Here is a 55000-nt window from a genome sequence, read left to right as displayed (position 1 = left end):
CTACTTCCGCAAGACATGTTTGAGTTATTTTATTAAAAGTGCGGGTGAAGGGAGTCGAACCCCCACGCCAAAGGCGCTAGATCCTAAGTCTAGTGCGTCTGCCAATTCCGCCACACCCGCATATTTCATTAAAATGGTGAGCCATGAAGGACTCGAACCTTCGACCCTCTGATTAAAAGTCAGATGCTCTACCAACTGAGCTAATGGCTCTTACAATAAAGACTGGTGCCGACTAGAGGACTTGAACCCCCAACCTACTGATTACAAGTCAGTTGCTCTACCAATTGAGCTAAGTCGGCTAAATGGTGGAGGATGACGGGATCGAACCGCCGACCCCCTGCTTGTAAGGCAGGTGCTCTCCCAGCTGAGCTAATCCTCCGGATTGCCTGGCAACGTCCTACTCTCACAGGGACAAGGTCCCAACTACCATCGGCGCTAGAGAGCTTAACTTCCGTGTTCGGTATGGGAACGGGTGTGACCTCTCTGCCATCATTACCAGACTGTATTCATTTAAGACAAGAATTATTGTAACTCATTTAACTTTGAAAGTCAATAAGTTTTTTATATTCTTTCAAAACTAGATAACATTGCTTCATATTATATGGTTAAGTCCTCGATCTATTAGTATTCGTCAGCTCCACATGTCACCATGCTTCCACCTCGAACCTATCAACCTGATCATCTTTCAGGGATCTTACTAGCTTACGCTATGGGAAATCTCATCTTGAGGGGGGCTTCATGCTTAGATGCTTTCAGCACTTATCCCTTCCGCACATAGCTACCCAGCTATGCCCTTGGCAGAACAACTGGTACACCAGCGGTGCGTCCATCCCGGTCCTCTCGTACTAAGGACAGCTCCTCTCAAATTTCCTACGCCCACGACGGATAGGGACCGAACTGTCTCACGACGTTCTGAACCCAGCTCGCGTACCGCTTTAATGGGCGAACAGCCCAACCCTTGGGACCGACTACAGCCCCAGGATGCGATGAGCCGACATCGAGGTGCCAAACCTCCCCGTCGATGTGGACTCTTGGGGGAGATAAGCCTGTTATCCCCGGGGTAGCTTTTATCCGTTGAGCGATGGCCCTTCCATGCGGAACCACCGGATCACTAAGCCCGACTTTCGTCCCTGCTCGACTTGTAGGTCTCGCAGTCAAGCTCCCTTATGCCTTTGCACTCTACGAATGATTTCCAACCATTCTGAGGGAACCTTTGGGCGCCTCCGTTACACTTTAGGAGGCGACCGCCCCAGTCAAACTGCCCACCTGACACTGTCTCCCGGGTCGATAAGACCCGTAGGTTAGAATTTCAATACAGTCAGGGCGGTATCCCACCAGCGCCTCCACCGAAGCTAGCGCTCCGGTTTCAAAGGCTCCCGCCTATCCTGTACAAACTGTACCAAAATTCAATATCAGGCTACAGTAAAGCTCCACGGGGTCTTTCCGTCCTGTCGCGGGTAACCTGCATCTTCACAGGTACTATAATTTCACCGAGTCTCTGGTTGAGACAGTGCCCAAATCGTTACACCTTTCGTGCGGGTCGGAACTTACCCGACAAGGAATTTCGCTACCTTAGGACCGTTATAGTTACGGCCGCCGTTTACTGGGGCTTCAGTTCAGAGCTTCGCTTACGCTAACCCCTCTCCTTAACCTTCCAGCACCGGGCAGGTGTCACCCCCTATACTTCGCCTTACGGCTTCGCAGAGAGCTGTGTTTTTGCTAAACAGTCGCTTGGGCCTATTCACTGCGGCTTTCCGTTAAGAAAGCACCCCTTCTCCCGAAGTTACGGGGTCATTTTGCCGAGTTCCTTAACCAGAGTTCTCTCGCACACCTTAGGATTCTCTCCTCGCCTACCTGTGTCGGTTTGCGGTACAGGCACCTTTTATCTCGCTAGAAGCTTTTCTTGGCAGCGGGGAATCAAAGACTTCGCTCCATAAGGAGCTTCCCCATCACAGCTCAGCCTTCACGATAAGCGGATTTGCCTACTTATCAGCCTAACTGCTTGGACGTGCACAACCAATCGCACGCTTCTTCTATCCTTCTGCGTCCCTCCATTGCTCAAACGATAAAGAGGTGGTACAGGAATATCAACCTGTTGTCCATCGCCTACGCCTGTCGGCCTCGGCTTAGGTCCTGACTAACCCTGAGCGGACGAGCCTTCCTCAGGAAACCTTAGGCATTCGGTGGACGGGATTCTCACCCGTCTTTCGCTACTCATACCGGCATTCTCACTTCTAAGCACTCCACCAGTCCTTACGGTCTGACTTCACTGTCCTTAGAACGCTCCCCTACCACTGATACCATCGGTATCAATCCGCAGCTTCGGTGGTGTATTTAGCCCCGGTACATTTTCGGCGCAGAGTCACTCGACTAGTGAGCTATTACGCACTCTTTAAATGGTGGCTGCTTCTAAGCCAACATCCTAGTTGTCTAAGCAACTCCACATCCTTTTCCACTTAATACACACTTTGGGACCTTAGCTGGCGGTCTGGGCTGTTTCCCTTTTGACTACGGATCTTATCACTCGCAGTCTGACTCCTAAGGATAAGTCATTGGCATTCGGAGTTTGACTGAATTCGGTAATCCGATGAGGACCCCTAGTCCAATCAGTGCTCTACCTCCAAGACTCTTACACTTAAGGCTAGCCCTAAAGCTATTTCGGGGAGAACCAGCTATCTCCAGGTTCGATTGGAATTTCTCCGCTACCCACACCTCATCCCCGCACTTTTCAACGTGCGTGGGTTCGGGCCTCCATTCAGTGTTACCTGAACTTCACCCTGGACATGGGTAGATCACCTGGTTTCGGGTCTACGACCACGTACTAAACGCCCTATTCAGACTCGCTTTCGCTGCGGCTCCGCCTCTTCAGCTTAACCTCGCACGGGATCGTAACTCGCCGGTTCATTCTACAAAAGGCACGCCATCACCCGTTAACGGGCTCTGACTATTTGTAGGCACACGGTTTCAGGATCTCTTTCACTCCCCTTCCGGGGTGCTTTTCACCTTTCCCTCACGGTACTGGTTCACTATCGATCACTAGGGAGTATTTAGCCTTGGGAGATGGTCCTCCCAGATTCCGACGGAATTTCACGTGTTCCGCCGTACTCAGGATACATTCAAGAGAGAACGAAGTTTCGACTACGGGGTTGTTACCCTCTACGACGGACCTTTCCAGGTCGCTTCGTCTACCTCGTTCCTTTGTAACTCCGTATAGAATGTCCTACAACCCCAAGAGGCAAGCCTCTTGGTTTGGGCTATGTTCCGTTTCGCTCGCCGCTACTCAGGAAATCGCATTTGCTTTCTCTTCCTCCAGGTACTTAGATGTTTCAGTTCCCTGGGTCTGTCTTCCTTACCCTATGTATTCAGATAAGGATACCATACCATTACGTATGGTGGGTTTCCCCATTCGGAAATCTTCGGATCAAAGCTTACTTACAGCTCCCCGAAGCATATCGGCGTTAGTCCCGTCCTTCATCGACTCCTAGTGTCAAGGCATCCACCGTGCGCCCTTTCTAACTTAACCAAACTAAAAATTAAAAAATATGAGCTACACTGTTATCTAGTTTTCAAAGAACATACATTTATATATGAGAGATAGTTCTCTCAAAACTGAACAAAACGAAACACGGAAACTTATATTGATGAACAGCGTTCATCAATTCTCCATAGAAAGGAGGTGATCCAGCCGCACCTTCCGATACGGCTACCTTGTTACGACTTCACCCCAATCATCTGTCCCACCTTAGGCGGCTGGCTCCAAAAAGGTTACCCCACCGACTTCGGGTGTTACAAACTCTCGTGGTGTGACGGGCGGTGTGTACAAGGCCCGGGAACGTATTCACCGCGGCATGCTGATCCGCGATTACTAGCGATTCCAGCTTCATGTAGGCGAGTTGCAGCCTACAATCCGAACTGAGAACGGTTTTATGAGATTAGCTCCACCTCGCGGTCTTGCAGCTCTTTGTACCGTCCATTGTAGCACGTGTGTAGCCCAGGTCATAAGGGGCATGATGATTTGACGTCATCCCCACCTTCCTCCGGTTTGTCACCGGCAGTCACCTTAGAGTGCCCAACTAAATGATGGCAACTAAGATCAAGGGTTGCGCTCGTTGCGGGACTTAACCCAACATCTCACGACACGAGCTGACGACAACCATGCACCACCTGTCACTCTGCTCCCGAAGGAGAAGCCCTATCTCTAGGGTTGTCAGAGGATGTCAAGACCTGGTAAGGTTCTTCGCGTTGCTTCGAATTAAACCACATGCTCCACCGCTTGTGCGGGCCCCCGTCAATTCCTTTGAGTTTCAGCCTTGCGGCCGTACTCCCCAGGCGGAGTGCTTAATGCGTTAACTTCAGCACTAAAGGGCGGAAACCCTCTAACACTTAGCACTCATCGTTTACGGCGTGGACTACCAGGGTATCTAATCCTGTTTGCTCCCCACGCTTTCGCGCCTCAGTGTCAGTTACAGACCAGAAAGTCGCCTTCGCCACTGGTGTTCCTCCATATCTCTACGCATTTCACCGCTACACATGGAATTCCACTTCCCTCTTCTGCACTCAAGTCTCCCAGTTTCCAATGACCCTCCACGGTTGAGCCGTGGGCTTTCACATCAGACTTAAGAAACCACCTGCGCGCGCTTTACGCCCAATAATTCCGGATAACGCTTGCCACCTACGTATTACCGCGGCTGCTGGCACGTAGTTAGCCGTGGCTTTCTGGTTAGGTACCGTCAAGGTGCCAGCTTATTCAACTAGCACTTGTTCTTCCCTAACAACAGAGTTTTACGACCCGAAAGCCTTCATCACTCACGCGGCGTTGCTCCGTCAGACTTTCGTCCATTGCGGAAGATTCCCTACTGCTGCCTCCCGTAGGAGTCTGGGCCGTGTCTCAGTCCCAGTGTGGCCGATCACCCTCTCAGGTCGGCTACGCATCGTTGCCTTGGTGAGCCGTTACCTCACCAACTAGCTAATGCGACGCGGGTCCATCCATAAGTGACAGCCGAAGCCGCCTTTCAATCTCGAACCATGTGGTTCAAAATGTTATCCGGTATTAGCCCCGGTTTCCCGGAGTTATCCCAGTCTTATGGGCAGGTTACCCACGTGTTACTCACCCGTCCGCCGCTAACTTCATAAGAGCAAGCTCTTAATCCATTCGCTCGACTTGCATGTATTAGGCACGCCGCCAGCGTTCATCCTGAGCCAGGATCAAACTCTCCAATAAAGTTAGTTTGTCTAGCATCTAAAATAAAAATTGACGTTTCACGTTGTTTGTTTCGTTCAGTTTTCAAAGAACTTGTCTGCCGCTCAGAAGCGACTTTATCAATATAACATTTCGTTATATTTTCGTCAACAACTTTTTTCAATAAGTTGTTTTTCGTTTGTTTTGCTTGTTACCTTTCGTGGCAACGAATATAAATATACCAGTTTGATTATTAAAATGCAATAGTTTTTCTAATAAAATTTTTAACTTAGTAAAAAAGTATAAAAACAGCACATTTCTTCTATATAAATATAATGTCTCGCCCCATCAAACTTTACTACTCATACTTAAATAAAAAAAGCTTTGGAGAAATCTCCAAAGCTTAGTCTTGCTTATGACGCATAGCAGGGAATAGTAGTACATCACGAATAGATGGTGCATTTGTTAATAGCATAACAAGACGATCAATACCAATTCCTAGTCCACCTGTAGGAGGCATGCCGTACTCAAGAGCTTCGATATAATCATCATCCATCATGTGAGCTTCGTCATTACCTTGTTCACGTTCTTTTAATTGCGCTTCAAAACGTTCTTTTTGATCGATTGGATCGTTTAACTCAGTGAATGCATTTGCATGCTCACGTGCAACGATAAATAATTCGAAACGATCTGTGAATCGTGGATCTTCGTCATTCTTTTTCGCAAGTGGCGAAATTTCTACAGGATGACCGTAAATGAATGTTGGTTGGATTAATTTATCTTCTACTTTTTGTTCGAAGAATTCATTTATAATATGACCAACTTCCATTGTATCCTTAATATCTACATTGTGTTCTTTCGCAAGTTCACGCGCTTCTTCTACACTCATCGGATTCCAGAAGTCTGCTCCAGAATGTTCCTTAATTGCATCTACCATATGAAGACGTGTCCATTCTGGTTCTAGATTAATTTCATAATCACCATATTGGATTGTCGTTGTACCTAGTACTTGCTTCGCGATATGAGCAACCATATTTTCTGTTAGTTTCATAATATCTTTATAATCAGCATACGCTTCATATAATTCAATCATCGTAAATTCAGGATTATGACGAGTTGATACACCCTCATTGCGGAATACACGGCCGATTTCATAAACTTTTTCTAATCCACCCACGATAAGGCGTTTTAAATGAAGTTCAATCGCGATACGCATATATAATTCCATATCTAACGCATTATGATGCGTAATGAAAGGACGCGCAGAAGCTCCACCTGCAATTGCATGCATCATAGGTGTTTCCACTTCAAGATAACCGTTATCATCTAAGTATCTTCTCATTTCACGAATGATCTTACTGCGAGTAACGAATGTTTCACGGCTTTCCATACTTGTAATTAAGTCTAAGTAACGTTGACGGTAGCGCTGTTCAACATCTTTTAATCCATGATATTTATCCGGTAATGGACGAAGAGATTTCGTTAATAGCGTAAAGCCAGTTGCTTTCACTGAAAGTTCTCCAACGTTCGTTTTGAACACTTTACCTTCAATACCTACTAAGTCACCTAAATCTGCTGTTTTAAATAATTCGTACTCTTCATCTCCAACAGCATCTTTACGAACATAAATTTGAACTTGTCCATGTAAATCTTGAATATGTGCAAATCCAGCTTTTCCTTTACCGCGCTTTGTCATAATACGACCAGCGATAGAAACAGAGATTTCTTTCTCTTCTAATTCTTCTTTAGAGAACTCTCCATATAAGCTTAATAAGTCATTTGTTGCATTTGTACGTTCAAATCGTTTACCGAACGGATCGATTCCTTGCTCACGTAAGTTATGTAGCTTTTCACGACGAACAAGCAATTGGTCGTTTAATTCTTCGTGGTTCATGTTATCCATGGTATTGATATCACTCCAGCTCTATTAATTTTTACAATATATACAGTATAGCATTTTCTACTCAACTAGAAAAACTGCCAGCAACTAACTGGCAGTTCTTCTTTCTTTCACGTAATTATAGGAAGTGTGTAGAAGAATGTCAATCTTCCCTTTCTATTATTAACCAACGTGAATTGTTTGTTGTTTTGCTTCTACTTCTTCTACAAATGCACCTAATACATTCGCAAGGTCTTCACGCGTATTACAAGCATTTATACCATTACGTACATTTGCATTACCACGAATACCTTTTAAATACCAAGCTGCATGCTTTCTCATCTCTCTTACAGCGACACTTTCGTTCTTTAAATCGATCAGACGATCTAGATGCAACATACATACGTCAATTTTCTCACGTACTGTCGGTTCCGGCATTAATTCACCTGTCTCTAAATACTTTACCGTACGATAAATCATCCAAGGATCTCCAAGGGCAGCGCGACCAATCATAACGCCATCTACACCAATTTCATCAATCATGCGTTTTGCATCTTGTGGCGTTGCGACATCACCATTTCCGATAACCGGGATATTTACAGCTTGCTTTACTTGTTTAATAATATCCCAATCCGCTTTCCCCTCATACATTTGTACTCGTGTACGTCCATGAACTGCTACCGCTTGTCCGCCAGCACGCTCAACAGCTTTTGCATTCTCGATTGCGAAAATATGATCCTCATCCCAACCAATACGCATTTTAACTGTAACTGGTTTTTTTACAGCATCTACAACTGCCGCTACCATTTCATATATTTTATTTGGGTCTAGTAGCCACTTTGCTCCCGCATCACACTTAACGATTTTCGGTACCGGGCACCCCATATTTATATCAATGATGTCTGCTGTCGTATATTGATCTACATATTTCGCAGCATCTACAAGAGTTTCTTTCTCTCCACCAAAAATCTGTAAACTTAATGGCTTTTCTCTCTCATCAATATATAACATATCTAATGTTCTTTTATTATTCAGTAGTATTGCCTTATCACTTACCATTTCGGCACAAACTAGACCTGCACCAAATTCTTTTACTGTCAAACGGAATGCAGAGTTACACACTCCCGCCATCGGTGCTAATACAACTGGATTTTTCATCTCAATATTTGCGATTTTTAACACTCGATTTACTCCTTCCTTCCTGGTCACTTTGGCATTAACTCATCTATCGAGACCTTTAATGCTTTAGCAACTTCCACTACAAAATCTTGGGAAGGCGATCGATTTCCTCTCTCAACTTCACCTAAAACAGATACAGATACCCCTAATTCTTTTGCAAAACCTTCTTGCGTATAACCTTTTAGCTTTCGAAAAGCACGAATGCGTCTTCCCCATTTTTCTGCTTCCATACCGTTACTCCCTCTCGCCTTTTCATTTCTTCTACTTGTGAACGTGAAATGTTTTGTTTTATATCTTGATTAATCTCTAACAACGGAACGATAACAAAAGCTCTTTCGAACATCCGCGGATGCGGAACAATAAGATTCTCTGTTTCAATATTTTCTTGATTATATAGTAAAATGTCAAGGTCGATAGTCCTCGGACCCCACCTGATTTCCCTTTTTCTTCCTAGGTCATTCTCTACTTTTTGCGTTACTTTCAATAATTCTTGCGGTGATAAATTGGTAGAAATTTTTATAACTAAATTTAAAAAGGAACTTTGGTCAGTATAGCCAACTGGTTCCGTTTCATATACAGACGAAGCATCCTCAACTTGGATATACGGATTTTTATTTAGAAAATGAATCGCTTCAGTTAAATACGTATAACGCTCTCCAATATTTGAACCTAATGCAATGTACGCTACATTATTCATGGACGTTCTCTCGTAATTTCCACTGCTACAGCACGATAATGCCCCGGTATCGGCGGATCTGGTTTAATCACCTTTATTGTACATCTTGAAATACTCTCATATTGTTTCAATATATCTGCAGCGATATTTTCAGCAATACTCTCTACAAGCTTATACGTTCTATCTTCAACAACTTTCCTACATAATTCAAAAAGCTCTCCATAATTGACAGAATGCTCTAGGTCATCACTTTCTCCTGCCTGCTTCAAATCCAATTCCACCGTTAAGTCCACTTTAAATCTTTGGCCCAATTTATTTTCCTCTGGGAATACACCATGGTAACCATAAAACTCCATATCATGAATATAAATTTTATCCAATTACTTTACCCCCTTACCAATCATCGCGTCCATCATCTTAGCCATACGCGCCATTTCCTTCACATCATGAACACGAACAAACTCACAACCCTTTTCAATACCGAGACAAACAGTAGCTCCCGTTCCCTCAAGACGTTCTTCTACCGGTAAATCTAGCACATGCCCAATAAAGGACTTTCTTGAAGTACCTAAGAGAACCGGGTAACCTAGTACGTTTAACTGTTCTAAATTACGCATCGCTTCTAAATTTTGTTCAGGTGTTTTAGCAAAGCCGATACCTGGGTCTAAAATGATATTCTCATCTCGTACGCCAGCATCTTTAGCAATTTTAATACTGTCATATAAATCAGCAATCATATCAGCCATTAAATTGCGGTAATTCATGTTATCGCGATTGTGCATTAAGATAATAGGTACATCGTAATGAGCTGCAACTTCAGCGATTTTTGGTTCCGCCTTCGCTCCCCAAATATCATTAATAATATGAGCACCAGCTTCGATTGCTTGTTTTGCAACTTCAGCTTTATACGTGTCGATAGAAATAGGTAATTTCAATTCTCTTGAAACTGCCTGAATCATCGGAACAACTCGCTTTATTTCTTCTTCCACTGATACTTTAGCAAAACCCGGGCGAGTAGACTCACCACCGATATCAATAATATGGGCACCTTCATCTCGCATTTCTTTCGCATGGCGAACCGCAGCCTCTACCTCGTTGTAACTTCCACCATCGGAAAACGAATCTGGCGTTACATTTAAAATCCCCATAATTAAAGTTTTTTCATTTAAGTTCAATGTATATTCGCCGCAGCGCAAATCATAATCCCACTTCAAACTACACATCTCCTCTTCGCAATTCATTTCTGCTCCACAATTTCTCTCTCTGCATTTCATAAAGATTCATAAATCTTTTTGTAACCATACCTACTTTACCCGGGAAATCTCGTCCCTCTATACGATTAAGCGGAACAATTTCTTGAACCGAGTTTGTTACGAAGACTTCATCAGCTGAAAGTAATTCATCTTTTGTAAAGAAACCTTCCTTTACTTCTATGCCTAGTTCTTCAGCAACCTTTATAATAAACGCACGAGTGATACCATTTAAAATCCCCGTTTTTAACGAAGGTGTATATAAAATATCACCTTTTACAAAAAAGAGATTCGAAACAATACCCTCTGCAACATAACCTGTTTCAGTAAGGAAAATACCTTCCTTATTCACAACATTTCCTATTTCACGTTTCCCCAAAATGTTATTTAAATAATGGTGAGACTTCAAGCGAGATGCACCCTCTGGTGTGTTTCGCACTTGATTTAAGACAACCCCTTCTTTTTCCACTACATCTCCCGGGGCCGCTAAAGGTTTTATAAAAACAATAATAGACGGCTCTTCATACATTTCTGTTTGCAATCCAATTTCATCTATACCCGCCGATACATTAAAACGGACATAAGCATTCTCTAATTTATTCTTAACGAGTAAATTCTTTAAAATAAGCATTACTTCATCTTTCGTCATCGACCATTTAATTTGCAACGTATCTAGCGCATATATTAAACGGTCATAATGATCATCCAATAAGAAAGGATGGCCATTATAAATACGAAACGTCTCAAAAACTCCAAGACCATATAAATAACCGTGGTCATACGGCGAAATTCTCGCTTCACTCGCTTCTACATACTGACCATTTACGTAAATTAACATGATGTCACACTGGGACTGTATTTACGAATGAAATTCTGCAACAACTCTTTTCCGTGAGAAGTCATAATAGATTCCGGATGGAACTGTACACCTTCAATCGGTAATGTTGTATGACGGAGCGCCATAATTTCCCCTTCTTCTGTCCAAGATGTTACCTCTAAGCACTCCGGTAATGTCTCTTTCTTAACAATAAGGGAATGATAGCGCGTCGCAGTAAATGGATTAGGGATATCCGAAAAAATCGTCTTTCCATCATGATGCATAGGTGACGTTTTCCCATGCATTAATCGCTCTGCACGGACAACCTCTCCCCCAAACACTTGCGCAATAGATTGATGCCCAAGACAAACCCCAAAAATCGGAATCTTTCCAGCGAAGTATCGAATAACCTCCATACTAATCCCTGCTTCATTCGGACTACATGGACCTGGCGAAATCATTAAAAAGTCTGGTTTCATATTCTCAATATCTGAAATAGTCACTTCATCGTTACGTTTAACAACAAGCTCTTGTCCAAGTTCTCCAAGAAACTGTACTAAATTAAATGTAAAAGAATCATAATTATCAATCATTAATATCATTTCTCTCACCTAACCGTTTCTTCGCTACGTTCTTTTGCACGCCATAAAGCAATCGCCTTTTTGAGCGACTCTTTATATTCATTTTCTGGATTTGAATCAATTACAATTCCCGCTCCTGCTTGTACATGAGCTTTTCCATCTTTAGCAAGAAGTGTTCTAATTACAATATTCAATTCTGTATCTCCAGAATAACCGATCCAACCAATTGAACCTGTATAAATCCCTCTGCGAACAGGCTCTAATTCTTCAATGATTTCCATCGTACGTATTTTCGGGGCACCAGTAATTGTTCCTCCAGGGAATACAGCTTTTACTAAATCGAAAGCATCCTTATCTTCTTCCACCTCACCACGCACATTAGAAACGATATGCATAACATGTGAGTACTTTTCAATTACCATAAATTCATCTACTTCTACAGTGCCATATTTACAAACACGCCCTAAATCATTTCGTTCTAAATCTACAAGCATGACATGCTCTGCTCGTTCCTTTTCGTTCTCAATTAATTCCCTTGCTAATTCTTCATCCTCTTGTTCATTCGCACCGCGGGATCTTGTACCAGCAATTGGTCTTGTACTTACTTCTTGCCCTTGTTTTTTAATTAGCAATTCAGGCGAAGCACTAACGATTTGAAAATCTCCAAACTCCAAGTATCCCATATATGGAGATGGATTAATTTCACGAAGGCTTGTATAAATTTCTAGCGGGTGTGTTTGTAACGTTCTTTCTTGTCTCGTCGACAAGTTTACTTGAAACACATCACCAGCCCCAATATATTCTTGAATACATTCAACTGCCTTCATAAAGCTTTCTTCTGTAAAAGCAACTGCTTCACTTTTCTTTTCAGGGCATGCAAATGATATAGTCACTTCTGGCGCTTCTGTCGTCCAAAGAACCTTCCACTCATTTAATCGCTCTTTTGCCTCTTCATGCTTATCTACATAATGTGTAATAATCCATAATACCTTTTCTTCTTGATCATACACAAACACATCATCAAATAATAAAAAGAATATATCAGGTATATTAATATCATCCTCTGCAAGAGAAGGTAATTTTTCAATATAACGGATGCAATCATAACTAAAATAACCAATTGCACCACCTTGAAATGGCGGGTACCCCGGATTATAGTCTGTTTTCCATTGCTCCATATATTCCTGCATTAAATCTAATGGATTTCCTCGTTTTATTGTTTCCTTACCACTTTCACTTATATGTAACGTTTCACCCTTCCCTTGGATTACCGCTACTGGGTTCAACCCCACAATGTTATAACGACCGCCACGTCCACTCTCTAACAAAATATGTTGCGGTTTATCCTTAGAAAGAAATTTATATTGCTTAAAGAAATCTAACTGATATGGAATAGAAAGCGCTAAAGATTTTCTTCGTTGCATATCAACACCCCGTCTTCTTTTATCCCACCCTCTTATATTAACCACTTCCAACTATATTCGTTATGTATACAGAAGGGTTACACTCGAAGGCTAGTAAAAATAAATTAATTATACTACCTCTTATTTTACATGAAGTTTTCTAGTCATTCACTCTTTTCCTATTTCCAATCCAAAAAGAAAAAGCATCCTTTTTCAAGGATGCTTTTTCAATCACATATAATTAAGATTCAAATTGATAAAGTGGTGTACTTAAATAACGTTCACCGTTACTTGGGATAATAACAAGTACCTTTTTCCCTTTACCTAACTTTTTCGCAATTTCTGTTGCTGCATAAATAACTGCTCCAGAAGAGATACCCACTAAAATACCTTCCTCTTTCGCCACTCTTCTTGCATATTCAAACGCTTGTTCTGTTTTCACTTGAACAATTTCATCATATACTTCTACATCCAACGTCTCTGGGATGAATCCCGCCCCAATTCCTTGGATTTTATGTGGACCCGGTTTCCCACCAGATAATACTGGTGAATCCGCAGGTTCTACTGCATAAATTTTAATATCTTTATATGCTTCCTTGAGTACTTCACCAGCACCAGTAATCGTTCCACCTGTACCAATTCCTGCAATGAACGCATCTAATTGGTCGCCCATTTGTTCAACAATTTCTGGACCTGTTGTTAAGCGATGAATTTCTGGATTCGATTGGTTTTTGAACTGTTGTGGTATAAAGTAGCCATGCTCTTTTGCTAATTCAGTCGCTTGACGAATTGCTCCACCCATTCCTTCAGGACCTGGAGTTAATACTAATTCAGCACCGTAAGCACGTAATAAATTACGACGCTCAACACTCATTGTTTCTGGCATTACTAAAATCGCCTTATATCCTTTAGCAGCCGCTACCATCGCTAAACCAATTCCTGTGTTACCACTTGTTGGCTCAATGATTGTATCGCCTTCTTTTAATAATCCCTTTTTTTCAGCATCTTCAATCATAGCTAATGCAATACGATCTTTAACACTGCTCCCTGGATTCATAAATTCTAATTTTAAGTATATATCTGCGCTGTCTGATTCTACGATGCGGTTCAACTTAACGATCGGCGTTTTCCCGATTAATTCTGAAACTGATTGTGCCACTCGCATTCCTGTCACTCCTAACACCGAGTATTTTTATTGGTTTTGTCTATATTTAGATTTTGTCAGAAAATTCCCTGTTTGTCAATCTATTTAGAGGGTGAATCCCCTTAATTTCCCTTATTACAAATTCTCAATTAAATTTGTAATATCTTCTTTAGAAAACTTATATCGCTCATTACAGAAATGACAATGAACTTCTGTTTCTTCTTCTTCTTCACGAACTTGCTCTAACTCCGTTTTACCTAAACTAATTAACACACTCTCAATACGTTCGCGTGAGCATGTGCAATTAAATTGAACATCCATCGTTTCTAATACTTTTACTTTATCTTCTCCAAGAACTGCATACAGTAACTCTTCTGGAGAAAGCCCTTGTTCAATCAATGTTGATACAGGAGGAATCTTCTGCAAACGATCTTCAATGAATGAAATTGTTTCTTCCTGCGCACCCGGCATAATTTGAAGGATAAATCCACCTGCCGCTAATATGCTGTCATCTCCATTTACAAGAACGCCAACACCTACAGAAGAAGGCGTCTGCTCAGAAACTGCAAAATAATACGTGAAGTCTTCCCCTAATTCTCCTGAAACAATTGGAGATTGACCAATAAACGGCTCACGCATACCAATATCTTTAATTACTGTTACAAATCCTTCAGTACCTACAGCTTGATATACACGTAATTTCCCTTGTTCCGTTCCTTCAAAGTCAACATGTGGATTCGTTACGTAACCACGTACATCCCCATTTGCATGAGCATCTACTAAGATAGGACCAATCGGGCCATTACCTTCTACCTTAATCGTTAGCTTTTGTTCACCTTTTAACATTGCGCCCATCATTGTACCTGCAGTTAAAGAACGACCAAGTGCCGCTGAAGCTGTTCTCCATGTATCATGACGTCTTTGCGCCTCACTTACCGTGTTAGTAGTACGTACACTATACGCACGCACTTCTCCATCAAACGCTAACGCTTTTACTAAATAATCTTTCATACTTATTTATTCACCTTTCTCATGCTGTAAATTTGCATTACGCTCGTATAACATATACAAACCTTTTAATGTTAAGAATGGATCTACAACATCAATTACATTCGATTCTTCTGAAATTAATTTCGCCAATCCACCTGTTGCAATAACTTTCGGTTCTTGTTTAGCTTCCTCTTTCATACGCTTAACAATACCTTCCACTTGTCCAACATAACCATAAAGAATACCAGATTGCATCGCACTTACCGTATTTTTCCCAACAACACTGCTTGGTTTTGTGATTTCAATACGAGGAAGTTTTGCCGCCCTACTGTATAAAGCCTCTGCTGAAATCATAATTCCCGGTGTAATAACGCCACCCATATAATGCTTTTCTTCGTTAATATAACAATATGTAGTAGCCGTACCGAAATCGACAATAATAAGCGGACTTCCATATAAGTGGATTCCAGCTACTGCATTTACAATTCGGTCCGCACCTACTTCACGTGGATTTTCATATTTAATATTTAGCCCGGTTTTTATTCCAGGACCTACTACAAGCGGTTTAATTTTAAAATACTTTTCACACATGCGCTCTAAAGCAAACATAATTGGTGGTACGACCGAAGACACGATAATACCTTTCACATCTTCAAACGAAAGACCCTCGTGCTCAAGCAACTGCTTTACAAGCATTCCATATTCATCTTCTGTCTTATGACGATCTGTTTCCATGCGCCAATGTTGACGAAGTTCCCCCTCTTCAAACACGCCTAGTACAGCATTTGTGTTCCCTACATCCAATACAAAAATCATATTCTCACCACTTATCTTATTTAATCTATATTTGTGCAGTATGTGTAAAACTTATAAAAACATCATATCACACATACTTATATAATCAGCTTTTCTATCCTCATCATTTTACAAAAAGATTACGCTCTATTTCAATTTTTAATACCATATTTATTTAAATTCTTTTTCCACTTCATTTCGTTACACAAATAAAAAAAGGAGTGACCACCGTCACTCCTTCATCTCTTACTTATCTTCTGATTCTTCATCGTCCTTCTTCATGTTGATGTTTACTTTCACATCAGCTGAAGATGTTGGACGTTCTGGCAATCTGCCGTAATCACATAAATGATTGATTTGCTCAGCATCTAACGTTTCTACTTCAAGTAACGTTTTTGCAATAAGATCTAGTTTATCACGATTTTCAGTAAGAATGTCTTTTGCACGAGCATAACATTCTTTCATAATCGTTTGCATTTCCACATCGATGTCGTGTGCAATTGCATCACTGTAGTTTTGTTCTGAATGGAAGTCTCTTCCTAAGAACACTTGACCACCTTGCGAACTACCAAATTGCATTGGTCCAAGCTTATCACTCATACCGAATTCCGTAACCATACGTCTTGCGATACCAGTCGCACGTTGGAAGTCGTTATGAGCACCTGTACTCACTTCACCAAATACAATCTCCTCAGCTACTCGACCACCAAGTAAACCAGTGATTTTATCAAGTAACTCTGGCTTTGTCATGAAGTAACGATCTTCTTTCGGAAGCATTACTGCATATCCACCAGCTTGACCTCGAGGGACAATTGTTACTTTATGAACGACATCAGCTTCATCAAGAACAACACCAATTACAGTATGGCCTGCTTCATGGAAAGCGACGATATTACGTTCTTTTTCAGAGATAACACGACTTTTCTTAGCCGGACCTGCAATAACACGATCCGTTGCTTCATCAATGTCACTCATATCAATTTTCTTCTTATCTTGGCGCGCAGCTACTAAAGCAGCTTCGTTTAATAAGTTTTCAAGATCAGCACCAGAGAATCCTGGTGTACGAGTTGCAATTGCTCTTAAGTTGATATTCTCATCAAGCGGTTTATTACGAGCATGTACTTTAAGTACAGCTTCACGGCCATTTACATCTGGACGATCTACTGTAATTTGACGGTCAAAACGACCTGGACGTAATAATGCTGGGTCAAGAATATCAGGACGGTTTGTCGCAGCGATGATAATAATACCTTCGTTTGCGCCGAATCCATCCATTTCAACAAGTAATTGGTTCAACGTTTGCTCGCGCTCATCATGGCCACCACCAAGACCTGCGCCACGTTGACGTCCTACTGCATCAATTTCATCAATGAAAATGATACAAGGAGCATTTTTCTTTGCATTTTCGAATAAATCACGTACACGTGATGCACCGACACCGACAAACATCTCTACGAAGTCAGAACCACTGATAGAGAAGAACGGAACGCCTGCCTCACCTGCAACAGCACGTGCTAATAAAGTTTTACCTGTACCTGGAGGTCCAACTAATAGAACACCCTTCGGAATACGAGCACCAACTTCAGCGAACTTACGAGGATCTTTCAAGAATTCAACTACCTCAACAAGCTCTTGTTTCTCTTCATCCGCCCCAGCAACATCTCTGAAACGAACCTTTTTCTTTTCATCATTATATAACTTCGCCTTACTTTTCCCGAAGTTCATAACACGGCTACCGCCGCCCTGAGCTTGGTTTAACAAGAAGAAGAATAAAATGAAGATAATAACAAACGGAATGATAGAAGTAAAGAATGTTACCCAAGCACTTGTTTCTTCTGCTGGTTGATACTTAACTTCAGCACCTTGCGCTTTGTCATTAATTTTCTTTTGTAATTCCTCGGTATTTGGTGCGTAAGTAACAAATTGTTCTCCTTGGCTAGAGTTGTTAAATTGTCCTTTTACCTCAAATACACCATTTTTCGGTTGAAGTTGCACATTACGAACTTCACCTTTTTCTAGTTTAGTAATGAATTTATCGTAGCTAACTGATGTCGTTTTTTGTGTCGAACCATTAAAATAGCTCACGATTCCAATTACTACTAGGAATATCAGTAAATAAAAGATGGTATTACGGAAGATACGATTCATTCCTAACCTCCTCTCACGGCATAAACACTATAGTAAATCGTAACATAGAAAAACTTTCCTATACAATTGTGACGCCTGTATTTAATTAATTTGAGTAAACGCTTGGTTTTAATACTCCTACATAAGGAAGATTACGGTACTGCTCTTTATAATCTAATCCATACCCTACAACAAATTCATGTGGTACAGTAAATCCAACATAATCCGCTTTCAAATCTACCTTACGGCCTGTTGGTTTATCTAATAACGTAACAATTTTTACAGACTTCGCTTTACGATATTTAAATAGGTCTACTAAGTAGCTTAGTGTAAGACCGCTATCAATAATATCTTCAACGATTAAAATATCGCGACCTTCTACAGAAGTATCAAGGTCTTTTAAAATTTTCACTTCGCCTGTTGAAACAGTTGAGTGACCGTAACTAGATACAGCCATAAAATCCATTTCAAGATATGTATCTGTTCTCTTTAATAAATCTGCCATGAATGGCATTGCACCCTTTAGTACACCAATCGCAAGAGGTACTGTATTTTTATAATCCTCTGCAATAATTGCACCTAACTCGAGCACCTTTTCTTGTATTTGTTCTTCAGAAATTAATACTTTTTCGATATCTTGATTCATCATTTCATTATCCTCCCGGAAGACTCCTTGCTTTTGTAGTGAATAATCATATATTTATCTTTCTTTGTTACCTCTTTCGAGATAGCAAATGCAGATCGCTTTAACAAGGGTATCCAAATAATGTTCCCACTTGCATCACAAACGACCGGCCATTCTTCTCTTTTTTCTCTTGGTACTTTCGCTTCGATAAAAATAGCTTTTATCTTTTTGGTGCCATTCATACCTTGTATTGACATGCGATCTCCATTTTCTCTAGAACGAATACGAAGTGGATATGATATATCATTATACTTAGCAACAAAAACTGTTTCATTCATGTTACTTGGTATATCTTCGCTCACCTCTGTTACAAGCATATCCCCGTTCGATAGCGTAATTGTCCCGGGCACTGATAAATCTTGTAAAAAAGGGGAAACAATTTCTTGTTTAAATTCAAAGCTGCACTCCTCGTATGCGCGAACAATTTTTAAATCACCTGGGAAATCAAGTGAACCCGAAGGTTGTGTCCGCTTAAAAAACTCAATCACTTTGTCAATATGTATAGAGGAAAGAGAAGATGGAATCTTATATTCATAAAGATAGTTTAATATTAGTTGAATCCCTCTTCTTTGTAAAGGCATAGACATGGATTCAAAGGCAGGAATTGATAAGCTAATTTGTTTATCACTTTTTTTTGTAATTACTTTATTCATTTTCTCAAAAGCTAATTCCTGCAAATACGCCTCATCCTCTTGCATCTGCATGCTAAATTTTTGGAACTTCTCATGCACTTGTGGATTTTCTTCTTTCAAATGAGGAAGAACATATTTACGTAATCGATTCCTTGTATATACTTCCTTTTTATTACTTGGATCTATACGAGGAATTATTTTTAGCTTATGACAGTAATCAATAATCTCTTCCTTCGTTACTCCAAGTAACGGCCTAATTAAATACCCATTATGAAAAGGACGCTTCACTGCAATTCCTGCATATCCTTTTGGAGTACTCCCTCTTACAAGGCGCATTAAAATCGTCTCTACTTGATCATCACCATGATGTCCAAGGGCTACATACCTCGCATCATATTTCTTCATTATTCTTTCCAAAAATGCATATCTGCATTCTCTAGCAGCAACTTGTGCATTCATCACGTATTGCTGTTGATATTGCGACACATTAATCCTTATCGTTTCGCAAATAACTCCCAGTCCTTTACAAAGGTCCTGCACAAACTGTAGGTCCTCATGAGATTCATCACCTCTAAACATATGATCCACATGCGCCACTACAATCTCAAACTGTTTTGCTGCTCTTTTTTCTAACAAATAATATAGAAGAGCTAAAGAGTCAGGACCACCAGAAACCCCTACAACAATTGTTGAGCGTTCCTTTAATACATCATGCTGCTTTACAAAGTCATCTACTTTTTCAACAAATGTATCTTTCAACTTCGTAATCACCTTTCATTAAACAAGAACAGCAACGTTAGTTACCTTGTTTATAATGGTACAACTTTTACAAACATTGTGCAAAAAAAAGATATACAAAAATTACATTTTTATCTTACATCATCCGTACATATTCGCAAAAATAATATTATTATCTTTTAAAGCAAAAAAACCTAGGCATCCACCTAGGTTTTTAGAGAGAAACATCACACTTCAAGTTTATTGCGCTTGCATTCCTACAATTGGAATGGTAGCCCACTTCGGCATATTTTTCTTCACTTTCGCTACTACAATAGTCATATCATCATTTATATAACCATCGCCAGAGCGAATCACCTCTTCCATAATGATATCAGCAATTTCTTGTGGATCTTCAGTTTGTAACTCTTTAATTTTCCGCTTCATCCATAACTCGTGATTCTCCACATGCTGCGCGCCCTCAAAAATCCCATCACTCATCATAATAAGAATATCGCCCGTCTTTAATTGCTCACCCACTACATCAACTTCAACATCCTCAATAATTCCCATTGGTAAATTACTTGCCTCAATTTTCAAAATATTATTTGCGCGTTTAACAAAACTCGGCGTCGATCCAATCTTTAAAAACTTCGCACTCGCATCCCGCAAATCTACCATAGCTAAGTCTAATGTCGTAAACATCTCTTCTGTTGTTCTTAAAGAAAGAATAGAGTTAATAGATTTAATCGCTATCTCCTCATCGATGCCTGACTGAAGTATTTTTTGTAATAATTTCACTGTTTCTTTACTCTCCATATGAGCTCTTTGCCCATTTCCCATGCCATCACTAATTGCAAGGGCATATTTCCCAACACTTAAATCCATCATCGCATAAGAATCACCCGAAACAAACCCACCGCCTTTTGCAGCTGTGGCCAAGCCGGTATCAAGAGAATACGTTTTTGCTGAACCAAATGATATTAAGCTGTGGCCGTTCGGGTAAGAAGATTTTTCTTCATGTTTCACAACTATATTTTCCTTTAGGATATCAGAAAGCATTGGTGCAACTAATTTTTCACACTCTCCATGTTCATTAGATGCAACTGGAATCAACATTTCAATATCAATACTTCCTCTATCTAAACAATAAATATCAACATGCTCTATTTCTACACCAAAATCACGAAATGCTTGCAGAATCTGTTCTTCCTGTACTTGATGATTTTCTCTTTCTCTTTGTATCTCCTTGGAAAAATCCTCCATAACCTTTGATACACCTAACAATTGCTCCGCTACTATTCTACGATTTTCTTTCATTTGTTTTCGTAATTTTTGTCCCTCATAGAAGTGATCTAATTCACCTGCTACTAAATCCGTCACTTTCTTGCCTCTCACACAATGCTTGTCCCATTCACGAACTAACTTCCGATTATGCTGCAGAGTTCCTTCTTCTGTTTCGCTCATTATTTGTTTCATATAATCGTACGTTTTATCGAAATTAACTACCCAGCATTGATCTTTCTTAAAACACGTTTGACATGTTTTTGCAGTAATTGTACTTAAGAACAAATCTGCCTCTGTCTCTTTATCTTCCTCCTCCACATATCCATATACAGAAAAGCTATTAGATAAAGCAGCAAATACATTGGCAAATTGATTGATTTTATTCGCTGTAACATCACGCATTCTTCTTAAATACTGTTGTTGATCTTGCGAATGCTCCTGTGTGCCTGGCATGAATTTAGCAATACGATCCATAACAAGTTTCGGCGTTAATAAGAAGAAAGCAATTGCTACACCAGATTCAATTAAAGTTGTCACAATGTTTGTTTGCTTGTCTACATATAGCGTAATCAAGCTCGTCCCAATTAATAAACCTAAACTAACACCTAATCGCTTCCCTTCTTTTAGCAAACCACCAAGCAATCCAGAAAAAGCAAGCAGACTAAGTTGGGACAAACTGGAGACATTCGCCAAACTCAATATTAATCCAGTGACAACTCCCACTGTAGACCCTGTAGCAGCTCCCGCGATAAATGCAAACACGAGCACTAAATATCTAGTAAAAATATGTTGAATAGAAGCGTCATATACAAACCAATCTGTTGTACCTGTTAAAACAGATGCTAGTAATATAATTAAACAAACGATTTCTTCCGTCTCTAATGCTTGTTGTTTCCCTTTTCTTTCTACTAAAAGCGGGACACTTTGTAAAAATATCATAGTTAATACGAAGCTAAGCCCTGCCTCAATCGTACTAACGAGTAAATCGTACATGGTAACAGTTTGTTGTGCAAAATATACAACAACTAAATGTGCGGTTAATGCGGAGATAAATACTTGGAATGGTACAAGTCCAACAGTTTTACGTGTAAACCGACTAAAGAAGATATTATAAATGAAGAAAGTAAAGATAGATGCAAAGGTAAAGAATAAATTATCTATCGAAACTGAAAGTGCGCCTCCCATTAGAGCCAAGAACGCGAGCGGCATTTTATCCCGCTTCATAACATAAACAGCAGCAAAAAACGGCAGTGCAAACGGTAAAATGTTTGTTAATATATATGCTCGTCCCAAAAGAAAACCAATAACAACAATAATAAATCCCCATCTAAAGAAAACTTGTTCAAACTTCATTCGCAACTTACTCGTCCACTTTACTCCTCCAAGCTGACCTTCATTCATTGCCAATGCACTTGTATTCATAGTATTCCTTCCTGCTTTAGGCATATTTTTAACACCACCTGCATAGTTTAATTACTGTCATTATAAAAGATGATTATTGGGATTTTTGTCAAAACAACAGTTTTCACTTTTATAATCGTTCGACTTTTTATTCGAAATAACTCTACATATATACACGGTATGTATTTTATTTTTAATATTTTAACCGAACATTCAGAAAATATAGGGTGATTTTGTAGAAGTGTTGTATGTCTTAATTTATTTAACAAAAAAAAGATCATGCACATTTGCATGATCTTTTTTAGATGACCCGTACGGGATTCGAACCCGTGTTACCGCCGTGAAAGGGCGGTGTCTTAACCACTTGACCAACGGGCCGTTAAAATTAAATATAGCGGCGGAGGGGATCGAACCCCCGACCTCACGGGTATGAACCGTACGCTCTAGCCAGCTGAGCTACACCGCCATGTCGTCTTATTTAACGGACAATTAGTATCTTACCCTAGATATAATTTAAAGTCAACACATCTTGAAAACTTTTTTAAAAATATATTTTCACATATAAAAAAGCACCCCGAGCAATCGCCCTGGGCACCTCTCTATATACTAAGAATTAAACATTGTTATTATCCGCGACGTGCGCCACGGCCACCACGTTTAGATTCTGTGTTACGCTTTAAAGAAGTTAAACGATCTTCGCTATCCTTTAAGAAACGTGCCATCTTTTGCTCGAATGTTTCTTTTGGAGCACGGTCGTTACCGCCACCACGGTTATCTCTGTTGAAAGAACGATTACGTTGTGGACGTCCAGAACGTTGTTGATCACCACCGCGTTGGTATTCACCACGTGGACGATCTCCTTCTGTTTTTTCACGCTCTTTCGCTTTTTTAATAGATAGACCGATCTTACCATCTTTTTCAACGTTAATAACTTTTACTTCTACTTGGTCGCCCACTTTTAAGTGATCGTTAATATCTTTCACATAATTATCAGCAACTTCACTAATATGAACAAGACCCGTTAAGCCTTCTGGCAGCTCCACAAAAGCCCCAAAATTTGTAATACCTGTTACTTTACCCTGTAACTTGCTGCCTACCTCGATTGACATAAAAAAAATGCTCCTCCTTAGTGGTTAAAAAGTCAAATTTTACTTTATTATATATAATCCTAAAATATAGTGTCAATAAGACATACTCTACTTAGAAACAGGAAAAATTATCTCCCCTTTTCCAGAGAAGAAATAATCCCTTCTAGCAATCTTTAATACGTACTCTTCATCATTCAACTTTTGAACTTCGTCTTTTAGACTTTTTTCTTTGTTCGTTAATGAATCCAGTTCTTTTTTCATGTCCTTAACTTTTGCTTCTTTTGCTTTAATGGAACTGTTTTGTTGATAAAACGTTACACTAATACTCGCAATAATTGTAAAAGCAAAGACAAGAAAAACCGCTAAACGGCGATAAAGTCGCTTCCTGTTCTCATCCGTTTGTATTATATGCTCTTTAACAGGATTTGGACTCTGTTTTTCGATTGTTCTTTGTCTCAGTTCCCTCATTTCCGAGGTCCCCCTAACTTCTTTTTTATACGCTCCCATAATTGGAAGATATGTTCCTTCAATTTTGCTATATATTGCAGGAACCCTACATGTTTCATTATAAAAAGTTTAACACGATTAGGGAGAAGTTTCCATATGAGCGAAGCAATAAATCGAACAGGCCAGAAAAAAACTTTCCATATGAAAAGTAATATCCAAATCACCATTTTCCATAACACATGTCCAATTGAAAGCAGTATACGAAATAAGAATAATATAAATGCAATAAATAGCTGCGCTATAATAATAACAGGTTTTATCATGAGTAGCTTTATAATTTGAACAAAAAAGTGTGTTGTTTGCATAAAAATATAGATGAGAAAATTTAACAGTCTCATGTATATTGCTTTCAATAAGCTTTGATACGCCGCAAAACCACATAATAATGCCAAAAATACATATATACGTAGTTCAGCTTCATTTACAAGAAGCAATACGTAAAAGACGAATAATGCTTGGACAATCCAAAATAGTATATCATGTATAAACACAAGCCAACGTTTACGTTCTTGCCGCTTTAAAAATCGTTGGTATGTATCTAAAGACGCTCCAATCCAAGCACCCATTCCGATCATTGAGAGCATCGTATACAACTGAATTGTTAGGCTCATTTAAACAACTTACTAAAGAATCCTTTAGTTTTCTCCCCTTGATTCTCATCAATATACAGCATCTCATGAACTTTCCCTTTAATCGATACAACACCTTTTTCCACATCTAAATTTTTCATTTGCAAATTTTGACCACGAATTGTTAAAAAGCCCATTACAGTCTCAAGCAAAAACTCTTCACTATCAAAACTCTCTACCTGCTTTACACCGGTAATATCAATTACACGCCTGCCACGCATAATAATATCATGCTCTACAGAAACATTTTGTTGATTAGAAGACATAGGTGAGTAACCATTATTCACGTAAATCCCCCCATACATTTATACTAGCTAATAGTAATGTATGAAGGGATAATCGATTTTAGAACAAGCCTTCTTCAGCCTTTACCTTTTCTTCGCTAACTAAACTATACATATTTGTGGCATCTTCTTTTTTAGTCGTTTCTTTCAATTCATTTATTTTTACAGTTACTATTTTTTGACCAAAACGAATTGTTAATTCATCAGCTACTTTCACATCTGAACTCGCTTTTGCCACTTGACCATTAATTGATATTCTTCCTTGATCAGCTACTTCTTTTGCTAATGTTCTTCTTTTAATTAAACGTGATACTTTTAAAAACTTATCTAAACGCATATCAAATCCCCCTATTAACGCTCTGTTTGTTTTGCCTCTTCCCATAAAACATCCAACTGCTCTAATGATAAATCTTGCATCTCTTTATTCATTTCAGCTACCTTTGCTTCCATGTATAAGAAACGACCGACAAATTTCTCATTTGTTGAACGTAACGCTTCTTCTGGATCTATTTTATAATGACGAGCTATATTAACAAACGCAAATAGTAAATCGCCGAATTCACTTAACATCTTCGCCTCATCCATGTTTGTAACTTCTTGTTGGAACTCGTGCCATTCTTCTAAGGCTTTCTCTATCATCGGTTGCACATCAACCCAATCGAAACCAACCTTACCAGCTTTTTTCTGAATTTCATACGCACGTAGTAACTGCGGCAAACTTTTTGGAACTCCATTTAAAACGGATTCTTTCACAAATCCTTTTTCTTGTTTTTTAATTTCTTCCCAATTGGCAAGTACTTCATCGGCACTATTTACATCTGTATTCCCAAATACATGCGGATGACGACGAACCATTTTCTCAGATAAAGTTCGAATAATATCATCTATAGAGAACCAACCTTCATCTTCTCCGATTTGAGCATGCAGCATAACTTGTAGTAATACGTCACCTAGTTCCTCTACTAAGTGATCGTCATCCTCTTCATCAATTGCTTCCAATACTTCATAAGCTTCCTCAATTAAATACTTCTTTAAAGATTGATGCGTTTGCTTTTTATCCCACGGACAACCATTTGGGCCACGAAGGTCTGCAATAATTTCTCGAAGTACATCAAACTGTTGATACAAGGACGCACGTTCCTGAACTGGTGGTACATATACGCTCGTTAAGTTATTCAACTCCGTTTCATGATCTAACATGTACAACGGCACCTTTTTCACTTGTTCAAATGAAGTCCCTGCAGCTGTTACGATATACACTTCATAATCATCTGGCAGCATCTCCATTAATGTTAATTTCACATCTGATGCAACGAATGCGTCATATACTTGGCAAAAGATTAAGTGTTGACGTAATTCTAATTGTCCTCTTTCAAATGATGTAGCGTCAATTAATTGGAACCCTTCAATTGGATCAATCTTAAGACTTGCAAACATAGGATCAAGGAAACTTTGTCCACCTTCAATTCGCACTTCAATATTCGCTACTTCACTTTTTTCCAACAGTAGCTGAACCGTTCTTTCCGCTACAAGCGGATGCCCTGGAACAGCATAGATGATTTCTGCACCTTCAGCTTGTTTTAGCAATGTATTCGCAATTGTTTCATATACAATTTCAAATGTATCATGCGCTTCATATACATCGTCAAAAGCAGTATATTGTATACCTTCTTTCTCCAACTCTTCTATAACGGGATGTTCCTTCGTTCTAACAAACATGTGATCTGCTTCTTTTATTTTTCGATATACACCCATCGTTAACTGATCTAATTCACCAGCACCTAATCCTAAAATAGTAATGATTCCACTCACAACCTGCCACCTCTATCCACTCTTCTTCAATGAACCTTCTTTTGTCTCTTTTTTCACAACGGTTCCTATTTCCGCTTTTGTAAATACACGTAATTTTAAAATTAAAAACATATATGCTAATCCACCGATAGCTACACCTAATAATGCCTCAAGTGTCGCGATTCCTCTATGTTCCGTATCAATTACTAATCCAGACATTTGCAATACACGCATAAACACTATTAATACAAATCCCATACCGATACCACTAATAACTACACCTAACATATTCCGTTTGTCGATAAGCGATTCAGATACACCTCGCATAAGTAATACACTATTTAGTACAGAAATTACAATTAACGCAACTAGCGTTGCAATTGCAGCTCCCTTCACACCAAAATACGGCATTAATATATAATTTAAAGCTAACTTTAAACAACCCCCAAATATAACGAATATTGCTGGTTTTAATGTTTGTCCTAACCCTTGCAAAATAGAAGCGGTCGTAATTGACAATGAACTAAATAAAATAGATAAAGATAAAATGGATAAAACATCTGACCCATCACTATTTTCAAACAACATAATATTCGTAGGCTGAATAATACAAGTTAATCCAATGGCCGCTGCAAATCCAATAACAAATGTTATTTTCATTGCTAACTTTACCTTTTCTTGAATAAAGGTAAGATCTCCTCTTTCCTTCGCCGCTGTTATAATTGGAATAAGTGACAACGAGAAAGAAGTTGTTACGACAGTACCTAATTGCATAAGCGGGATACTTCTGTCATAAACACCTTTTAACACCTTTGCACTTTCAGCTTGCTCTCCTGCCCCAATAAGTAAAGAATAGAAAGAAACAGAATCAGCCATTTGTATAAAAATAAGCACTAAGTTACTAACACAAATCGCCAATCCTTGCCAAAACAGGATTTTAATGATCTTCTTTTTCCCTCTAATTCTCTTTACGCTTTTGAAGAATATAGAATGAAAATCATGACGCATATAAAGTACAAGTACGATAATCCCAATCAGTCCACCTGCGATTGAACCTAACATAGCACCTGCACCAACTGTATATAAATCAAATCCGTGAGCAATTAGGAATAGAGATAAAAATACAATAATAGAAACACGAATTGTTTGTTCTATCACTTGTGAAACAGCTGTTGGCATCATATTATTGAACCCCTGAAAATATCCTCTTGCTACAGATAAAAACGGCATCAATATGAATGAAAAGGAAATAACACGTAATAACTTATCTAAGTGTATATCACCCATAGCTGTTGCAATTGCTTCGGCACCAAAGAATAGTGTAAAAAATCCTATGAAACCAATCCCTAATAAAAACCAAAAAGATACACAGATAATTTCCTCTGCTTCTTGCTTTTTCCCTCGTCCTAATCGTTCCGCAACCATTTTTGAAATTATAATGGGGAACCCATAAGTAGCTAAAATTAAACAAAATCCATAAAACGGATAAATTTGTTGATAAATATAAAAACCAATGTCACCCGCTATATTTTGATATGGAATACGGTAAAAGGCGCTTAATACCTTTGTAACAAAACTTGCGATTGTTAATATAATAGCCCCTCGCCAAAAGGCTTGATACTTCTTCGATTCCATACAAGAAAACTCCTTTTTCTATTCTCACCCCTCGTATTATATCATAAAGAAAAGGACAAGCTTCCTTACCTACACGAGTAATCATACGTTCGTGCAACGCTAGAAATGTTCAACGAAAAAAGGTAGCAAAGCGCTACCTTCATTCAATATACATATCTCCAAATAATTGATCTCTCAAGAAGAAATATCATAATTAGGAAAGATTACTACTTCCAAAATTATACATCCTTACTGTTCCATTTGTTTCGCTAAGAAACTTGCAGCAGTATTAACTGCTTTATGCTCAATCTCGCTTATAATAGCTTCTTTTGAAAAAATAATGACAGCTCCAATTGGGTCTCCATTTGCAACAATTGGTCCAACTGTATAAGAATGAACCTTTTCTGTTACACCATCAATAATGGAAATATCACTTTCGTCCGTCATAATAACAGACTTTCTTTCTTCCATCGTTTTTTCAATTAGATCGCCAACGCTTTTATTTAAGTATTCTTTTTTTGATACACCTGATACTGCGATAATAGAATCTCGATCGCATACAAGCACATTATGTCCTAAGCTATCATATAAAGCATCTGCATATTCTTTTGCAAAATCACCTAGTTCGCTAATTGGAGAATATTTCTTTAAAATTACTTCTCCATCGCGATCTACAAATATTTCTAGTGGGTCCCCTTCTCGAATACGTAAAGTTCTACGAATTTCCTTCGGGATTACTACCCTACCTAAATCATCAATTCGACGTACGATTCCAGTTGCTTTCATTCTAATGCTGCCTCACTTTCTACTGATGATCAAAGTGGTGAATTTACCTGTTCATGTAAAAATCACCAACTGTTAGACATAGTATTTTACACATTAGTTCTTCTATGCACGTCGAATTGCATTTTTTTATCTAATATTAGGCATTTATGACTTCTTTTTTTACATCTGGCAAGCCTTTTAATAAATTTTCAGCAATTGTTAACCACTTCGATGTCTCTAAGCCATTTGTTTTCATAACGATTTTCAATTGTGATCCTTCCATTCCCAGACCAATCATACGTCCAAAACTATTTCCAAGCATGAATAATTTTCCGCCATCAATGTTTTGACTCGCTTGTTCTGAGAACAGAATTGTTACTTCAAATTTATTTTGCTTAATTAACTCAATTTGTTCTTTCATTGCCAACACTTTAATATTTGCGATTTGTAATAAGTAACCAACTTCTTGCGGGTAATCACCAAATCTATCTATCATCTCTTCCTGCAACTCTTCAATATCCTCAATTGCAGAAACACCTCTAAATTGTTTATACATCATAATTTTTTGTTTACTATCTGAAATATAAGCATCCGGTAAATATGCATCTACTTCTAAATCAATTTCAACATTAACGGTATTTTCAACTCCGTCTGTTCCTCTACGCTGTTCAATTGCATCTTTTAACATTTGAGAATATAAATCAAAGCCGACAGAATCAATAAATCCATGTTGTTCGGCTCCTAACAAGTTACCCGCACCACGAATTGATAAGTCTCTCATCGCAATTTTGAAACCTGATCCAAGCTCTGTGAACTCTTTAATGGCTTGCAGACGCTTCTCAGCAACTTCTGATAACACCTTATCTCGTTTGTATGCAAAGTATGCATACGCAACACGATTAGAACGTCCAACACGTCCACGGAGCTGATACAACTGTGATAATCCCATACGATCTGCATCAAATACAATTAACGTATTTACATTCGGAATATCTACACCCGTCTCAATAATCGTTGTACTTACAAGAACGTCATGCTGCCCTTCTAAAAACGATAGCATAACAGACTCTAATTCACTTTCGTTCATTTTCCCGTGTGCATAAGTTACACGCGCGTCTGGAACTAACATCGAAATTTCATCTGCTTTTCGTTCGATATCCTCTACACGATTATACAGGAAGTAAACTTGACCACCTCTTGCAAGCTCTCGTTCTATCGCTTCTCGCATTAATGCTGGATTATACTCTACTACATACGTTTGAACCGGGAAACGATTTTCCGGCGGCGTCTCAATAACAGATAAATCACGCACACCAAGCATAGACATATGGAGCGTACGCGGAATTGGAGTTGCCGTTAATGTTAATACATCGACATTCGCTTTTAATTGTTTAATTTTTTCTTTATGCGTTACACCAAATCTTTGTTCTTCATCAATAATAAGAAGACCTAAATCTTTATAAGTAACATCTTTAGATAAAATACGATGTGTTCCAATTACAATGTCTACTGTGCCATCTTTTAGGCCCTTAATCGTTTCATTTTGCTGTTTTCTCGTACGGAATCTACTTAACAATCCTATATTAATTGGATAATCTTGAAAACGCTCTCGAATTGTTTCATAGTGTTGTTGCGCAAGGATCGTTGTCGGCACTAAAATTGCAACTTGCTTTTCATCCATAATCGCCTTAAACGCCGCACGAATAGCTACTTCTGTCTTTCCATACCCTACATCGCCACAAAGAAGCCTATCCATTGGACGTCCTCGTTCCATATCCTTTTTAATCTCTTCAATAGAACGTAATTGATCCTCTGTCTCTTGATACGGGAAAGAAGACTCAAATTCTTGTTGTTCTGCCGTATCTGGTGTATATGCATAACCCTTTGAAGCTTCACGCTCTGCATATAGTTTAATTAGGTCATCTGCAATATCTTGTACAGATTTTTCAACTTTCGTTTTGACCTTCTTCCAATCGTTTCCGCCCAATTTATAAACTTTCGGATCCTTACCTTCAGATCCTACATATTTTTGCACTTGGTCAATTTGTTCGATTGGAACGTATAACTTATCATTACCTTGGTATTTAATATTTAAATAATCTTTATGGACACCATTAATCTCTAATGTTTCGATACCTAAAAATTTACCTATACCATGATTTACATGAACTACATAATCCCCAACTTTTAATTCCGAATAACTTTTAATACGTTCAGCATTAGATAACTTTTGCTTACGTTGTGATTTTTTAACTTTCTTATGAAAAAGCTCTTTTTCAGTAATGACAACAAGTTTTTGCATCGGCATTTCAAATCCTGCATGTAAATCACCTACAGCAATTTGTAACCTTCCAGGCAATAATATATCTGTGCCCTCTACAATATCTGCCTCAATATCATAGTCACTTAAAATATGTTGTAGTTTTTTTACACGTTCATCATCTGTGCCTAGCACAACCGTCGTAAAATGCCCTTCGTTCCATCTATCAATTTCAGTTTTCAATAACTGCATCTGTCCATGGAAATCTTGCATTGTCTTACATGTTACATTCACAATGTTTTGTGGGTGTGTATGGGCGATATGACGTAAGAATAACGTTAAATATACAAAGCTTCTTTTTTTATGATGAAGAAATTCTTCAAACGAGTGGGAGAAAGATAAATCTTGAATAATCGTTCCCTCACCAAGAAGTGATATATACCATTCCGCCTCTTCCGTTTCAAGATGTGATGCTGTTTCTTGAATACGGGAAATCTCATCTAAAATCACAACACCATCTTCTGGTAAATAATCTATCAGACTAGCAGGTTCGTTATAGAAAATAGATAAATATTTAAACATCTGTTCTATACTTTGCCCGTTTTTTAACATCTCAATTTCATGACTTACCGTCTCAAGCACCGTAGTCTTCAATTTGTCATCGGAAAGTTTTTGCATCGTCTTAGTCAAGCCTTCTTCAAGATGCTTAATCCCCGATTTCAATTCTTCCTGTGAAAATAAGAACTCCGTTGCTGGGCCGAATCTAACACTTTCTTTTTTATCTTGAGAGCGCTGTTCATCCACATCAAATAATCGAATAGAATCGACTTCTGTGTCGAAGAATTCAATACGAACTGGTAACTCTTCAGTTAGTGGATAAATATCTAATATTCCCCCGCGCAAACTAAATTCCCCAGGAGCTTCTACCATCGACTTACGCTCATAGCCAATATGATGTAAGGTATGCAAGAATGTATCTAAATCAATCTCTTGCCCTAGACTGATTTCGATTTGCCTTTGCTTCCACAATTCTTTCATTGGTAAAAATCTGCGTAACCCTGCGACTGGTGCTACAATAATCCCATGCTCTCCTGCAGCTAAGCGATTTAATACTTCAATGCGTTGTGCCTTCAATTCTGGGCTTGCAACACCAAGTTCTGATGCTATCAATTCATTTACTGGGTATAGCCACACATCTTTTTCACCAAGTAACGCCACTAAATCTTCGTGTACTTTTTGTGCTTGATATAAATTATGCGTCACAATAAGTTGTGATTTTTTTGTTTTTTTATATAAGGCCGCCATTAATAACGAACGAGAAGAGGTTGCCATACCTGATACAAGTTGCTCTTTTAAACCATCTTCTAATCCATTAATAACCGATTGGATCTCTTCATTTTTATAAAATTGCTCTAATAAACCTATCATTTTCAAAACCCCTCTCAACATAAAGAGCAAGCCGCTGTATTTTATGCAAATATTTCGGAAAAAGAAAACAGAAAAATGCTTTGGACATGCCAAAGCGACAACATTTTATTGCAGAAATTTTTCATATTCATAATACTCAGGATAAGATGCGAGCGTTTCTTGACACAATTCACAAATCGTTTGTATATATATATTTCCATTCTCATGAAAATGAATCATCTCTACTACTTCTTGCTCTGTTAGTTGAAATAAAACGTCGCTATATACTTTTTCTGCGGTAACGGAGCCTACATCACTCCCGCAATGTCTGCAATAATAATACCCTTCCATACTAGCCTCCTATAAAATCCAATTACTGCTAGTATGGGTAAAAATAAAATAAAATATTCTCAATCATACCCTTAACTATTGAAAGTATTCATGATTTGAAGAAAAGGTTTATTTAACCATTCTTCACATGCATCCGCCGCTTTTTCAATAGAATGATTAACATCAGGAATTTCTTCTGATGTAAAACGTCCTAATACGTAATCTACTACCTTCATTCCGTTTTTCGGACGATCAATTCCCATGCGGATACGCTGAAACTCTTGTGTTCCTAAATGTGAAATTGTTGATTTCACACCATTATGTCCACCAGCACTACCTTTCATACGAAGGCGTAATTTACCTACAGGGATGTCTAAATCATCATACAGAACAACGAAGTCCTCTACATCAATTTTGTAATAATCCATAAGCGGACGAATGCTTTCCCCAGATAAATTCATATATGTAAGTGGCTTTAATAAGATTACTTTTTCTCCATTAACAAATCCTGCACCAAATACTCCTTTAAATTTTTGTTCGTTTAAAGAAATATTCCAACGCTTTGCAAGTTCATCAATTGCCATAAACCCAATATTATGCCTTGTTAATTCATATTCTCTACCCGGGTTCCCAAGTCCTACTATCAATTTCATTCTTGTACCACTACTTTCTTTTTTCGATACGAAAAGACGTAACCAATCTTGGTTACGTCTCATTCTATCCAATTAATTGAATAATACACTTACAGATTCTTCTTCGTATACACGAATGATTGCTTCTCCAATTAGTGGAGCAACTGAAAGTTCATGTACTTTGTCGATTTTCTTCTCTTCTGGTAATACGATAGAGTTCGTTACAACTAACTCTTTAATATTTGAGTTTTGGATACGCTCAATTGCTGGACCAGATAATACTGGGTGTGTACAGCAAGCATATACTTCAGAAGCACCGTTCTCAACAAGAGCGTTTGCTGCTAATGTAATTGTACCAGCTGTATCAATGATGTCATCAATTAAAATTGCCGTTTTACCTTCAATATTACCGATAATGTTCATTACCTCTGATACATTTGGACGAGGACGACGCTTATCAATAATAGCGATTGGCGCTTTTAGGCGATCTGCCATTTTTCTAGCACGAGTTACTCCACCGTGATCAGGTGACACGATTACGATATCTTTAAGACCTTTTGTTTCAAAGTAATCTGAAAGAATCGGTACACCCATTAGGTGGTCGATTGGGATATCAAAGAACCCTTGAATTTGTGGAGCATGTAAATCTAGAGTGATTACACGAGTTGCACCTGCTGTTTCAAGCAAGTTTGCTACAAGTTTCGATGTAATTGGTTCACGAGAACGCGCTTTACGGTCTTGACGCGCATAACCATAGTAAGGAATAACAATATTAATTGTTTTTGCAGATGCACGCTTTAATGCATCGATCATAATAAGTAATTCCATGATATGTTCGTTTACTGGGAAGCTTGTAGATTGAATAATGAATACATCGCAACCACGGATACTTTCTTCAATGTTAATTTGAACTTCTCCATCACTAAAACGATCAACAGAACATTTTCCTAGCCCTACTCCAATGTGCTTTGCAATTTGCTCCGCAAGTTCCTTATTAGAGTTTAAAGAGAATACTTTCAAATTAGAATTTAGATATTGAGTCGACATCTAGATTAACCCTCCACATTATGATTTTTTCTTATTCAGCAATTGATCAACATAGTCTTCTTTGTTAACTTGACGTGCACGTGCTACAGATAATGCTTTTGATGGAACATTCTCTGTAATTGTAGAGCCTGCTGCCACATAAGCACCATCTTCAACTGTTACAGGAGCAACAAGGTTTGAATTACATCCAATAAATACCCCGTTACCAATCACAGTTTTGAATTTATTCTTACCGTCATAGTTCACCGTAATTGAACCACAACCAAGATTCACGTCTTCTCCAACTTGTGCATCCCCGATATAACTTAAGTGTGAAGCTTTACTTCTATTACCAAAGACAGTTTTTTTGATTTCCACGAAGTTTCCAACGCGTACTTCATCTCCAATAACTGAATCTGGGCGAATATGTGCAAATGGACCAACCGATACTTCTGTACCAAGTTTACTATCATGTACAGTAGATTGACGAATTGTCGTACGATCTCCAATTTCACTATCGCGAATTACTGTATGCGGTCCAATTTCACAATCAGAACCAATTACAGTGTTCCCCTCAATAATTGTTCCTGGATGAAGAACTGTATCACTACCGATAATTGCATCAGCAGAAATATATGTGTTACTTGGATCGATAATTGTAACACCATTTACCATATTCTTTCGGTTGATACGGTTTTTCATAATAATTTCCGCTTGCGATAGAGCGACTCTGTCGTTAACACCTAACGTTTCATCGAAGTGCTCTGTTTGATAAGCCGATACAATATGACCTTCATTTTTTAAAATCTCAATAACATCTGGCAGGTAATATTCACCTTGTACGTTATCATTTGAAACTTTAGAAAGTGAAGCGAATAAAGCTTTATTATCAAAACAATACGTACCTGTATTGATTTCTTTAATAGCTAATTCTTTCTCATTTGCATCCTTATGCTCAACAATCTTTTCAACATGACCGTTCTCATTACGAACGATACGACCATATCCAGCAGGTTCTTCTATGTACGCTGTTAGCACCGTTGCCATTGCCCCTGCTTCTTTATGTTGCTGAAGTAATGCTTCCATCGTTTCAGCAGTTATTAGCGGTGTATCACCACAAATAACTAAAGTTGTTCCTTCTTCATTTGCAAGTACACTTGCAGCTTGATCTACAGCATGCGCTGTACCAAGTTGTTCTGCTTGTAATGCAAACTCACTTACGTTTCCTAGCTGTTCTTGTACCATTTCAGCACCATGTCCTACGACTGTTACAAGTTTCTGCAATCCTAATTGAGATACTTGATCGACAACATGTTGTACCATAGGTTTTCCACATACAGGATGAAGCACTTTGTATAGCTTAGACTTCATACGTGTGCCTTTACCTGCAGCTAGAATCACTGCAAATCTGTTTGACATATAGACCCTCCATCGCAACCTATTTATCCATTAAAGATATTATCCTAAATCATCATATATTTCAAGAAACACATTTTAACTATTAAATTTTACCATAATTCTTATAAGATGTTTTACTCTTTAGTATCTTTTTTAAGAAATAAGCTATACTATTTAAAATGATTTTGAAAAAATTAGAAGTATCCCTCTTTCTTTTATTTAATTTAGAATTTTCTAAACAAAAATATATGTATAAACACAAAAAAACAAACCCCTGTAAATGCTTACAGGAGTTTGTTGCAAAATTATAGGACTTTCTCTAAAAAGCCCTTTTCATTCGAATTTTACGAAGCACCCGCTTCTTCAAACTCAACCTCTTCTAACTCGCCTAAACGATGATACTCTGTTAAAACCGCATCTTGAATTTTAGAGCGTGTACCAGAATTAATTGGATGTGCAATGTCACGGAACTCTCCATCTGGAGTACGTTTACTTGGCATTGCTACAAATAATCCATTATTACCATCAATTACACGAATATCATGAACAACAAATTCATGGTCTAGAGTAATAGAGGCAATTGCTCTCATGCGGCCTTCTGTGTTTACGCGGCGTAATCTTACGTCAGTCACTTCCATCTTGTGTTCACCACCCTTTTCTAAATAAGCGATATATTTGTATAAATTCCACAAAATTTCTAATTTCCCTTTAATTTTTTAAAAATTTTTAAGATAAAAATTTTTAATGTAATTGAATATAGAGATTAGTGGAGGTTATCGCTTACAAAGGACTACTTAACTAGGGCGATTACCTCAATTTCAACTGAAACATCTTTCGGTAATTTTGCTACTTGTACACAAGAACGAGCTGGCTTATGAGCAGAGAAATAAGAGCCGTATACTTCATTAACAGCATTAAAATCATCCATATCTTTTAAGAATACTGTTGTTTTTACTACTGTATCAAATGAAGCACCTGCTTCTTCTAATACTGCTTGTAAATTTTGAAATACTTGCTCTGTTTGTACTGTCACGTCTCCCGCTACAAGCTCTCCACTTGCAGTTAACGGAATTTGTCCTGAACTGTAAAACATATTATTTACAATAATCCCTTGTGAATATGGTCCAATCGCTTGTGGTGCATTGTTTGTTTGAACAACTTTCATATTTTTCACCCTTTTATTATTTATTTTTACTCTTTAAAAATAGTGCACGAAAAGCAGTTTGTCCATCTATTTTATAATTTATAAATAGAATAAAAAAAAGATAAAGCTATTTGCTTTATCTTTTTACTCAGCCTCTACAAGCCCCTCATCAAATGGTGCCAATGAATAATTTCCTTTTTCCACTTGAATCGCTTTTTCTTTCACATCAACTTCTGATAAGCGAATTAATGATACAAAGTTGTTAATTAGTCTTTCTTCAATATCAGTAGACTCTACTAATACACCAATACCAACAACATTGGCCTTAAATTCTTCTAACATACTCATCATACCTTGAATGGTTCCGCCAGCTTTCATGAAGTCATCAATAATTAAAACATTTGATCCTTCTGGAAGGCTACGCTTTGCTAACGTCATTGTTTGAATGCGCTTAGAAGAACCTGATACATAGTTAATACTAACAGTTGGGCCTTCTGTCACCTTATTATCTTTCCTTGCAATTACTACCGGTACATCTAAGTAGTTCGCCACTGCATAAGCAAGTGGAATCCCCTTTGTTGCCACCGTCATAACTGCATCAATTGGTTGCCTAGCAAAAACAGAAGCAAACAAACGACCTGCGCCATTAATATGACGAGGATTACTTAAAAGATCTGTCATATATAAGTAACCACCAGGCAAAATACGATCTGGATTTTCAAATAAGCTACACAGCTCACCAATAATTAGATCTGCCTCTTCCTCACTTATATATGGTATATATTTCACTCCTCCTGCTGCTCCTGGTATCGTTTGCAATGTGCCGACCCCTTGTTGTTCAAACGTTTGCTTAATAATAACTAAATCTTCACTAATAGAAGACTTAGCTGATTGATACCTTTCAGCAAAAAAAGTGAGAGAAACTAGCTGACGAGGGTTTTGTAACAAGTAATAAGTCATATCGACTAATCTTGTACTTCGTCTAATTTTCATACTCTCACCTCAAATCACGAATATTCTAAACAAATCATAACGTATTATACGTCTTTATTCAAGCGTTTCTCGCTCTCCTAATAAACGTACTGCGTATACTTGTTCACAAAATCCTTTTAATCCGTTATATATACGATGCATTCGCGAGTCATGGTGCACAAGACCGAATACAGTTGGACCACTTCCACTCATTAATACGGCATCCGCCCCAAATCGCTTCATCTGTGCCTTAATACGTGCAACTTCAGGATGCATCGCAAACGTTACATCTTCTAAAACGTTACCAACAGTATCACAAATCCCTTTGTAGTCCCCAGCATTTATGACATCAACCATTTTATCTACATTCGGATGTGTAACTCGATTTAACTTTAAATTCCCATACACATCAGCAGTAGATACACCAATATGAGGTTTTGCTAAAATAACCCAGCAAGAAGGTGGAGTTTTTATATGCTCAATTTGCTCTCCTCTTCCAGTGGCAATTGCTGTCCCACCATACACGCAAAACGATACATCTGATCCAATTTCTGCGCCAAGCTCTGCTAATTGATCAATTGTAAGCCCTAAATTCCATAATTTATTAAGGCCACGTAATGTCGCTGCTGCATCACTACTTCCACCTGCTAATCCAGCTGCTACTGGAATCGTTTTTTCAATAGTAATAGATACGCCTTTTTTCACATTAAACTTCTCTTTTAATAATCTCGCTGCTTGATAAGCTAAATTTCTTTGGTCGTCTGGGACATACCGATTATGGGATAAAATTTCAATACGGTCTTCTGCTAATTCCATTAGTTCTAAACGATCCGCTAAATCAATTGTTGTCATAATCATTTTCACTTCATGATATCCGTCTTGTCTTTTTCCCAGTACATCTAACGACAGATTAATCTTTGCTGGTGCTTTCACTAGTAGCTTCAATCTATTCACCCACTCTATGTACTCAATCTTTTATCGTTTATTTTACCATAAATTTATAGTAAGACGATGACACTTCCCTAATTATAACGAAAAGCATTCAGAATGAAACTACTTATGTAAAATGATGGCACCTTTTATAGTACAAAAAGCCGAGGAATCACTCCTCGGCTACCGTAGCATAGAAAGTATCTTACAACTACTGGTTTTGTTTCATTAATTGCTGTTCTGCAATTTCTATAGCACGTTTCACCATATTACCAGCATCTTTCGCACGAATTCCGCCCCATCCCTCTTTTTGAACAACATCATAAAAGCCTAGCTCTTTTGCAAGCTCTTCTTTAAATTGATTTGACATGACACCTCTTCGTCTACTCAATGCAGAGTCCCTCCTTATTTTGCTACGGTAAAATTAGTATGCAAAATAATATAGCTTTTCATTTGTGGGAATATATGTAACGATACATGGATTATAAAATCGCTTCATTATGAGGTTCACCATAAAATGTTAACTCTACTGTCTCTGTTAAAACATCCGCATAGCTATACGATACACGTTGCAATGCATCTTCTTGTTGATCCAGTTGTACAACAAAAACAGAACGGTACGTTTCTGCAAGTACACCTGATTGTTCTACAGTTTTTCTTCTCCCACTGTTTGCCTTTAACATCAGTCTCTGTCCAAGATGGTGATCTAATTCGCTTTTAATTTCATCTAAACGTTTTGACATATACTTTGTTACACCTCGCTGTAATTTAGATTGAATACTTAAAACACGATATATCTATCCCAATTATTAACCGCAACTCACAGACAATATCATTATAAAAGCATTATGCGTTCGAATAGATAGAAGAAATACTATATTGTAAAAGTATCATTATGTAGTCTGTGCGTTCTTGTCTCTTTTTATCCAAGCTGATTTAAATCCTTTCTATACAAAAAAGCAAGATACATATGTACCTTGCTTATTCTTCATAATGTTGAAAGGGTAATCCAGTTCGTAAAATCCCCCTTGTCTCAATCCCACCAAGTCCCTTTTCGCCAGTAATCGTATTACGTACAACATCCCATACATTGACTCTCTCCATAAATGACGTAAAACTAATTTTACCAACCACATATACAGGATCTAGTGCGTGAATATTAATTCTAGATGGGGAACTAGCAAAATTAGCGCCTGCTCGAATTAATGCTTCAAAGTGTGATTGACATGCCCCAGCAAAAATAACGAGTTGATCCAATGATGGATATTTTTTTCGCACCTCTCGAACAGCCTGTACAAAATGCCTTGAATGCCTATATGCTGCTAAATCTCCCTTTACTCCTTTTGCTTTTGTATATGCATCGTGCCCTGTGATTACTAAAATGTCTGGACGAAAATGGTCTATTAAATCTACCACCTTTTCATGCATCTCTGTTTCTTTACAATGAATACCTTGTACAGGAACACCAATTTTATTATATAAGTCTAGACACTTGCGCAAATATAATGGGTCTCCATCTATATGCAGTACACGTCCTGGCATTTGAAAATAATTCACTTCACTTGTATATCCACCAGTTGAAGTGTGTTCATGCCTTTGTTTCATTAATACATAATCTTGTTGAAACAAACGATACGTGCGCTCCATTGTTTCTTTCTCACGCTTCGCTCTCTTTTTATGCTCTCGTTGATCTATACTAATTAAATCTTCAAGTGGCGCATCTGCCACCAATCTAATTTCCTCTCCAAATAATATAGCTATCTCGCCTTTTATTTCTATAATACGAAAAAGAATATCCCTATTATGAGAATATCGTTCCACTAATTCTCCAACATGTAAAGCCATTCTCCTACCTCCAAACTCGTTAGGCCATCTTACCTGTTTTTAAAGTATGAATGTAGGAGAGGAAAGGTGACAAAAGGGACAGTTCAAGTTGAACTGTCCCTTTTATATTCTTATGATAATTTATGAAGAACTAATGCATTACTTAATATTGCAAACTCCTCGATAGATAGCGTCTCGCCTCTTCGTTTTGGATCAATTCCTACCTCTGTTAAAATTCGATCCAACAAATCTTTATCTTTCGGGAAACCATTTAAATTATTGGATAAATTATTCATTAAAGTTTTACGACGCTGTGCAAAACTTGCTCGTACTACTTCAAAGAAGAACGTCTCATCCGTTACTTCTACAACTGGTTTCGGACGCTTTAGGAGGCGGATAATTGCAGAATCAACATTTGGTTGTGGTACAAACACTGTACGCGGTACAGTCATAACTGTTTCTACCTCTGTATAATATTGAATAGCAATTGATAAAGAACCATACTCTTTCGTTCCAGGTTTAGCAGCTAAACGATCCCCAACTTCTTTTTGCATCATAACAACAAATCCACGAACCGGTAATTTCTCTTCTAGCAATTTAAATAAAATTGGCGTTGTAATATAGTATGGTAAATTAGCTACTACCATTACATCTTGTCCTTCTTCAAATTGCTCACTAAACACCTCATGTACATCTGCCTTTAGTACATCTTTATTGATAACTGTAACGTTACCATATGGAGCTAACGTCTCATCTAAAATCGGTAATAATCTTTGGTCGATTTCAAAAGCCACCACTTTTTTAGCACGCTTCGCTAATTGTTCTGTTAATGCACCAATACCTGGTCCAATTTCAATTGCACCACTTTCTGGACCAATTTCAGCGTGATCAACGATACGATTTAATACATTCGTATCAATTAAAAAATTTTGCCCTAAACTTTTTTTGAATGAAAATCCATACTTTTCAACAATGTCTTTCGTACGATTTGGCGTTGCGATATCCTTCATTTTCTTTCCTCCTGTATGACTTGCTTATAAGCTTCTGCAAATGATTCTTTTGAAACCTGAAACATTTGTAAACGTTTATGTAACTGTTTTGCGTTCGTATAACCAATCTTTAATAGCTTACCCATTCTTTCTCTGCGACTCTTTGCCATTTCTCCGCCCACTAAACCTGCATCGACTAGATCGCTCCAACTAATTTCACTTGTGTAAGCTTCCATTTCTTCATGTATATTCTCTAAAGCACGGCGAATTGATTCATTAGAAGCATGTTCAATTCCCACACCTTTTTTCCTTTTAGCCAGTGCTTCTTCCTTCGGTAAAAAAGCATGTTTACATCCAGGCACCTTATCAGAAATAATTTTTCGAATACGCTCTCCAGGATAATCCGGATCTGTAAAAATAATAACGCCTCTTTTTTGCAGCGCTAATTTAACTTGCTCAATAACATGATCACCGATTGCTGAACCGTTCGTTTCAATTGTATCCGCATCAACAGCACGCTTAATTGCGACTGTATCATCTTTACCTTCTACAACGATAATCTCTTTAATTTTCATGCTTGCCTCCACACTCGTTTCGTCTCTACTTAGTAAAACAAAAAAATGACGACTTTTCCATTATTATTTTCCCCATTCTTACATTTTTAAAAATAGAATGTCCCAAACTTTGTTCTCTCTCTTTATTGTAACACTTCTTCATTCGCCCGTATTTTCTCTGTCACTCCCGCTACTTTTTTATAAAAATAAAAAAAGAATGGGTTCTCCCACTCCTTTTTATTCAACACCAAATAAAGCTTTTGCATTTTTCGTTGTCATTTCTGCTACTTCCTCATAAGAAATTCCTTTTAAGTTCGCAATTTCTTCTGCTACGAGTTTTACATAACTTGGTTCATTTCGTTTCCCTCGAAATGGATGCGGTGTTAAATACGGACAATCCGTCTCTATTAACAATTTATCTAATGGAATCTCCGCAGCAACTTCTTTCGGCTTCTTAGCATTTTTAAATGTAACTGGTCCGCCTAACGAAATTAAAAAGTTCATATTAACACATCGCTCCGCTACTTCTACACTGCCGCTAAAGCAATGCATAATGCCACCTACTTCAGCTGCATTCTCTTCTTCTAGAATATCAACAATATCTTGAGTTGCATCACGGTTATGTATAATAATCGGCAATTTTACTTTTTTGGCTAATGCAATTTGTTTACGGAATACGTCTTTCTGAATTTCTTTTGGAGACTTATCCCAGTGATAATCTAAGCCCATTTCTCCAAGCGCAACGACTTTAGGGTGCGAAGCAAGTTCTTCTAACCAAGCTAAATGTTCTTCTGTCATGTCGATTGCATCAACTGGATGCCATCCAACCGCAGTATAAATAAAATCATAAGCTTCCGCTAATTCAATTGCCTTTTTTATCGTTACTTCGTCAAAACCAACAACAACTGTATAAGTAACTCCCGCTTCTTTCATTCGGGCAATAACTTCTTGCAAATCTTCTTCAAATTGCTCTGCATTTAAATGTGAATGTGTATCAAACAACATAATACATAACTCCTTTTATATGGAAATCAAGTTTATTCTACAAAAATAAGCTCTTTCATAACTTAACGATAACAATACTACAATCTTAATGCAAAAATTGAGAGTGTAAAAAGAAAAAAGACGCTTCACACATGTTACACGTGAAACATCTCTTTTCTTGTCTTAATTACTTGATTTTTGTACCATTTGGTAGATTTTGGTCAATTGATGCTAATGACAATACGCCATTCTCTTCACCTGCTAAAATCATACCTTGTGATAATTCACCGCGTAATTTTACAGGTTTTAAGTTTGTTACACAAATAACCTTTTTACCTTTTAGGTCTTCTGGTGAATAGAATTTTGCAATCCCAGAAACAACTTGACGCTTTTCTGTACCTAAGTCTAGTTGGATTTTTAACAACTTGTCTGCTTTTTTCACAGGTTCAGCAGATAGTACTTCAGCTACGCGTAATTCTACTTTAAAGAAATCATCAATTGTAATTTCTTCTGCCTTCGGTTCTTCTTCTTTTTTCTCTTCTACTTTAGGAGCAGAGGCTTTCATTTGTTCTTTAATGTACTCTACCTCTACTTCCATTTCTAAACGAGGGAAAATCGGGTTTCCTTTTTCTACTTTTGTTCCAGCTGGAATGCAGCCAATTGTAGACAGGCTTTCCCAAGATGTATGTGCTTCTTCAGTAAGGCCAAGCTGAGCAAACATCTTGCTTGGAGCTACTGTTAAGAACGGCATAAGCATAATACCTGTTTGACGAAGTACTTCTGCTAAGTGGGCCATTACAGAAGCTAACTTTTCACGGTCATTCTCATCTTTTGCTAATACCCATGGTTGTGTTTCATCAATATATTTATTCGTACGGCTAACCAATTGCCAAATTGAGCTTAGAGCTACAGAGAATTCCATATTCTCCATTGCTTCTTCTACTTTTTTCAATGTATCCTGCGCAAACGCTACTAACGTTTCATCAAATTCCGTTACATTTACTTTAAATGCAGGGATTTCTCCGTTAAAGTATTTATCAATCATAGCTACTGTACGATTTAATAAGTTACCTAAGTCATTTGCTAAATCGAAATTAATACGCTCCACAAATCCTTCTGGTGTGAATACGCCATCAGATCCGAACGGAACTTCACGAAGTAAGTAATAACGTAATGCATCTAATCCGTAACGATCGATTAATGTAACTGGATCTACTACGTTACCTTTTGACTTACTCATCTTTCCATCCTTCATTAAAATCCAACCATGAGCAAATACTTTTTTCGGAAGAGGTAAATCTAATGCCATTAAAATGATTGGCCAATAAATTGTATGGAAACGAACAATCTCTTTTCCAACTAAATGCACATCTGCCGGCCATAATTTCTTATACATCTCTTCATTTTCTGTTCCATAACCTAATGCTGTAATGTAGTTAGATAACGCGTCAACCCATACGTAAATAACGTGTTTCGGGTTACCTGGAACACGAACTCCCCAGTCAAATGAAGTACGAGAAACTGCTAAATCTTCTAAGCCTGGTTTAATGAAGTTATTAATCATTTCATTCTTACGAGACTCCGGCTGAATGAAATGTGGATTATCTTCATAGAATTTTAATAGTCTGTCTACGTATTTACCCATTCTAAAGAAATAAGATTCTTCACGAACAAGCTCTACATCATGACCACTATCTGGACTTTTTCCTCCAACTACTTTGTCGCCTTCCATAATTGGATCTACTAATTGATGCTCCGTATAGAATGTCTCATCTTGTACAGAATACCAACCTTCGTATTCATCAAGGTAAATATCGCCTTGATCTACTAGTTGTTTGAAGATTTTTTCAACAACATCTTTATGACGATCTTCCGTTGTACGAATAAAATCATCATAAGAGATATCCATCTTCTTCCAAAGTTCTTTAATTCCTGCAACAATGTTATCCACATATGCTTGTGGTGTAACATTTAATTCTTCTGCTTTCTTTTGGATCTTCTGTCCATGCTCATCAGTTCCTGTTAAATAATGAACATTATATCCTTGCATACGCTTATATCGTGCCATCGCATCCCCTGCTACTGTTGTATAAGCATGTCCAATGTGTAATTTTCCACTTGGATAATAAATTGGGGTAGTAATATAAAAGGATTTGTTTTCCTTTGTCATTGTTTTGGACCTCCCGGATAACCTCATATGTATTTATAAATAGTATATCAAAAACTTATATATAAAGTGAAACTTTAATCTGTGAGGGTCTTGTTCATTCCCGCGGATTATAACCCGCACCAATCGGACTTTTACGAGCAATCCGACTCCCACTTAACTTCTTTGCCCCAACCGAATTTTAAATTTAGAATCTTACTGCTCGTTTATGCAGGATAAAAACGAGTTCATATTTTGTATATTTATCATCTATTACTCATATTTCAAGAAAATATACAGTCGTCACTTACAATTTATAAATTTTTCTGAAAATAAAGTGAAATAATAGTAGAAATTACTCACATTCTATTATATATAAGAAGTAAGAAATCTATAAATCTTTTTAAAAAATATAGAATTTAAGAATTGACGGAAATGTAAATGATTGGTATCATATGTCCATAGGGTATTTTGTCGAAAAATGACGAATCTAAAAATAGACTCGAAACTTATAAACTATTTCTTTAGGAGGAAAAGAATTATGAAATCTACTGGTATCGTTCGTAAAGTTGATGAATTAGGTCGTGTAGTAATTCCAATCGAATTACGCCGTACTTTAGGTATTGCAGAAAAGGATGCTCTTGAAATCTATGTTGATGACGAGAAAATCATCTTAAAAAAATATAAGCCAAACATGACTTGCCAAGTAACTGGTGAAGTATCTGATGGTAACCTATCTTTAGCTGAAGGTAAAATTATCTTAAGCAAAGAAGGCGCTGAGCAAATCTTAAACGAGCTTCAAGATTATATCGAAACAGCAAAATAAGCTTCTCAATTATGAGAAGCTTATTTTTTATCGACATGATAGATTTGATATACATCGCGTTTCGACAAATCTCGATCTTTAGCAACTGTTTTTATCGCCTCTTTTGAATTCATACCTTTTTCGTTTATATAATGTTCAATATGGTCATATACCGAAATAGATTCCCACCATTGTTCTTCTGGAGCAGGTTCTTCCGTTGAACCAGCTACTAAAATACAAAACTCACCACGAACTTCATTTTGTTTCGTCCACTCAATTGCTTCTTCGACTGTTCCACGAATAAATTCCTCGAATTTTTTCGTTAACTCTCGGCATAATACAATTTCTCTATTTCCCAACACTTCTTGCATCGAGATTAAAGTATCATCCAGGCGGTGAGGTGCTTCATAAAACATCATTGTAGTTTGTATATAGCGAAGCTTCTCTAACTCCATTTTTCTTTCTTTTTTATTTCTTTGTAAAAATCCATAGAAATAAAACTGTTTTGTTTCAAGGCCTGATGCAATTAATGCTGTAAGGGCTGCATTCGCCCCAGGAAGCGGGATAACATGATACTGTTCCGCTACAGCCTCTACAACAATATCGTAGCCTGGATCAGAAATACACGGCATACCAGCATCACTAACAAGTGCTACTGTCTTTCCTTCGTCTAACTTATTTAATATTTTCTTCCCACTTACTTCCTTATTATGCTCATGGTAACTCATAACAGGCGTTTCAATTTCAAAGTAATTACAAAGTTTTTTCGTTTGTCTCGTATCTTCAGCAGCAATTAAATCAGCTTCTTTTAAAATTCGGATTGCACGAAATGTCATATCTTCTAAATTCCCAATAGGGGTTGGTACTAAATATAAAACGCCCTTTTCATTTTGTTGAAAGCTTTTTTGTTGCCACATAAGGTTCTCCTTTTTGCATATATTCTTCTTTTTGTTTTCTATTTAATTGCTTAAAATAGTACTCTGCTTGCATAGCTGTACGCTTATCTTCATGAAATTCTACGTATTTTAAAGCAACAGGAAGTCTAGCACGCGTATACCTAGCCCCTTTTCCACTATTATGGGTCTCAATCCGCTTCTCTATATGATTTGTATATCCAGCATAATAACTTCCATCAGAGCACTCTACTACATAAAAACAATGCTTATTCTTCTCCATATAAAATTGAACGAATCTCCTTTGTATATTCATTATTTTCTTCATATACAAAAAGAGGTGGCAATATTTTTAAATCTGCGTTTCCGTCCTTAATTCCTTCAATTAACAATGTATTCGCTTCTTTTCCTGCCTTAGGATAAACAAATCGTACACGCTTTGGTTCAATTTTGTATTTACGCATTAATGTAACAATGTCTAGTAAACGACCTGGACGATGTACAAATGCTACCTTCCCGCCTTGCTTTACTAGCTGACTACTTGCAGATACAACATCCTCTAGTGTACACATAATTTCATGACGAGCTATTGCTAAATGTTCATTCATATTTTTTTCAGAAGTTGCAGGTGTTTGGAAATAAGGCGGATTACATGTGACAACATCATATTGATGACGTCCAAGTTTCTCCGGCATATCTTTCAAATCCCCGTTTATTAAGTGAATTCTTTCTTCCAACTTATTGTATTGGACACTTCTAATTCCCATATCATATAAGCGTTCTTGAATTTCTACACCAGTAATATTCCCTTTTGTTCTTGTACTTAATAGAAGGGGCACAACTGCATTACCTGTACACAAATCAAGTAAATTACCTTTTTGAATTGGCACCCAAGCAAAGTCTGCAAGTAAAACAGCATCTAACGAGAAATTAAATACTGATGGGCTTTGTATAATCTTCAAATCTTGTGCTAATAAATAATCTAAACGTTCATCTTCATATAAATTCATATGTTACTCCTTTTCTTACACTTAACCTACCCTATTTCATCTTCAACTAATAAAGTGAAACTTTAATCAGTGGGGGTTTTCTTCATCCCCCACTGATTATTAGTTGAACCAATCGGACTTTTATGGGCAGTTGATTCCCCACCTAAGTTCTTTGCTTTCGCTGAATTTTGAGGTGGGGGTCTTACTGCCCATTAAAGCGGGATAAAAAACATATTTCATTCTACTCTCATGTATAAAAAATTACCTTTCCAATTATCATTGGAAAGGTAATTTCACTTTTTATTTAAAAATGACAGGCAGAATAAACAATCTCCCTCTTTACGTACACTTCCATAATGCAGATTACAAATATGAAAACCTTCTTGATATAGTCTTGCTAGATTATCGTAGCCTTCACCAATATCTGTTTTCGGCTTCACTTCTTTACGTTTTTGAGTTTTTTGTTTTTCTTTAATCTGCACTTCTTCAAAGCGGTGTCGCAAATTTTCATTTTCCATTTTTATATGTTGGTTTTCTTCCAACAACTCTGCAAGATGTTGTTTTAATTCTCCCAACTGTTTGTATAAATGTCCAATTTGCTCTTCCATACTAGAAACCGATGCAAAAATATCTTTTTTCTCCACAAGCACCCACCTCATTAATCTGTGGTTTGACTCGAAACGACCCCTTTATTCACTAACTCATCTAACGTATATTCTACTATCCGTTCCTTGTCTACTAGTTCCACTTGAATTAATCTTTCTAAAATATTTAATCCGATAACACGGCCAGTACCATGCGGGGTTTGTATACGTTGATCTAAATCAGGAAGTTGTTCCTTTGCTGCCTCATATTCATCGTTCTCATATTTTAAGCAACACATTAAGCGACCACATAAACCAGAGATTTTTGCAGGATTTAATGATAAATTTTGATCCTTTGCCATCTTAATAGATACAGGTTCAAAATCCCCTAAAAAAGTAGAACAACAAAGCATACGACCACATGGACCAATACCACCAAGCATCTTCGCTTCATCACGAACACCAATTTGTCTTAGTTCAATTCTTGTCCTAAAAATTGCTGCTAAGTCCTTCACTAGTTCGCGGAAATCAATCCGACCATCCGCAGTAAAGTAGAAAATAATCTTATTGCGATCGAACGTATACTCTACATCTACAAGTTTCATATCAAGATTATGTTCTACTACCTTTTGCTGACAAACTTGATATGCTTCTTTTGCAGCATGTTTGTTCTCTTCAACAATGGTACGATCGTTTTCATTTGCAATACGAATAACCTTTTTTAGCGGTAATACAACGTCGTTTTCATCAACTTGCTTTTTGGTAATAACTACTTTCCCGTATTCAATACCTCTTATCGTTTCTACAATTACAAACTCATTTTCAGAGATATCGAACTGATTTGGATCAAAGTAATACACCTTTCCGGCCTTCTTAAAGCGAACACCTACTACATCATACAAAACGGTCATCCCTCCTGCAACCGCAACACTAACTGTTCGAACACAAGCTGCGCATTTACATTAGCGTTGATTCTATTTTTTGCCTCTAATATATTAAAGAGAGCTGATACAATGCGCTTCTGAGCGTAGGAGAAAGATTCAAACATCTCTTTCTGCTCATGAAAAACAAGACGATCTTCTTCTCCAAGTTGAACATATAATAAATCCTTATAAATAAGGAGTAACATATCTAAACCTTGCTGTAATTGTTCTTTCTCTCCAAAGTGTTTTCCCCATTTTTCTTGTACAAAAAAAATAGAGACTTTATCTTTTTCGAGCGCTTCACATAATTTTATCACTAAAGCTCGTGCTTGTGCAAACCATTCATCACTACATAAAGCTAAAGCTTCATCAAAACTATTTGTGAGTTGTGCAGCAAGTGTCGATAAAGATGCCGTAACACCTTCATCCTGTAATCTTCTAATTAAAGATTCCGTAGGTAAAGGTCTAAATGTAACAACTTGACAGCGAGATAAAATCGTATTTAAAATTTGATGACTTTGTTCAGTAAGTAAAATAGCTGTTGTATCACTACTTGGTTCTTCTAAAAATTTCAAGAGTGTATTCGCCGCATTTGCTGTCATACGGTCTGCGTGCTCAATAACATATACTTTTTTATTTGCCTCTAATCCTGTTTTTGAAAACTCTTCTTGTAAATCATGAATTTGCTGCTTCTTAATAGATAATCCGTCTGGTTTTACAATATGTAAGTTTGGGTGGTTACCTGAATCAATTCGCTTACAATTTGTACATACATGACAAGGCTCTACCCCATTCCGCTGAGAACAGAGGAAACTCTTTGCCATTTGAATTGCTGTCGCAAACTTTCCTGTCCCTTTCCCTCCCTCTAACAAATAAGCGTGGGATATACGCTCTTTTGCAATGCTATTCATCAACATTTTTACACCGATGGGTTGTATAGCAGAAAGCTGCTCCCACGTCTTCGTCATAATGCATACCTCACTTATTTCATTCTTTCCTTCTATTATAACAATTTATCTTCTATAACCTGAATAACTTCTTCTATAAGTTTTTCCATTGGCTGATCAGCATTTACCAATACAATACGATCCGAGAAACGTTCTACAACTTGTAAATAGCCTTCACGCACACGTTTATGGAAAAAGATATCTTCCATGTCTAATCGATTCACTTCACGTCCTGCATCTTTTGCGATTCGAGCTAAGCCAACCTCTGGCTCAATATCTAAGTAAATTGTTAAACTAGGCATACAGTCCTCTGTTGCAAAACGATTTATTTCAAATACTTTATCCATACCTAATCCTCTTGCATATCCTTGATACGCTAAAGAGCTATCTATAAAGCGATCACATAATACAAGATAATCCTCGTTAAGCGCCGGCATAACTTTTTCTACTAAATGCTGTCTACGTGCAGCGGCATACAGAAGCGCCTCTGTACGTGCTTCCATCATCGTATACTCTTGTTTATGTAAAATCGTTCTAATATCCTCAGAAATTGCAATACCACCTGGTTCTCTTGTCGCCATTACCTTTTGTTCTTTTTGTTCAAAGTATGGTAATAAACTTTGAATTAACGTTGTTTTACCCGAGCCTTCTGGACCTTCAATTGTTACAAATAATCCCGTCATTCTAAAACCTACTTTCTATATCATACACTTTCATATATTTCGTGCTGCCTTGAAAACGAGCGCCTGCTTTCTCTAAATACATAATTTGCTCTTTATGTTCTGAAGTAATTTTTTCTCCATACATAATCAATGGAATTCCAGGTGGATACGGAATTACCATTTCCGCCGCTATCATCCCAACTGCTTCTCCTACAGATACTACTTTTGTTTCATACCCTTCCAGTTGTTTATATGTATACGGTAAGGGAGAAATTTCTCCTTTATAAGTATAACGAATAGATTCCTTCTTGTCTTTCACCTCATAAGATTGCAATGCCACTCGGATCATCTCTATAGCCTTCATATATTTCTTATTTACTTGCAAGGGCAAAATAAATAAGACATTATATGGATCTGCCATTTCCGTATATATACCGACCTTTTCTAATACAGACTGTAATTCGTATCCCGATAACTGACAACGTGTCTGTACGGTAACCTTTAACTCGTCTTGTAATGGATATTGTAAAATAGCTATTTGTGGCATAGAAGACAATTCTGCTTTAAATCCCCGTAAAAACTCGACAATTTCATCATGTCCCTTTTCTTTTATACGCGCTATTGTAAAGCGTGCAATATCAAGAGAAGCCATAATTGGATACGATGGACTACTAGACTGTAGCATACTTAAATAAGTAGAAACTTTTTCTTCTTTCACTAAGCTGCTATTTATATGTAAATAGGATCCCATCGTCATCGCAGGTAATGTTTTATGTGCGGAATGAACTACAATATCTGCACCATATGCTAAAGCTGACCTTGGAAATGCCCCGCCTAAACAAAAATGAGCCCCATGTGCTTCATCTACTAAAACAGGGATTTTATGTGCATGTGCATAAGCAATGCTTTCCTCTAAATCCATCCCCATACCATAATAATTAGGATGTGTTAAAATAAGTGCTTTCGCATTTGGATATTTTTCAATTGCTTCCTTAATAACTTCATTATGAATTCCCACGGGTACGTTATAAGCTTCATCAATCCACGGATCTAAAAAAATCGGATTTGCTCCTGCTAATTTTAAACCATTAATAATTGATTTATGACAATTTCTTTGTACAAGAACAATATCATGTTCCCCACAGCAAGACAAAATCATTGCTAAGTTCCCGACTGTTGAACCATTAATTAAAAAATAACTTTTTTCCACTTCATATACATCAGCTAATAATTGTTGTGCCTCATCTATACATTCAAACGGACTATGTAAATCATCTAACCCTGATAACTCAGTTACATCGATAGATAGTATATCTTTAAACTCCTCTACTGCCTCCTGAGGGAAGTTTAAACCATTTTTATGACCTGGAACATGAAAGGATAATGGCCCTCTTTCTTTAAACTCTATTAATGCCTCATATAAAGGTATGCGATTTTGATTCATCTATATCTCTTCCTTATTATTTCATTCTTTCTCTATTATACAGAACAAAAAAAATAATAGGCATATGCCTATTTAAAAATATGATACTTCTAATTTCCGAAGTTGTTTTAAATAATATATATACTTCGGATCATTTGTCTCCGTATTCACCATGTCTTTTTCACATTCATAACATATTAAATTATTATAAACATATATTCCTTCTTTTCTTTCTGTCTCACAAACAATACAAACTTCGTTTTGTGATTTCATATCCTTTCCTCCCTATTCAAATGAACATATTTCATACTTCTATTCCTTAACAATTTCCTGAAAAATATACATCGATTTCTTATATAATATGATTCATTCGTGGGCAACGTGTTTGTATTATCATGACTTCTTTTTACGTACTGTTTGAAAACACAAAAAAACACAAGTCAAAAGACTTGTGTTTTTAGTTGCTTGGCGACGTCCTACTCTCACAGGGACAAGGTCCCAACTACCATCGGCGCTAGAGAGCTTAACTTCCGTGTTCGGTATGGGAACGGGTGTGACCTCTCTGCCATCATCACCAAACTATGAAGGCATATTCCTTCAAAACTAGATAACATTTGCTACATATTATATGGTTAAGTCCTCGATCTATTAGTATTCGTCAGCTCCACATGTCACCATGCTTCCACCTCGAACCTATCAACCTGATCATCTTTCAGGGATCTTACTAGCTTACGCTATGGGAAATCTCATCTTGAGGGGGGCTTCATGCTTAGATGCTTTCAGCACTTATCCCTTCCGCACATAGCTACCCAGCTATGCCCTTGGCAGAACAACTGGTACACCAGCGGTGCGTCCATCCCGGTCCTCTCGTACTAAGGACAGCTCCTCTCAAATTTCCTACGCCCACGACGGATAGGGACCGAACTGTCTCACGACGTTCTGAACCCAGCTCGCGTACCGCTTTAATGGGCGAACAGCCCAACCCTTGGGACCGACTACAGCCCCAGGATGCGATGAGCCGACATCGAGGTGCCAAACCTCCCCGTCGATGTGGACTCTTGGGGGAGATAAGCCTGTTATCCCCGGGGTAGCTTTTATCCGTTGAGCGATGGCCCTTCCATGCGGAACCACCGGATCACTAAGCCCGACTTTCGTCCCTGCTCGACTTGTAGGTCTCGCAGTCAAGCTCCCTTATGCCTTTGCACTCTACGAATGATTTCCAACCATTCTGAGGGAACCTTTGGGCGCCTCCGTTACACTTTAGGAGGCGACCGCCCCAGTCAAACTGCCCACCTGACACTGTCTCCCGGGTCGATAAGACCCGTAGGTTAGAATTTCAATACAGTCAGGGCGGTATCCCACCAGCGCCTCCACCGAAGCTAGCGCTCCGGTTTCAAAGGCTCCCGCCTATCCTGTACAAACTGTACCAAAATTCAATATCAGGCTACAGTAAAGCTCCACGGGGTCTTTCCGTCCTGTCGCGGGTAACCTGCATCTTCACAGGTACTATAATTTCACCGAGTCTCTGGTTGAGACAGTGCCCAAATCGTTACACCTTTCGTGCGGGTCGGAACTTACCCGACAAGGAATTTCGCTACCTTAGGACCGTTATAGTTACGGCCGCCGTTTACTGGGGCTTCAGTTCAGAGCTTCGCTTACGCTAACCCCTCTCCTTAACCTTCCAGCACCGGGCAGGTGTCACCCCCTATACTTCGCCTTACGGCTTCGCAGAGAGCTGTGTTTTTGCTAAACAGTCGC

At 38.0% G+C, this 55000-nt stretch carries 50 protein-coding genes, 7 tRNA genes and 5 rRNA genes (2 of these 62 cut by a window edge); 1 reads left to right on the top strand and 61 read right to left on the bottom strand.

Features of this window, described 5'->3' with window-relative positions; all coding sequences use genetic code 11:
- From AAG068_RS00470 to metG, 50 genes are all read right to left on the bottom strand, one after another.
- A tRNA-Gly gene (locus AAG068_RS00470) sits at nucleotides 1-10 on the bottom strand; it reaches 65 nt to the left of the window's first position.
- 29 nt (nucleotides 11-39) lie between these two features.
- Nucleotides 40-120 (bottom strand) — tRNA-Leu (locus AAG068_RS00465).
- Between the two features lie 14 nt (nucleotides 121-134).
- Nucleotides 135-210 (bottom strand) — tRNA-Lys (locus AAG068_RS00460).
- 13 nt (nucleotides 211-223) lie between these two features.
- Nucleotides 224-299: transfer RNA gene (locus AAG068_RS00455), tRNA-Thr, on the bottom strand.
- A 4-nt stretch (nucleotides 300-303) separates the two neighbouring features.
- Nucleotides 304-379: transfer RNA gene (locus AAG068_RS00450), tRNA-Val, on the bottom strand.
- Nucleotides 380-384: 5 nt separating this feature from the next.
- Nucleotides 385-500 (bottom strand): 5S ribosomal RNA (gene rrf, locus AAG068_RS00445).
- A gap of 101 nt (nucleotides 501-601) precedes the next feature.
- Nucleotides 602-3523: ribosomal RNA gene (locus tag AAG068_RS00440) — 23S ribosomal RNA — on the bottom strand.
- Between the two features lie 146 nt (nucleotides 3524-3669).
- Nucleotides 3670-5221 (bottom strand): 16S ribosomal RNA (locus AAG068_RS00435).
- The 16S, 23S and 5S rRNA genes sit together here with 5 tRNA genes alongside, the layout of an rRNA operon.
- Before the next feature lie 361 nt (nucleotides 5222-5582).
- A complete protein-coding gene (gene lysS, locus AAG068_RS00430; RefSeq protein ID WP_048526409.1) occupies nucleotides 5583-7082 on the bottom strand; it encodes a lysine--tRNA ligase in 1500 nt (499 codons plus the stop codon).
- Nucleotides 7083-7241: 159 nt separating this feature from the next.
- Nucleotides 7242-8240: a tRNA dihydrouridine synthase DusB gene (dusB, locus tag AAG068_RS00425; RefSeq protein WP_098254734.1), complete on the bottom strand. Its 999-nt coding sequence runs from the start codon at nucleotides 8238-8240 to the stop codon at nucleotides 7242-7244.
- Between the two features lie 23 nt (nucleotides 8241-8263).
- A complete protein-coding gene (locus tag AAG068_RS00420) occupies nucleotides 8264-8467 on the bottom strand; it encodes a helix-turn-helix domain-containing protein (RefSeq protein ID WP_000387027.1) in 204 nt (67 codons plus the stop codon).
- The gene (gene folK / locus AAG068_RS00415) at nucleotides 8419-8934 is read right to left on the bottom strand and encodes a 2-amino-4-hydroxy-6-hydroxymethyldihydropteridine diphosphokinase (protein ID WP_342716604.1); all 516 of its coding nucleotides are present in this window, start codon (nucleotides 8932-8934) and stop codon (nucleotides 8419-8421) included. The genes AAG068_RS00420 and folK overlap by 49 nt, the downstream gene beginning before the upstream one ends.
- The gene (gene folB / locus AAG068_RS00410; protein ID WP_048526406.1) at nucleotides 8931-9293 is read right to left on the bottom strand and encodes a dihydroneopterin aldolase; all 363 of its coding nucleotides are present in this window, start codon (nucleotides 9291-9293) and stop codon (nucleotides 8931-8933) included. Before folB ends, folK begins: the two co-directional genes overlap by 4 nt.
- The gene (folP, locus tag AAG068_RS00405; protein WP_342716603.1) at nucleotides 9294-10154 is read right to left on the bottom strand and encodes a dihydropteroate synthase; all 861 of its coding nucleotides are present in this window, start codon (nucleotides 10152-10154) and stop codon (nucleotides 9294-9296) included. It lies immediately after the preceding gene.
- Nucleotides 10129-11001, bottom strand: a complete 873-nt coding sequence (gene pabC, locus AAG068_RS00400; RefSeq protein WP_342716602.1) for an aminodeoxychorismate lyase — start codon at nucleotides 10999-11001, stop codon at nucleotides 10129-10131. Before pabC ends, folP begins: the two co-directional genes overlap by 26 nt.
- Nucleotides 10995-11582: an aminodeoxychorismate/anthranilate synthase component II gene (gene pabA / locus AAG068_RS00395; protein WP_048526403.1), complete on the bottom strand. Its 588-nt coding sequence runs from the start codon at nucleotides 11580-11582 to the stop codon at nucleotides 10995-10997. The genes pabC and pabA overlap by 7 nt, the downstream gene beginning before the upstream one ends.
- 5 nt (nucleotides 11583-11587) lie before the next feature.
- Nucleotides 11588-12985, bottom strand: coding sequence for an aminodeoxychorismate synthase component I (pabB, locus tag AAG068_RS00390; protein ID WP_342716601.1), 1398 nt, complete (start codon nucleotides 12983-12985; stop codon nucleotides 11588-11590).
- A gap of 220 nt (nucleotides 12986-13205) precedes the next feature.
- The gene (gene cysK / locus AAG068_RS00385; RefSeq protein ID WP_099686265.1) at nucleotides 13206-14129 is read right to left on the bottom strand and encodes a cysteine synthase A; all 924 of its coding nucleotides are present in this window, start codon (nucleotides 14127-14129) and stop codon (nucleotides 13206-13208) included.
- Nucleotides 14130-14243: 114 nt separating this feature from the next.
- Entirely contained in the window at nucleotides 14244-15119 is an 876-nt protein-coding gene (gene hslO / locus AAG068_RS00380) for a redox-regulated molecular chaperone HslO (protein WP_149178473.1), read from the bottom strand.
- A gap of 6 nt (nucleotides 15120-15125) precedes the next feature.
- Complete coding sequence (locus AAG068_RS00375) at nucleotides 15126-15914, bottom strand: type III pantothenate kinase (RefSeq protein WP_000578367.1); 789 nt, start codon at nucleotides 15912-15914, stop codon at nucleotides 15126-15128.
- 225 nt (nucleotides 15915-16139) lie between these two features.
- Nucleotides 16140-18041: an ATP-dependent zinc metalloprotease FtsH gene (ftsH, locus tag AAG068_RS00370; RefSeq protein WP_001079658.1), complete on the bottom strand. Its 1902-nt coding sequence runs from the start codon at nucleotides 18039-18041 to the stop codon at nucleotides 16140-16142.
- An 85-nt stretch (nucleotides 18042-18126) separates the two neighbouring features.
- Nucleotides 18127-18669, bottom strand: a complete 543-nt coding sequence (gene hpt / locus AAG068_RS00365) for a hypoxanthine phosphoribosyltransferase (protein WP_000981838.1) — start codon at nucleotides 18667-18669, stop codon at nucleotides 18127-18129.
- A complete protein-coding gene (gene tilS, locus AAG068_RS00360) occupies nucleotides 18666-20096 on the bottom strand; it encodes a tRNA lysidine(34) synthetase TilS (protein WP_342716600.1) in 1431 nt (476 codons plus the stop codon). The genes hpt and tilS overlap by 4 nt, the downstream gene beginning before the upstream one ends.
- Before the next feature lie 219 nt (nucleotides 20097-20315).
- A complete protein-coding gene (gene spoIIE, locus AAG068_RS00355) occupies nucleotides 20316-22787 on the bottom strand; it encodes a stage II sporulation protein E (protein WP_342716599.1) in 2472 nt (823 codons plus the stop codon).
- 261 nt (nucleotides 22788-23048) lie between these two features.
- Nucleotides 23049-23120 (bottom strand) — tRNA-Glu (locus AAG068_RS00350).
- A gap of 14 nt (nucleotides 23121-23134) precedes the next feature.
- Nucleotides 23135-23208 (bottom strand) — tRNA-Met (locus tag AAG068_RS00345).
- Between the two features lie 160 nt (nucleotides 23209-23368).
- Nucleotides 23369-23851 carry a S1 domain-containing RNA-binding protein gene (locus AAG068_RS00340; protein WP_000021452.1) on the bottom strand — a complete coding sequence of 161 codons (483 nt, stop codon included), beginning with the start codon at nucleotides 23849-23851 and terminating at the stop codon, nucleotides 23369-23371.
- Between the two features lie 87 nt (nucleotides 23852-23938).
- Nucleotides 23939-24298, bottom strand: a complete 360-nt coding sequence (divIC, locus tag AAG068_RS00335; RefSeq protein ID WP_001208736.1) for a cell division protein DivIC — start codon at nucleotides 24296-24298, stop codon at nucleotides 23939-23941.
- On the bottom strand, nucleotides 24295-24948 hold the full coding sequence (gene yabQ, locus AAG068_RS00330) for a spore cortex biosynthesis protein YabQ (protein WP_342716598.1): 654 nt from the start codon (nucleotides 24946-24948) through the stop codon (nucleotides 24295-24297). The genes divIC and yabQ overlap by 4 nt, the downstream gene beginning before the upstream one ends.
- On the bottom strand, nucleotides 24945-25253 hold the full coding sequence (yabP, locus tag AAG068_RS00325; protein ID WP_001059101.1) for a sporulation protein YabP: 309 nt from the start codon (nucleotides 25251-25253) through the stop codon (nucleotides 24945-24947). Before yabP ends, yabQ begins: the two co-directional genes overlap by 4 nt.
- A gap of 58 nt (nucleotides 25254-25311) precedes the next feature.
- Nucleotides 25312-25587 (bottom strand): RNA-binding S4 domain-containing protein, encoded by a 276-nt coding sequence (locus tag AAG068_RS00320; protein ID WP_342716597.1) that lies wholly within the window; start codon nucleotides 25585-25587, stop codon nucleotides 25312-25314.
- 14 nt (nucleotides 25588-25601) lie between these two features.
- Nucleotides 25602-27062, bottom strand: a complete 1461-nt coding sequence (mazG, locus tag AAG068_RS00315; protein ID WP_342716596.1) for a nucleoside triphosphate pyrophosphohydrolase — start codon at nucleotides 27060-27062, stop codon at nucleotides 25602-25604.
- A 12-nt stretch (nucleotides 27063-27074) separates the two neighbouring features.
- Nucleotides 27075-28676: a putative polysaccharide biosynthesis protein gene (locus AAG068_RS00310; protein WP_342716595.1), complete on the bottom strand. Its 1602-nt coding sequence runs from the start codon at nucleotides 28674-28676 to the stop codon at nucleotides 27075-27077.
- A 228-nt stretch (nucleotides 28677-28904) separates the two neighbouring features.
- A complete protein-coding gene (spoVT, locus tag AAG068_RS00305; protein WP_000648302.1) occupies nucleotides 28905-29441 on the bottom strand; it encodes a stage V sporulation protein T in 537 nt (178 codons plus the stop codon).
- Nucleotides 29442-29577: 136 nt separating this feature from the next.
- Nucleotides 29578-33108: a transcription-repair coupling factor gene (mfd, locus tag AAG068_RS00300; RefSeq protein ID WP_342716594.1), complete on the bottom strand. Its 3531-nt coding sequence runs from the start codon at nucleotides 33106-33108 to the stop codon at nucleotides 29578-29580.
- A 105-nt stretch (nucleotides 33109-33213) separates the two neighbouring features.
- A complete protein-coding gene (locus tag AAG068_RS00295) occupies nucleotides 33214-33438 on the bottom strand; it encodes an anti-sigma-F factor Fin (protein ID WP_342716593.1) in 225 nt (74 codons plus the stop codon).
- Nucleotides 33439-33509: 71 nt separating this feature from the next.
- Nucleotides 33510-34070, bottom strand: a complete 561-nt coding sequence (gene pth, locus AAG068_RS00290) for an aminoacyl-tRNA hydrolase (RefSeq protein WP_001979768.1) — start codon at nucleotides 34068-34070, stop codon at nucleotides 33510-33512.
- 72 nt (nucleotides 34071-34142) lie between these two features.
- Nucleotides 34143-35096 (bottom strand): ribose-phosphate diphosphokinase, encoded by a 954-nt coding sequence (locus AAG068_RS00285; protein WP_000107420.1) that lies wholly within the window; start codon nucleotides 35094-35096, stop codon nucleotides 34143-34145.
- A gap of 18 nt (nucleotides 35097-35114) precedes the next feature.
- Nucleotides 35115-36494 carry a bifunctional UDP-N-acetylglucosamine diphosphorylase/glucosamine-1-phosphate N-acetyltransferase GlmU gene (gene glmU / locus AAG068_RS00280; protein ID WP_000071036.1) on the bottom strand — a complete coding sequence of 460 codons (1380 nt, stop codon included), beginning with the start codon at nucleotides 36492-36494 and terminating at the stop codon, nucleotides 35115-35117.
- 323 nt (nucleotides 36495-36817) lie between these two features.
- A complete protein-coding gene (gene spoVG / locus AAG068_RS00275) occupies nucleotides 36818-37111 on the bottom strand; it encodes a septation regulator SpoVG (protein WP_000454041.1) in 294 nt (97 codons plus the stop codon).
- Nucleotides 37112-37263: 152 nt separating this feature from the next.
- A complete protein-coding gene (locus tag AAG068_RS00270; RefSeq protein WP_000869808.1) occupies nucleotides 37264-37638 on the bottom strand; it encodes a RidA family protein in 375 nt (124 codons plus the stop codon).
- A 123-nt stretch (nucleotides 37639-37761) separates the two neighbouring features.
- A complete protein-coding gene (gene purR, locus AAG068_RS00265; RefSeq protein ID WP_000702473.1) occupies nucleotides 37762-38610 on the bottom strand; it encodes a pur operon repressor in 849 nt (282 codons plus the stop codon).
- Nucleotides 38611-38664: 54 nt separating this feature from the next.
- Nucleotides 38665-39534 (bottom strand): 4-(cytidine 5'-diphospho)-2-C-methyl-D-erythritol kinase, encoded by an 870-nt coding sequence (ispE, locus tag AAG068_RS00260; RefSeq protein ID WP_000772099.1) that lies wholly within the window; start codon nucleotides 39532-39534, stop codon nucleotides 38665-38667.
- Between the two features lie 196 nt (nucleotides 39535-39730).
- On the bottom strand, nucleotides 39731-39910 hold the full coding sequence (sspF, locus tag AAG068_RS00255) for an acid-soluble spore protein SspF (RefSeq protein WP_001985066.1): 180 nt from the start codon (nucleotides 39908-39910) through the stop codon (nucleotides 39731-39733).
- 91 nt (nucleotides 39911-40001) lie between these two features.
- The gene (gene veg, locus AAG068_RS00250; protein WP_098668012.1) at nucleotides 40002-40262 is read right to left on the bottom strand and encodes a biofilm formation stimulator Veg; all 261 of its coding nucleotides are present in this window, start codon (nucleotides 40260-40262) and stop codon (nucleotides 40002-40004) included.
- 238 nt (nucleotides 40263-40500) lie between these two features.
- Nucleotides 40501-41364, bottom strand: coding sequence for a sporulation peptidase YabG (gene yabG, locus AAG068_RS00245; RefSeq protein ID WP_048526387.1), 864 nt, complete (start codon nucleotides 41362-41364; stop codon nucleotides 40501-40503).
- Between the two features lie 110 nt (nucleotides 41365-41474).
- The gene (gene rsmA, locus AAG068_RS00240) at nucleotides 41475-42353 is read right to left on the bottom strand and encodes a 16S rRNA (adenine(1518)-N(6)/adenine(1519)-N(6))-dimethyltransferase RsmA (RefSeq protein WP_342716591.1); all 879 of its coding nucleotides are present in this window, start codon (nucleotides 42351-42353) and stop codon (nucleotides 41475-41477) included.
- Complete coding sequence (gene rnmV, locus AAG068_RS00235) at nucleotides 42350-42907, bottom strand: ribonuclease M5 (RefSeq protein WP_000692830.1); 558 nt, start codon at nucleotides 42905-42907, stop codon at nucleotides 42350-42352. The genes rsmA and rnmV overlap by 4 nt, the downstream gene beginning before the upstream one ends.
- Before the next feature lie 216 nt (nucleotides 42908-43123).
- A complete protein-coding gene (locus AAG068_RS00230) occupies nucleotides 43124-43891 on the bottom strand; it encodes a TatD family hydrolase (RefSeq protein ID WP_342716590.1) in 768 nt (255 codons plus the stop codon).
- 166 nt (nucleotides 43892-44057) lie between these two features.
- Nucleotides 44058-46040 (bottom strand): methionine--tRNA ligase, encoded by a 1983-nt coding sequence (gene metG, locus AAG068_RS00225; RefSeq protein WP_342716589.1) that lies wholly within the window; start codon nucleotides 46038-46040, stop codon nucleotides 44058-44060.
- A gap of 517 nt (nucleotides 46041-46557) precedes the next feature.
- Between metG and AAG068_RS00220 the strand changes: the two genes are divergently transcribed.
- On the top strand, nucleotides 46558-46842 hold the full coding sequence (locus tag AAG068_RS00220; RefSeq protein WP_000843036.1) for an AbrB/MazE/SpoVT family DNA-binding domain-containing protein: 285 nt from the start codon (nucleotides 46558-46560) through the stop codon (nucleotides 46840-46842).
- 20 nt (nucleotides 46843-46862) lie between these two features.
- Here the strand turns inward: AAG068_RS00220 and rsmI are convergent, their stop codons facing one another.
- From rsmI to AAG068_RS00165, 11 genes are all read right to left on the bottom strand, one after another.
- The gene (rsmI, locus tag AAG068_RS00215) at nucleotides 46863-47738 is read right to left on the bottom strand and encodes a 16S rRNA (cytidine(1402)-2'-O)-methyltransferase (protein ID WP_342716586.1); all 876 of its coding nucleotides are present in this window, start codon (nucleotides 47736-47738) and stop codon (nucleotides 46863-46865) included.
- Nucleotides 47707-47997 carry a GIY-YIG nuclease family protein gene (locus AAG068_RS00210; RefSeq protein WP_306188895.1) on the bottom strand — a complete coding sequence of 97 codons (291 nt, stop codon included), beginning with the start codon at nucleotides 47995-47997 and terminating at the stop codon, nucleotides 47707-47709. Before AAG068_RS00210 ends, rsmI begins: the two co-directional genes overlap by 32 nt.
- Entirely contained in the window at nucleotides 47984-48724 is a 741-nt protein-coding gene (locus tag AAG068_RS00205) for a tRNA1(Val) (adenine(37)-N6)-methyltransferase (RefSeq protein ID WP_342716585.1), read from the bottom strand. Before AAG068_RS00205 ends, AAG068_RS00210 begins: the two co-directional genes overlap by 14 nt.
- 272 nt (nucleotides 48725-48996) lie before the next feature.
- Nucleotides 48997-49347, bottom strand: coding sequence for a DNA replication initiation control protein YabA (gene yabA / locus AAG068_RS00200; protein ID WP_000412056.1), 351 nt, complete (start codon nucleotides 49345-49347; stop codon nucleotides 48997-48999).
- A 14-nt stretch (nucleotides 49348-49361) separates the two neighbouring features.
- A complete protein-coding gene (locus AAG068_RS00195; protein ID WP_325856258.1) occupies nucleotides 49362-50189 on the bottom strand; it encodes a PSP1 domain-containing protein in 828 nt (275 codons plus the stop codon).
- Nucleotides 50190-50194: 5 nt separating this feature from the next.
- On the bottom strand, nucleotides 50195-51178 hold the full coding sequence (gene holB / locus AAG068_RS00190) for a DNA polymerase III subunit delta' (RefSeq protein WP_342716584.1): 984 nt from the start codon (nucleotides 51176-51178) through the stop codon (nucleotides 50195-50197).
- 35 nt (nucleotides 51179-51213) lie between these two features.
- On the bottom strand, nucleotides 51214-51840 hold the full coding sequence (gene tmk / locus AAG068_RS00185) for a dTMP kinase (RefSeq protein WP_342716583.1): 627 nt from the start codon (nucleotides 51838-51840) through the stop codon (nucleotides 51214-51216).
- A gap of 1 nt (nucleotide 51841) precedes the next feature.
- On the bottom strand, nucleotides 51842-53263 hold the full coding sequence (locus tag AAG068_RS00180; RefSeq protein ID WP_342716582.1) for an aminotransferase class I/II-fold pyridoxal phosphate-dependent enzyme: 1422 nt from the start codon (nucleotides 53261-53263) through the stop codon (nucleotides 51842-51844).
- Nucleotides 53264-53335: 72 nt separating this feature from the next.
- On the bottom strand, nucleotides 53336-53515 hold the full coding sequence (locus tag AAG068_RS00175) for a sigma factor G inhibitor Gin (protein ID WP_000842028.1): 180 nt from the start codon (nucleotides 53513-53515) through the stop codon (nucleotides 53336-53338).
- A 190-nt stretch (nucleotides 53516-53705) separates the two neighbouring features.
- A 5S ribosomal RNA gene (gene rrf, locus AAG068_RS00170) occupies nucleotides 53706-53821 on the bottom strand.
- A gap of 49 nt (nucleotides 53822-53870) precedes the next feature.
- Nucleotides 53871-55000: ribosomal RNA gene (locus tag AAG068_RS00165) — 23S ribosomal RNA — on the bottom strand; it runs 1792 nt beyond the window's last position.

It is taken from the genome of Bacillus paramycoides (assembly GCF_038971285.1).
Classification (GTDB): domain Bacteria; phylum Bacillota; class Bacilli; order Bacillales; family Bacillaceae_G; genus Bacillus_A.
Note: the sequence above shows the minus strand (reverse complement) of the source record. Positions and strands in the feature narration are given on the sequence as shown.

Excerpts from the sequence above, each read along its gene's own strand:
- AAG068_RS00285 (WP_000107420.1), bottom strand. The coding sequence starts at position 35,096 with ATGTCGACTCAATATCTAAATTCTAATTTGAAAGTATTCTCTTTAAAC.
- mfd (WP_342716594.1), bottom strand. The coding sequence starts at position 33,108 with ATGATAGGTTTATTAGAGCAATTTTATAAAAATGAAGAGATCCAATCG.
- AAG068_RS00210 (WP_306188895.1), bottom strand. The coding sequence starts at position 47,997 with ATGGAGAAGAATAAGCATTGTTTTTATGTAGTAGAGTGCTCTGATGGA.
- glmU (WP_000071036.1), bottom strand. The coding sequence starts at position 36,494 with ATGTCAAACAGATTTGCAGTGATTCTAGCTGCAGGTAAAGGCACACGT.
- yabQ (WP_342716598.1), bottom strand. The coding sequence starts at position 24,948 with ATGAGCCTAACAATTCAGTTGTATACGATGCTCTCAATGATCGGAATG.
- cysK (WP_099686265.1), bottom strand. The coding sequence starts at position 14,129 with ATGCGAGTGGCACAATCAGTTTCAGAATTAATCGGGAAAACGCCGATC.
- AAG068_RS00310 (WP_342716595.1), bottom strand. The coding sequence starts at position 28,676 with ATGGAATCGAAGAAGTATCAAGCCTTTTGGCGAGGGGCTATTATATTA.
- rnmV (WP_000692830.1), bottom strand. The coding sequence starts at position 42,907 with ATGAAAATTAAAGAGATTATCGTTGTAGAAGGTAAAGATGATACAGTC.
- AAG068_RS00320 (WP_342716597.1), bottom strand. The coding sequence starts at position 25,587 with ATGCGTTTAGATAAGTTTTTAAAAGTATCACGTTTAATTAAAAGAAGA.
- spoVT (WP_000648302.1), bottom strand. The coding sequence starts at position 29,441 with ATGAAAGCAACTGGAATCGTACGTCGAATTGATGATTTAGGTAGGGTA.
- pth (WP_001979768.1), bottom strand. The coding sequence starts at position 34,070 with ATGAAATTGATAGTAGGACTTGGGAACCCGGGTAGAGAATATGAATTA.
- AAG068_RS00340 (WP_000021452.1), bottom strand. The coding sequence starts at position 23,851 with ATGTCAATCGAGGTAGGCAGCAAGTTACAGGGTAAAGTAACAGGTATT.
- rsmA (WP_342716591.1), bottom strand. The coding sequence starts at position 42,353 with ATGAAGGATATCGCAACGCCAAATCGTACGAAAGACATTGTTGAAAAG.
- veg (WP_098668012.1), bottom strand. The coding sequence starts at position 40,262 with ATGTCAAAACGTTTAGATGAAATTAAAAGCGAATTAGATCACCATCTT.
- spoIIE (WP_342716599.1), bottom strand. The coding sequence starts at position 22,787 with ATGCCTAAAGCAGGAAGGAATACTATGAATACAAGTGCATTGGCAATG.
- pabA (WP_048526403.1), bottom strand. The coding sequence starts at position 11,582 with ATGATATTAATGATTGATAATTATGATTCTTTTACATTTAATTTAGTA.
- divIC (WP_001208736.1), bottom strand. The coding sequence starts at position 24,298 with ATGAGGGAACTGAGACAAAGAACAATCGAAAAACAGAGTCCAAATCCT.
- AAG068_RS00295 (WP_342716593.1), bottom strand. The coding sequence starts at position 33,438 with ATGGAAGGGTATTATTATTGCAGACATTGCGGGAGTGATGTAGGCTCC.
- yabG (WP_048526387.1), bottom strand. The coding sequence starts at position 41,364 with ATGGCTTTACATGTTGGAGAATTAGTGGAACGATATTCTCATAATAGG.
- metG (WP_342716589.1), bottom strand. The coding sequence starts at position 46,040 with ATGACAAAGGAAAACAAATCCTTTTATATTACTACCCCAATTTATTAT.
- folP (WP_342716603.1), bottom strand. The coding sequence starts at position 10,154 with ATGAATTGCGAAGAGGAGATGTGTAGTTTGAAGTGGGATTATGATTTG.
- rsmI (WP_342716586.1), bottom strand. The coding sequence starts at position 47,738 with ATGTGGCAACAAAAAAGCTTTCAACAAAATGAAAAGGGCGTTTTATAT.
- holB (WP_342716584.1), bottom strand. The coding sequence starts at position 51,178 with ATGACGAAGACGTGGGAGCAGCTTTCTGCTATACAACCCATCGGTGTA.
- AAG068_RS00270 (WP_000869808.1), bottom strand. The coding sequence starts at position 37,638 with ATGAAAGTTGTTCAAACAAACAATGCACCACAAGCGATTGGACCATAT.
- AAG068_RS00220 (WP_000843036.1), top strand. The coding sequence starts at position 46,558 with ATGAAATCTACTGGTATCGTTCGTAAAGTTGATGAATTAGGTCGTGTA.
- folK (WP_342716604.1), bottom strand. The coding sequence starts at position 8,934 with ATGAATAATGTAGCGTACATTGCATTAGGTTCAAATATTGGAGAGCGT.
- lysS (WP_048526409.1), bottom strand. The coding sequence starts at position 7,082 with ATGGATAACATGAACCACGAAGAATTAAACGACCAATTGCTTGTTCGT.
- AAG068_RS00420 (WP_000387027.1), bottom strand. The coding sequence starts at position 8,467 with ATGGAAGCAGAAAAATGGGGAAGACGCATTCGTGCTTTTCGAAAGCTA.
- pabB (WP_342716601.1), bottom strand. The coding sequence starts at position 12,985 with ATGCAACGAAGAAAATCTTTAGCGCTTTCTATTCCATATCAGTTAGAT.
- pabC (WP_342716602.1), bottom strand. The coding sequence starts at position 11,001 with ATGTTAATTTACGTAAATGGTCAGTATGTAGAAGCGAGTGAAGCGAGA.
- ftsH (WP_001079658.1), bottom strand. The coding sequence starts at position 18,041 with ATGAATCGTATCTTCCGTAATACCATCTTTTATTTACTGATATTCCTA.
- spoVG (WP_000454041.1), bottom strand. The coding sequence starts at position 37,111 with ATGGAAGTGACTGACGTAAGATTACGCCGCGTAAACACAGAAGGCCGC.
- hslO (WP_149178473.1), bottom strand. The coding sequence starts at position 15,119 with ATGAAAGATTATTTAGTAAAAGCGTTAGCGTTTGATGGAGAAGTGCGT.
- AAG068_RS00175 (WP_000842028.1), bottom strand. The coding sequence starts at position 53,515 with ATGAAATCACAAAACGAAGTTTGTATTGTTTGTGAGACAGAAAGAAAA.
- AAG068_RS00205 (WP_342716585.1), bottom strand. The coding sequence starts at position 48,724 with ATGAATTTATATGAAGATGAACGTTTAGATTATTTATTAGCACAAGAT.
- AAG068_RS00180 (WP_342716582.1), bottom strand. The coding sequence starts at position 53,263 with ATGAATCAAAATCGCATACCTTTATATGAGGCATTAATAGAGTTTAAA.
- tmk (WP_342716583.1), bottom strand. The coding sequence starts at position 51,840 with ATGACGGGATTATTTGTAACAATTGAAGGTCCAGAAGGCTCGGGTAAA.
- hpt (WP_000981838.1), bottom strand. The coding sequence starts at position 18,669 with ATGATGAATCAAGATATCGAAAAAGTATTAATTTCTGAAGAACAAATA.
- AAG068_RS00230 (WP_342716590.1), bottom strand. The coding sequence starts at position 43,891 with ATGTTGTTTGATACACATTCACATTTAAATGCAGAGCAATTTGAAGAA.
- AAG068_RS00375 (WP_000578367.1), bottom strand. The coding sequence starts at position 15,914 with ATGATTTTTGTATTGGATGTAGGGAACACAAATGCTGTACTAGGCGTG.
- purR (WP_000702473.1), bottom strand. The coding sequence starts at position 38,610 with ATGAAAATTAGACGAAGTACAAGATTAGTCGATATGACTTATTACTTG.